The following is a 57,671-nucleotide window of genomic DNA, read 5'->3' as shown; positions in this document are numbered from 1 at the left end:
CGCCCGCAACGGCATCCTGGTGGTGTCGGTGCTGATCTTCCTGCAGTCCTTCGGGGAGTACGTCTATTCGCGGTCGCTGATCGCGGCGGAGACCCTGCAGACCGCGACGGTCGGCCTGTCCTCCTTCATGGGCCCGAACACCAATGACTGGGGCGGGATCATGACCTATGCCGCGATCTATGTGACGCCGATCCTGATCGTCTTCGCCCTGCTGCAGCGCCGGATCGTCAGCGGGCTGACGGCCGGGGCGCTGAAGTAGGGGTCAGTACCCGCCGCCCTTGGTCCCCTTCCCAGCGCCCTCGCGGTAGGCCTTGTGGGCCGCGACCGAATCCGAGGCCGCCTGGCGCAGATAGGGCACGTCGCCGCCGCCGGTGACCATGCGGTAGCCGCGGTCGAACAGCTCTGCCCAGGTCGAGGCGCTGCTGGGCACGGTGCCGAGCGGCGTGCCGGTCGGCCGCACCGCATCCTCGATCTGCCTGACCAGGTCCTGCACCCGCGGGTCGTGCAACTGTTCGAGCAGGCCGATCGAGCCGCCGAGGTCGTTGACGCCGATGAACACCATGTCGATGCCGTCGACCTGGGCGATCGCAGCGGCCTCCGGCACCGCGTCCTTGGATTCGATCTGGGCCAGCAGCAGCAGGTTGTCGTTGGCCTTGCGCATGTAGTCCGGCTCGAAGCCATAGGTCGAGGCGCGCACCGCGCCGGCGGCATAGCCGCGGCGGCCGGCCGGCGGATAGCGGCAGCCGCGGACCAGCGCCTCGGCCTCGGCCGCGCTCTCGATCATCGGCACCATCAGGCTGTCGGCGCCTGCATCCAGCACGCGCTTGAGCCAGACCGGGTCATGCGCCGGCACCCGCACCACCGCCGGGGTGTCCGACGCCTGCACCGCACGCAGCAGGCCGATGGTGTCATCGATGCCGCCGGGCCCGTGCTCGGTGTCCAGGATGACGAAGTCGAAGCCGGCATGGGCCATGATCTCCGCCACCGTGGGCGAGCCGCTGCCGACCCAGGCGCCGAACAGCTGGTCGCCGCGGCGCAGCCTTCCTTCAACCGGTTGGGGCGAAACATGTCCGGGTTTCCTCCTTGCGTTGGCCGAGTGTAGGACCGCCGCATCATGTCGGACAATAACCCCCGTGCTTTTTGCGCATTCGCGGCGGGTTTCGAAAACCGGCGGCGATCCCTATATTCTGCCCGCCATGAACTCACTCGGTTTCGACAAGCCCCCGGCCGCGACGCGCGTCGTGGTCGCCATGTCCGGCGGCGTGGACAGCTCCGTCGTCGCGGCCCAGCTTGCCGAGCAGGGTTACGACGTCGTCGGCATCACGCTGCAGCTGTACGACCACGGCATCGCCATCCAGAGGAAGGGCGCCTGCTGCGCCGGGGCCGACATTTACGACGCCCGCACCGTGGCCGACCGCATCGGCTTCCCGCATTACGTGCTGGACTATGAGAGCCGCTTCGGCCAGGCGGTGATGGATGATTTCGCCGACAGCTATCTGCGCGGCGAGACGCCGATCCCCTGCATCCGCTGCAACCAGAAGGTCAAGTTCCGCGACCTGATGGAGACCGCGCGCGATCTCGGCGCCGACTGCCTGGCCACCGGCCATTATGTCCGCCGGGTCGAGGGGCCGCAGGGGCCGGAGCTGCACCGCGCCGTCGATGCCGGCAAGGACCAGAGCTACTTCCTGTTCGCGACGACGGCGGAGCAGCTGGCCTTCCTGCGCTTCCCGCTGGGCGGCAACGCCAAGGCCGCGACCCGGGCCGAGGCGGTGCGGCTGGGTCTGGTCGTCGCCGACAAGCCGGACAGCCAGGACATCTGTTTCGTGCCCGAGGGCCGCTACGGCGAGGTGGTGGCGCGGTTGCGCCCCGGCGCGGTCGGGCCCGGCGAGATCGTGCATCTCGACGGCACGGTGCTGGGCAGCCACCAGGGCATCGTCCACTACACCATCGGCCAGCGGAAGGGCCTGGGCATCGGCGGCCGCAGGTCCAACGACGAGCCGCTCTACGTCGTCCGGCTCGACCCCGAGGCGAAGCGCGTCATCGTCGGCCCCTGGTCGGCGCTGGCCCGGCACAGCGTGGCCCTGACCGAGCTGAACTGGCTGGATGCGGCCCCCGGCCCGGAAGGCCGCACGGTCGAGGCCAAGCTGCGCTCGGCCCAGGCGCCGGTGCCGGCGACGGTGCGGCTGACCGGCCCGGATGCGGCGGTGCTGGAGCTGCACGCGCCGCAGCACGGGGTGGCGCCGGGACAGGCCGCCGTGCTTTATGACGGCGACCGGGTGCTCGGCGGCGGCTTCATCGCCCGGGCCGAGCGCGCCGCCGCCTGACCTCAGAGATAAGCGGACAGAAAGGACACTTTGCCCATGTCGCTCGACGCCCTCGCCGAAGCCGTGCGCGGCCGCGCTGCCGGCGGCCCCGCGCTCGACGCCCGCGTCAAGTTCGACCTCGGCACCGACGGCTTCATCGTGCTCGACGGCACCGGACCGGCCCCCGCCGTGTCGATCGGCGACGCCCCGGCCGACGTGACCCTGACCATGAAGTCGGAGACGCTGCGGCGGATGGTCGACGGCTCGTTGAGCCCGACCATGGCCTACATGACCGGCAAGATCAAAGCCAACGGCTCTCTCACCGTCGGCATGAAGCTGGCCGCGCTCCTCGACGACTGAGGCCCACGACACTTCGACGGAAACCGCAGCGTCGGCGCGCGACATGCGCCCGCGCGCGGGGCATGGTCGGGCCACCCACCGAGGAGGCCCCCATGTCCGCATCCGCCGCCGAGCGCCCGCCCGTCACCGACTATCTGCTGCTGGTGCTGCTCGCCACCCTCTGGGGCGCCTCCTACAGCTTCATCAAGCTCGGCGTCGCCACCATCCCGCCGGTGACGCTGATCGCGGCCCGCACCGTGATCGCCGGCGGCATCCTGCTGCTGGTGCTGCGGCTGCGCGGCATCCGCATGCCGATGGATAGCCGGACCTGGCGGCTGTTCGCCGTGCAGGCGCTGGTCAACAGCACCATCCCCTTCGTTCTGATCGCCTGGGCCGAGACCCGGGTCGATGCCGGGCTGGCGGCGATCCTGAACTCGACCTCGCCGATCTTCACCTTCCTGTTCACCTGGGCGGTGACCCGGCACGAGGCGGTGACCGGCCGCAAGATGTTCGGCATCGCCGCCGGGATCGCCGGGATCACCCTGGTGATCGGCCTCGACGCCCTGTCCGGCGCCGGGCAGGCGCTGCTGCCGCAGCTGGCGATCGTCGCCGCCACGGTGTGCTACGGCATCGCCGCCATCTTCGGCCGCAACTTCAAGGGGCTGGACCCGATGGTGCCGGCCGCCGGGTCGATGCTGTCCGGCGCCGCCATGCTGATCCCGCTCAGCCTCGTGCTGGACCGGCCCTGGACTCTGGACCCATCCGCCAGCTCGCTCGGGGCGCTGGCCGGGCTGGCCGTGGTCTCGACCGCCCTGGCCTTCGTCCTCTACTTCCGGCTGATCGCCTCGCTCGGCTCGGTCGCCACCATGGCGCAGGCCTATCTGCGGGTGCCGGTCGGGGTGGCGATCGGCGTCCTGGCGCTGGGCGAGACCCCGGCCCCGACCGCGCTGTACGGCCTGGTGCTGGTTGTGATCGGCGTCGCCGCCATGACCTTGCCGAAGCGGGTGCGGACGGCGCAGGCGGCATAAGCCGGGCTGGATGCCGAACGTCTTCGCAAATTGCCTCTCCCGCACGCGGGAGAGGTAACATCCTACCGTCCTGCGCGACCGGGTGACCCGATCCGGCCTGAGCGTTCTGGTCAGCTTGCGGGGGTGCCCGCGACCACCGCGGTCGGGTCCTTGACCTGCAGCACCCGGGCGGCGACCGCCTTGACCTGGGCCGGCGTCACCGCCCCGATCAGGCCGGGATACTGGTCGATGAAGTCGCGGCCGCGGCCGGCGAGCTGCAGCGACAGCACATAGGCGGCCAGGCTGTCATGCGAGGCGAAGCCCAGCGGGTAGCTGCCGATCAGGTAGCTTTTCGCCTCGGCCACCTCCTGATCGGTCGGGCCGTCCTTCGCCAGCCGCGCGATCTCGTCCTGGATCACCGACAGGCTCTCGCCCGCCTTGTCCACCCGGGTGCCGGCGGTGATCAGCAGCAGCCCGGCGTGCCGGAGCTGGATGGTGTCGCTGTCGACCGAATAGGCCAAGCCGCGCTGCTCGCGCACCGCACGGTAGAGGCGCGAGGTGAAGGTCGAGCCACCGAGGATGTGGTTCATCACGATCGCCGGGAAATAGTCGGGATCGTCGCGCCGCGGCGAGGGGAAGCCGAGCTGGATCGACGCCTGCGACACCGCCATCGGCACCGTCTCGGTGCCCTTGGCGGCGATTTCGATCTCCGGCACCGGCGTGCGGTCGCCCTGGGCCGGCAGGCCGCCGAAGATGCGGTCCAGCGCCGACCCCAGCGTGGCGGCGTCGATGTCGCCGACCACGGCCAGGCGCAGCCCGTCGCGCGCGAACAGGCGGCGGCGCAGATCCTGCAGGTCGGCCGTGCCGATGGCGGCGACGCTGTCCTTGGTGCCGATCGACGGCCGGCCATAGGGATGGCCGGGGAAGGCGGCGGCGGACCAGCGGTCGTCGGCGATGGTGCCGGGGTCGTTCTCCTGGAAGTTCAGATCGGCCATGCGGCCGGCCTTGATCCGGTCGAGGTCGCCCTGCGCCAGAAGCGGCTCGGCCAGGGCCAGGCGCAGCAGCTCGAAAGCGGCCTCGCGCTCGGTGGTCAGTGTCTTCAGCTTGCCGCCGCTGTAGTCCTGCGAGGTCGAGAAGCCGAGCTGGATCGAGCGGTCGGCCAGCGCGGTCTTGAAGCCGGGCGCGTCATAGGGCCCAGCCCCCTCGGTCAGCATCTCGCCCAGCAGCGAGGCCAGCCCGGCCTTGCCGTCCGGGTCCTGGGCGGCGCCGCCGTCGAAGGAGAAGGACATGGTGACCGCGGGCACGGTGTGGTCCTCGACCAGCCAGGCCTCGATGCCGCCGGGGCTGACCACGCGGTCGATCGTGGTGGCGGCGGCGGGCAGCGTGGCGGCGGCGAGCAGCAGGCCGGCCAGGGCGGCGCGCAGCGGGGAAAGCATGAGCTTCATCGGTGTCGTCCTCGCGCGGTCAGGGCTGCTTGGCCTGGGTCGCATCCGCCGGCCGGGTCAGGAGCCCGGTGACGGAGCGCGGCGGCTGCAGGTAGGTCTGCGCAGCCTGCTGCACATCCGCAGCCTTGACCGCGGCGATGCGGCCCGGCCAGCCCTGCACGTCGGCGACGCTGCGGCCCAGCGCCGCCGCCTCGCCGAAGACCCGGGCCAGCGCCCCCGGATCGTCCTGGCCGTAGATCGCGCCGGCCAGCAGGCGGCGCTTGGCCCGCGCCAGCTCCTCCTCCGGCACCGCCTCGTCGCGCACGCCGGCCAGCACCGCGTCCATCGCCGCCTCGAGATCCGGCAGCGCCACGTCGCCGCGCGGCACGGCGTAGACGGCGAAGGGGCTGTAGTCGAGCGCGTCCGGGTCATAGCCGGCGCCGGCCATGGCCGCCTTGCCCTGCTCGGTGACCAAGGCGCGGTAGAGGCGGCCGGTCTCGCCCGACAGCACCGCCGCCAAGACCTGCAGCGCCGCGGCCTCGCCCGGCGCCGCGGTGACCACCGACGGGGCCAGGTAGTTGCGGCGCAGATAGGGCTGGCCGGCGCGGGCGTCGGTCAGATCCAGCCGGCGCGGCGCCGGCGGTTGCGGCTCCTGCGGCCGCACGCGCGGCGGCGGCTCGGCCCGGCGCTTGACCGGCCCGTAGATCTCCTCGGCCTGCGCCTTCACCACGGCGGGGTCGACATCGCCGGCGATCACCACCGTGGCGTTGTTCGGCGTGTAGAAGCGGTCGTAGAAGGCGATCGCGGTCTCGCGCCGCAGAGCCTCGATCTCCGACGGCCAGCCGATCACCGGCGCGCGGTAGGGGTGGTTGAGGTAGAGCACGGCGTTCATCGCCTCGCCGAGGCGGGACGACGGCTCGTTCTCGATCCGCATCCGCCGTTCCTCCAGCACCACGTCGCGCTCGGCGTTGACCCGCTTCTCCTCGAGCACGAGGTTCTGCATCCGGTCGGCCTCGTAGCGCATCACCAGGGCCAAGTTCTCTTTGGCCACGGACTGGTAGTAGGCGGTGTAGTCGGCAGTGGTGAAGGCGTTCTCGACCCCGCCGATCGCCGCCAGCTCCTGCGAGTAGCCCTGCGGATGCGACGTGGTGCCGTGGAACATCAGGTGTTCCAGGAAATGGGCGATGCCGGACTGGCCCGGCGCCTCGTCGGCGGAGCCGACGCGGTACCACACCATCTGCGTCACCACCGGGGCGGTGCCGGCCGCGATGACGATGAACTGCAGCCCGTTCTCGAGGGTGAAGCTCTGGGCCTGCGGCGCGATCCGCAGATCGTCCGGCAGCGGCGCCGGCGCCGCCAGCGGCGGGGCGGCTGTCGGTGCAGCAGGGGGCGCGGCCTGCTGGGCGAAGGACGGCGCGGCGACGGCGGCGCTCACCACGAGGGCGGCGGCAATCCGGCGGACGGAGTGGGGCATCGCGGTCATGCCTCTAGGTAACGGAAGCACGGCCGCCGCCGCAAGCCGCGGCGGCGTTCTGCGACACTGTCCCGGGCGGCTTGACAGGGGCGGCGGCGGGCGCGTATACGCTCGGCCCCGATGGCTGGGTAGCTCAGTGGTAGAGCAGGGGAATCATAATCCCTTGGTCGGGGGTTCAAATCCCTCCCCAGCTACCATCGAATTTCCTGAACGTTCCTGCGAACTTCCGCGGCGGGACAAGGGCTTGCAAGGCGGAGAGACCGATCCCGGTTCTCCGCCTTTTTCGTTCGCTGCCTCGGCCCGGGGCAGGAGCGCGGCAAGCGCGAAGAAGGAGTAGACCCTACCCTCCGTCGGTGGGCTGGTGCGATCTCCCGGCCAGCCTGCTGCCGCCGGAAGGTGATCTATGCCGAGGACGGCCGCAGGCCTAGGCTTTCCCCAGGAGTGAGGTGAGCCGGCGTTCCCCCGCCAACAGGCCCTCAGATCCCCACACGGGACCGGACAGGGCGCCTCGCCCTCCAAGGGGGCAGCCTGTCCGGTCCTGTGACCATTCCGCCAAGGCCAGCCGGGCTCCCTCCAACGCTGTAGCCGGCATATCCGGATGGTCGCCTGGGTCGAGGCAGGCCGGTCACCTACCCTTGCCTCGGGGAATGGCGGCTGCGCCGCAACACGGCTGCCAAGCCCCCGCATGGGGCCGGGCGGATCGCCAATCGGGAGGGATGAGGCGTCCGTCCGGTCCCATGTTGCATCCCGCGCTGCCTGTTTCACGCCCATTGCCTCCGACAGAGCAGGCCGTGACGCCGGGGACTACCCCACGGCGGAAAGCCGCAGCGTCGTCTCCCCGCCCTTCATTTTCGCGGCCTGCGCCGCGGCTGAGCCCGAACCGCGATCAGGCCGGCAGCAGCGGGGCGACCCGCTCCTGGATCGCCGCCACCGCCTCCTGCGGCGATTTGCGGCCGAGCACCGCCAGCTGGACCTCCTCGAGGAAGGTGGCCTGGGCACGCACCGCCTCGGGGAAGGCCGGGAAGGCCGGCCGGGCCTTGGCCAGGGCCGCCGCCTCGATCTTCGCCAGGGGCTGCGCCGCGGCGAAGCCGGCATCGGCATAGGTCGAGACGCGGACCGGGCCGTTGCCGTTGCGCGCCGCCCCGAGCGTGACCGCCTTGCTTGAGACCGCCTTGATGAAGCTCCAGGACAGCGCCTTGTCGGTCGAGTTCGCCGGAATCGCCATGGCCCAGGATTCGACCACCGCCGCCATCTCGACATCGGCGGGGAGCGCCGAGGATCCGGGGAACGCGACCGCCTTGATCTTGCCGGGGACCGAGGACTGCTCGGGGTTGTTGAGCTGGGCGAAGCGGGCGAAGGGCAGCACGCCGAAAGCGGCGCGGCCCTGCTGCAGCCAGGTCACCATGTCGTCGTTGCGGGTGTTGGCGTAGCTGCGCGGCAGCGCGCCGGCCTGGAACAGGTCGGCCAGCACCGCCAGCCCCTTCTCCATCGCCGCCGGGTCGGGCAGGAGCTTGCGGTCGGTGCTGATGAAGTCGCCGCCGAAGGCGCGGGCGAACATCACCGGGAACACCGCGAGGTCGCTGGCCAGGATCATCCCGACCACCCGGTTTCCGGCGGCGGAGGTAAAGGTCAGCTTCTTCGCCTGCCCGACCAGTTCCTCGAGCGTCGCGGGCGGGGCGCTGAAGCCGGCCTCCTCCAGCAGCGCCTCGTTGTAGAACAGGGCCTGGGTGGCGTGCCGCACCGGAATGCCCACCAGCTTGCCGTCGACGGTCACGGCGCGGCGCAGGCCGGGGGCGATGTCGTCGATATCCTCGATCGGGTCGGACGCCTGGAAGGTGTCGAGCGGCTCGAACAGCCCGGCGATCTGCGGCGTCACCCGGTTGTCGATGACGTAGCCGACATTGAAGCCGGTCTGGCCCAGGCTGGCCTCGCGGAACAGCCGGTCCTGCAGCGGATTGCTGTCGAGGGTGGTCCAGGCGATCTCCGCCCCTGCCGCCTGGCGCCATGGGGCGATGACGTCGCCGGCCGTGCCCTTGGTCAGCACGTTCTGATGCACCAGATGCGACAGCACGTTCAGTGTCTTGGCCTGGGCCGAGGCGGTCCGGCCCAGCGCCATGGCGGCGGCGCCGGCCACGGTGCCGGCCAGCAGGTTTCGCCTCGTCAGCTGCGTCTTCATGTGTTCCTCCCTGTCTCGTTCATCCCTTGGTCGCGCCGGCGGTGAGGCCGGCGACCAGGAACCGGTTCATGGCGATCACGAACAACAGCACCGGCAGCAGCTGGATCGTGGCCGCGGCGAACAGCACGCCCCAGTCGACGCCGTCGACCGAGCTGATCATCTCCGACAGAACGAAGGGCGCGGTCTTGGCCCGGGTGGCGGTGAAGATGAAGGCGAACAGGAACTCGTTCCAGGCGAACACCACCACGAAGACGGCGACCGCCAGCATGCCCGGCGCCGCCAGCGGCAGCACGATCCGGCGCAGCACGGTGAGGCGCCCGGCTCCGTCGATCACCGCGGCCTCGTCCAGCTCGCGCGGCACCTGGTCGATGAAGGTGCGCATCAGGATCGTGCCCAGCGACACGAAGAAGCTCGTGTACAGCAGGATCAGGACCAGATGGGTGTCGTTCAGCCCGAGCAGGTTGACGATCGGGAACAGCGGCAGGGTGACCACGATCGGCGGGATCAGGCGCACGCCGATCAGGAGATAGACCGAGCCGGCGAGGACCCGGCCGCGGTGCCGCGAATAGGCATAGCCGGCGAGCGAGCTGACGGCGACGGCCAGCGCGGCGGAGCCGGCGGTGACGATCAGGCTGTTGACCAGCCCGTCGAAGAAGCTGCCCCAGCGCTGCCAGAGGTGCTGGTAATGCAGCAGCGTCGGCTCGAACAAGAGCTTGGGCGGCACCGCGAAGATGTCTCGGCCCGGCTTGAACGACGACAGGACGATGAAGGCGATCGGGACGATCGACCAGGCGACCACCGCGGCGACGGCGACGGCCTTGCCGGCCTTGACCAGGAGGCGGTCAGCGCGCATCGGCCGCCATCCCCTTGCGCAGCCGCAGGATATAGGCGGTGGCCAGCAGCAGCGAGACCACGACCATGATCCAGGCGGTGGCGGCGGCGGTGCCGAAGGAGTTGTAGCGGAACGCCTCGAGATAGAGGTAGACGGCCACGACCTCCGTGGTCCGCGCCGGCCCGCCCTGGGTCAGCAGCCAGATCTCGGAGAACAGCCGGAAGGCGAAGATGTAGCGAAACAGCATGGCGATCAGGATCGCCGGCGCCAGCAGCGGCAGGGTGACATTGCGGAACAGCTGCAGCGGCGAGGCGCCATCCGCCCGCCCGGCCTCGTACAGGTCCTTCGGGATCGCCAGCCGGGCGGCGTAGAGGATGACGAAGGTGAAGGGCAGGTGCAGCCAGATGGTCAGCAGCCCGACCAGCACCAGCCCGTGCGACGGCACAAACGTCCAGTCCAGCGTCGGCAGGCCGAGATCCAGGAGCGCGTTGGTCACCGGGCCGACATCGGGGTCGAACAGGAAGCGCCACATCGCCGCCGCCGTCACCTCGCTGATCGCATAGGGCGCCAGCACGACGACCAGCAGCAGGCGCCGGGCCGGCAGGCCGCTGGCGAACAGCAGCGCGATGCCAAGGCCGAGCAGCAGCTCGAGATGCACCGCCACCGCCACCACGGCGACGGTGTTGAGCAGCGACCGCCAGAAATAGCCGTCGGACAGCACGTGGAGATAGTTGTCGAAGCCGACGAAGCTCGCCGCCTGGCCGAAGCTGGAAGCCTGAAAGCTGAGCCAGAGCACGAAGGCCGACGGAATCACGATGACGCCCAGCACCAGGACGTGCACCGGCGCGACCAGCGGCAGCGCCCCCGCCAGCCCCTGTCTCAGACGCTTCCAGCGTGCTTGCATTCCGCCTCCCGGGCCGCTTCTTGGTCGGAAACGCCGCCTGCCCCGAGCCCTGGGCGGCGGCGATGTTCGGTGCGGGGCGTCAGGCCGCCGCGGCGAGCGGCACGCGGCCCTCGACGGTGGTGCGATACATCACCCGGCGGTAGCCGGGATAGTCGTTGATCGCCGTGTGCAGCACGAAGGGGTTGTTCCACATGCCCAGCGTGCGCGGCGCCCAGCGCAGGCGGCAGTGGAACTCCGGCCGCGTCGCCCTGGCCATCAGGAAGTCGATCAGCGGCCTGCTCTCCTCCTCGGTCATGCCCTTGAAATGGGTCAGGACGCTGCTGACGAAGACATAGCGCCGCCCTGTGACCGGATGGCCGCAGATCACCGGGTGCTCGACCGCCGCGTTCTCGATCGCCGCGACATCCGCGGTGACGCCGAGCCGCTTCTGCATCGCGTTGATCGCGAACACGCCGCGCCCGCTGTGGATGCCGGTCAGGCCTTCGAGGATCGCGACCAGCCGCGGCGACAGCGATTGGTAGGCCTTCTCCAGGCTGGTGAAGCAGGTGTCGCCGCCGACCGGCGGCACCTCCTCGCCATACAGCATGGTGACCCCGGGCGGCTTCGCCAGCCAGGCCAGGTCCATGTGCCAGTCCTCGCCGATCACCTTGCCGGTGTCGTCGGGCTCGCGCACGAAGCGGACGATGTCGTCGAACCCCTCCATCGGGGTGTGCACAGGGTTGCCGCTGAACGGCCCGAAGCGGCGGGCGACCTGCTGCAGCGTGGCCGGGTCCAGCGCCTGATCGCGCACCGCCAGCACATGGTAGTCGTGCAGGGCGCGCAGCACCTCGGCGAAGCTGTCCTCGGCCGCCGTCCTGAGGTCGACGCCGATGATCTCCGCCCCCAGCGCGCCGGTGAACGGCCGAACCTCGAATTGCGTGAAGCGCTCGTCCCGCATCCCCTGCCCGCCTCCCTCGATGGCCGCGCTCTGTCGACGGCGTGCCACTGACTTACGTGTAAGTAAGTACACGGCTATGGCGGCACCGTCAACGGGTCTGGATGATCAGTTCTGCGGTTCTCCGGCCGCGCTGATCAGGCGGCCGAGCGCCCGGAACAGCAGCTCGATCTCCTCGAACCGGCCGGAATCCTGGGTCATCGGCGGGCAGGACAGCAGGGTGACGCGCAGCACCCGGACGACATCCTCGACATCAGTCCCCGGCCGCAGCTGGCCCGCTTTCGCCGCCTCGCCGACCGCGTGGCGGAGGCAGAGATCGTAGGTCCGGTTGACGCGCTCCAACGCCGCCACCGCCTCTTCGCCGAGCGTCGGCAGGTCGTGGCGCAGCCGCGACAGCGGGCTCCAGACATGGCGGTCCCCATCGCTCTTGTTGAAACGGTCGTAGAAACGGCACAGGTCGTCCAGCTGCATCGCCAGCCGATCGGCGAAGGGGGCGCTGCCGTCCAGCCAGTAGCGCCGGATGCGGGCCTCGGCGTTCGCGGCGATGTCCTCGATCAGCTCCCGCATCAGCTGCTGCTTGCTGCCGAAGTGATGGTGGATGTTGGCGCGCGTGGTGCCGATCGCGGCGGCGATGTCGCCGAAGCTGAAGCCTTCATGTCCCCGCAGGACATAAAGCTCGGCGGCGACCGCCTTGATGCGGTCGCGCGTGCCGCCGGCGGCGTCACCGCTGTCCTGACGTGCCATGTCGTGCGCCCCCTGTTCGACTGTCTCCGGGGCGTTGTGAGGCAAACCGCACGGCTTTGTACAGCCGGCGTCGCAGACGCGCGGCGGTCAGCCCGGGCTGTGCCCGGCCAGGCGCGGCAGCAGGCGGGCCCAGCCGACCAGGCCGTCGCGGAACCGCTCCAGCCGGAAGAACTCGTTCGGCGAGTGGTAGTCCTCGTCGGCGGTCGAGAAGCTGAAGAACACCGTCTCGATCCCCAGCACGCGGCGGAACACGCCGCCGATCGGGATGGTCGCGCCCATCGCCACCCGCAGCGGCGGCTGGCCGAACAGCTCACCCAGCACCCCCTCGGTCAGCGCCAGCACCGGGTGGTCGGCCGGCAGGGCGAAGGCCGGCGAGCCCGGGCCGTGGCGGCGGATCTCCAGGCGATAGCCGGCCGGGGCATGCCGGCGCAGATGTGCCTCGATCGCGGCGAAGACCCGCTCCGGATCCTGGCCGGCGACCAGGCGGCAGGAGATCTTGGCCCCTGCCTTGGCCGGGATCACCGTCTTGGTGCCGGGGCCGCCATAGCCGCCGGTGATGCCGTTCAGCTCCAGCGTCGGCTTCAGCCATTGCCGCACCAGCAGCTCCTCGGCCGAGGGCATCGGCTGCGGCGCCGCCGCGCCGATCGCCGCGAAATAGCCCTGCGGGTCGAAGCCGGAGGCCTGGATCGCCTCGATCAGCTTCGGATCGGGCGGGGTGATGCCGTCATCGAAGCCGGCGACCGCGACCTCGCCGGCCTCGTCATGCAGAGTCGCCAGCAGCCGGGCCAGGGCCGGCAGCGGGTTGGGCGCGCTGCCGCCATGCCGGCCGGAATGCAGGTCCTTGCCGGCGCCGTGCAGCTCCAGCTCCAGCGCCAGCATGCCGCGGCTGGCGACGGTGACGGTCGGCAGATCGGGCCGCCACATCGCCCCGTCGGCCGACAGCACCACATCGGCCGCCAGCCGCTTTGCCTCCGCCTCGACCAGCGCCTCGAGATGGGCGCTGCCGCATTCCTCCTCGCCCTCGAACAGGAATTTCAGGTTGACCGGCAGGCTGCCGTCGCGCTCCAGGAAGGCCTCGGCCACCAGGATCGGGATCAGCGACGGCCCCTTGTCGTCTGAGGCGCCGCGGGCGTAGAGGCGGCCGTCGCGGATCTCGGGCGCGAAGGGCGGGGAGGTCCACAGATCCACCGGGTCAGGCGGCTGCACGTCGTAATGGCCGTAGACCAGCACGGTCGGCGCGCCCGGGGCGTGGCACCATTCCGCCACGACCGCCGGATGGCCCTCGGTCGGCAGGATCTCGACCCGCTCCAGCCCCGCCCGGGCCATTCGGTCGGCGACGAAGCGGGCCGCCCGCTCGACCTCCGGCTTGTAGGTGGGATCGGTGCTGACGCTCGGGATCGAGCAGTACTGCTTCAGCTCCTCGACGGACCGTTCGAACCGGTCCAGCAGCAGGGTTTCGACCGTGCTCATTTGCCTCCGTCCACGCTCAGCACCTGGCCGCTGATCCAGCCGGCCGAATCGGAGGCGAAGAACAGCACGGCATTGGCGATGTCGTCGACCGTTCCGAGCCGCCGCAGCGCGATCGACCCCATCAGCCGGGCCTGGCCCGCCTCGCCCATCGCCTCCCATTGCCGCTCGGTCGTCGGGTTGGAGCGGACGAAGCCGGGCGCGACATTGTTCACGGTGATGCCCCAAGCCCCCAGCTCATGCGCCAGCTGCCGGGTCAGGCCGATCTGCCCGGCCTTGGCGCTGGCATAGGCCTGGATCCCGGTCAGGCTGACGCCGAGCCCGGCGCCGCTGGAGATGTTGACGATGCGGCCGCCGCCGCGGCGCTTCATGCCCGGCGCCACCGCCTGGGCGCACCAGAACGCGCCGGACAGGTTGACGTCGAAGATCGCCTGCCAGGCCTCGGGCCCGATCTCCTCGATCGGCCGGCCGACCTGGCCGAGCACGCCGCCGGCATTGTTGACCAGCACGTCCACGGCGCCTGAAGCCGCCTCGGCCTCGGCCACCAGCGCCTGCACCGCGGCGCGGTCGGTGACGTCGACGGCGCGCACCGCCCCCTGCGCCCCGATCAGCCGCCCGGTCTCGGCCAGCTCCCCCGCCAGCAAGTCGCAGGCCCAGACCGCCGCGCCGCGTCCGGCGAAGGCGGCGGCGATGGCCCGGCCGAAGCCATGGGCGGCGCCGGTCACGATGACTGTCCGGCCGGTGAAATCCTGGGTCATGAGACGCCCCCTGTAGATTGGGTTCGCGGTAGCGAACCCAACATGGCGCGACGAGAACGGCGTTGGGTTCGCTAACGCGAACCCAACGAATCAGGCCGAGACGGCCTCCAACTCGTCCAGCAGGGCCAGCGCCATCTCGCGCCGCCCGGCCTCGATGTCGTGCACCAGCGCGATCAGCCGCGCCGTGATCGGCGTCGGCACGCCGTGCTGCGCCCCGATCTCGACGATCGGGCCGAGCTGGGCATCGACCTCGGTCGGCCGGCGGCGCACCGCCAGGTCGCGCCAGATGCCGGAATGGCTTTTCGCCGATTTGCGGTTGTGCGCCACCATGTCATCGAAGGATTTGGTGGTCGCCTCCGCGGGCGCGCCGGGACGGAACGCCGAGGGGTCGAAGCCGTCGAAGGCCTCCGGCCGGATCCCAGCCGCCGCGGCCACGGCGCCGACCTCCAGCCCCAGCCGGGTCAGCACCGGCCGGTGGCGCGGCGCCGCCAGCACGTCGGCGATCGAGTCCGGGGTCACGGCCGTGGCGAACAGCAGCGCGCCATAGATCAGCTTGCCCCAGAGATAGCCCCAGATGTTGTCGGTCAGCACCGCCTGCGGCTCGAACCGGCGCAGCAGGCTGTGCAGCTGCTCGATCCGCGGCGTACGCTCGCCGTCCAGCTCGCCGGCCACCACCGCGCCGCGACCGCCATAGAGGATCACGCCGGGCTCGAGGTAGTCGGCGCCGAAATTGACGAAGCAGCCGATCGTCCGGACCTTCTCGATCTTCGCCGCGATCACCCGTTCGTTCAGACCGTTCTGCAGCGAGGCGACATAGCCGCAGCGCGTCAGATGCGGGGCCACGGCCTCGATCGCCCCGGCGGTGTGGTGCGCCTTGACGCAGAGGAAGATGCGCTCGAACACGCCCTCGACCGCGTCCGGCGTCACCGCGCGGGCCGGCACCGTGTATTCGGTGATGGGGCCGGTGATGCGCAGGCCGCGCTGGTTGATCGCGGCGACATGGTCGGCGGCCTGGTCGACGAACAGCACGTCGACCCCGGCGCGCAGCAGGGCGGCGCCCACGGTGCCGCCGATGGCGCCGGCGCCCCAGACCAGGATCGGCGTGATCTCTCTCATGCCCAGGGTCCTTCGAGCAGCGCCCGGGTTTCGGCCACCGCCACGTCCCAGATCGCCTGCATCTCCTCGTCCGTGCGCTGGTAGTAGCCGCCGAAATTGCCGTCGCCGAGATAGCGCCGCACCGCCTCGGGGTCCATCACCCGCATCCGGGCGAAATCGATCATCGGCTTGCGCTGGGTCGGCTGGTCGACCCCGGCCAGCCGGGTCCAGGGGAAGTTCTCCATCCAGGAGGCGTGCGAGGCGACGGCGTCGATCTCCTGCACCTTGGCGAAGGTCTCCGGCGCGTTCCACCAGTTGTGGAACTTCACGGCCGTGCCCGGATGGCCGGTCATCCATTCGGTCGCCACCGACTGGGCCGGCTGGTTGCCGCCATGGCCGTTGACGATCAGGATGCGGCGGAAGCCGGCGCGGTGCAGGCTGTCCAGGATGTCCTGCACCAGCCTTGCATAGGTCTCGACCCGCAGGCTGACCGTGCCGGGATAGGCCAGGAAATACGGGGTGATGCCGTAGGCCACGACCGGGAACACCGGCACGCCCAGCGGCTCCGCCGCCTCGGCCCCGACCCGCTCGCTGAGGATACTGTCGACCGACAGGCTCAAGCCCGCATGCTGCTCGGTGCTGCCCAGCGGCAGCACGGCGCGGTCGTCGCGTTGCAGCCAGGCTTCGACCTGGCTCCAGTTCATCTCGCTGATCTTCACGGCACGGCCTCCTGCGGTTCGGCGACGCCCTCGGCCTCGGGCGAGAGCAATGGGACGATCTGCTGGTCGACATCCACCGGGTCCGGGCTGTGCCGGTACTCGATCGCCCTGACCCCGGGGCGCAGCCGGGGCAGCACGCTTTCGGCGCCGGTCGAGAGGACGACGACATCGGATTGGTCGATCACGGTCTCGAGCGCCGGCGTGCCCAGCGCGGCGCCGGCGACCTGGCGGACATGCGGGGCGAAGCGCTGCACCCCGGATTTCATGATCGGCAGGAAATCGGCGAAGCGCGAGGCGATGCCCAGCCGGGCCAGCGGGTCCAGCCCGGCCAGGGCCCGCCGCGTCTCCTCCGACGGGATGAAACGGATCGCCATCACCCGGCTGTCCGGCAGCAGCGCCGCGGCCTCGCGCTGGCGGTTCGGGAAGGTCACCACCAGCTCGGCCTCCGCCGCCCGGCGGCGCGCCGATTCGTCGCCGCGCAGCTCGTCCATGGTCAGCGGCTGCACCGCCGTGCCGTCCGGCAGCCGGGACTGGATCGCGGCGGCATAGGCGCGGGTGGCGTCGCCGAACAGGCCGAGCATGACCACGGTGCGGGCCGGCCGCCGCGGCCGGCGCTGCATCAGGCGCGCCTGGACCATGCCGGTCAGGTCGGCCGGGGTCAGCCCGATCGCCACGGCGTCGTCGATCAGGTGGTCGAGCCGGCGCTGGATCTCGGCGATCTCGGTGCGCGGCCGCCGCCGCGGCTCGCCGCTCTCGGCGACGAAGCTGCCGCGGCCGCGGCGGGTCTCGATCAGCCCGGCCTCGCGCAGGCCGCGATAGACCAGGGCCACCGTCATCGGCGCCACCGCCAGCGACTCCGCCAGCTCGCGCACCGAGGGCAGCCGCTCGCCCGGGCTCAGCTCGCCGCAGGCGATGCCGTATTCGATCAGGCCCTTGACCTGGAGCCCGAGAGGCACCGGCAGCTCGCGGTCGATCTGCAGCTTCATGGGGCGATGATCTCCTGTATCAACCCACTAGCACACTCATTCGAGCAACAGCAACGCAGTTTCCAGATTTTGGCCAAGACATTGCATTTGTTTCTTTATCGAGCCCTTCTGTCGTCGATTGACTCTCCCGCCGCCCTGGCGTTAGCGTTCTAATACGCCAGAACACATGGCGACCCGGGAGGGGCTTCAATCAACAGTGGAGGTCGCGATGAGGATGCTGCTGAAGGCAGCCGTGGCGGCGGTTTTGCTGGCAGGGACGAGCGCGGGCGCGCTGGCGGTCGAGCGCGGCGGCGAGATGCGGTACGGCCGCTATGCCGACAGCCTGTTCCTGGACCCGGTGCTGAACGACGCCAATGTCGACATCTGGATCCTGACCAATCTCTACGACACGCTGCTGCAGCCATCGGCCGACGGGATGTCGGTGGAGCCGGGCCTGGCTACGGCCTGGACGGTGTCCGATGACGGGATGTCGGTCACCCTGACCCTGCGCGAGGGCACCAAGTTCTCGGACGGCAAGCCGATCACGGCCGAGGACGTGAAATGGTCGCTGGACCGGGCGCGCAACCCGAAGAACGGCATCTGGAATAACCTGATCGCCTCGATCGGCGATATCGTGGTCCAGGACCCGAAGACGGTGGTGCTGAAGCTGCAGCACCCGGACCCGGCGCTGATCGCCGCGCTGTCGACCTTCAACACCGCGATCCTGCCGCAGGCCGCCTTCGAGGCGACGCCGGGCGCCACCGACGACGAGAAGGCGCACGCCTTCGCCGAGCACCCGGTCGGCTCCGGCCCCTTCAAGTTCGACAAGTGGGAGCGCGGGTCGTCGATGCGGATCGTGCGCAATCCCTACTACTGGAAGCAGGGCGAGGACGGAAAGCCGCTGCCCTATCTCGACGCCGTCGATTTCGAGATCATCCCGGACGACGCCACCCGCATCCTGAAGCTGCAATCGGGCGAGCTGGACGGCGCCGAGTTCATCCCCTACGCGCGGGTCGCCGAGCTGAAGGCCGATGCCGACCTGCAGATGCAGCTCTACCCGTCGACCCGGGTGCAGTATATCACTATGAATGTCCGGCCGAAGCTGGCCGACGGCAGCGACAACCCGCTGGCGAACGAGAAGGTGCGGCAGGCGCTGAACTATGCCGTCGACAAGGATGCGATCATCCAGATCGTCACCCATGGCGTCGGCAAGCCGCAGACCTCGTTCATGTCGTCGGCGACGCTGTATCACACCGGCGACACGCCGCTGTATCCGGTCGACCCCGCCAAGGCCAAGCAGTTGCTGCAGGAGGCCGGTTTCGGCGACGGTTTCAGCACCAAGATCATGGCGCTGCCGGGCAACCAGGACCAGCTCGGCATCGGCGCCGCGGTGCAGCAGATGTGGGCGGCGATCGGGGTGAAGCTGGAGATCGAGCAGGTCGACAACGCGACCCTGACCGACCGCTACCGCAAGGGCAACTTCTCGATGCGGATGGCTGCCTGGACCGACGACCTGAACGACCCGAGCGAGATCACCTCCTACTTCGCCTATTCGCCGGTGATCGAGGCGCTGCATTCGGGCTGGAAGAACGACCAGGTCGACAAGCTGTTCGAGGCCTCGCAGAAGGAGAGCGACGCCAAGAAGCGGGCCGACCAATACGCCCAGATCCAGAAGATCTACACCGAGTCCGGTCCGATCCTGTACCTGTATGAGACGCCCTATCCGGTGGCGCTGCGCAAGAACGTGCAGGGTTTCGTCCAGATCCCGCTCGGCAACAATATCTTCGCCGGGGCGTATCTGACGAAGTGATGCGGATGCGTCGATCGAGCCGCCTCATGGCTGAACCTTCCGGTTTCTTGAGTCCCCCCTCCCCTCGCGGGAGGGGGCTAGGGGGCGGGGGTTCGTGCCTCTCGCCCCGATCATCGGGCAAGGAATCGGTTCTCGACACGCTCCAGTCCTGCAACGCCACCCCTCTTCGATCGACAGCCCCCTCCCCCTACCCCCCTCCCGCAAGGGGAGGGGGGACTCGTAAGGGCGGCACTGACAGAGAGCGAGGCCCCGCCGGCTGGCCGCAAGGACAGGAGGCCCGCCGGTGAATCTGAACCACGTGGCCAAGCGGCTGATCCAGCTGGTCCCGACGCTGTTCTTCGTCCTGGTGGTGATCTTCGTGCTGGTCCGGCTGCTGCCCGGCGACCCGACCAGCGCCATGCTCGGTGACAAGGCGACCGATGCCGACGTGGCGCGGCTGAACGCCCAGCTCGGCCTCGACCGGTCGATCCCGATGCAGTTCCTGCTGTTCGTCGAGCGGATCGCCCAGGGCGATCTCGGCACCTCGATCCATCTCAAGGTGCCGGTGATGCGCCTGATCCTGGAGCGGATGCCGGTCACCCTGGCGCTGACCGGCTTTGCCGCCCTGCTGGCCCTGCTGATGGCGGTGCCGCTGGCCTTCGCCGCCGCGATGCGGCGCGGGCGGGCGGCCGACACCGCCATCCGCGGCGCCTTCCAGGTCGGGCTGTCGATGCCGATCTTCTATCTCGGCCTGGTGCTGCTGACCGTGTTCGCCGCCGGGCTGCGCTGGTTCCCGGTCGGCGGCTATGGCGACGACTGGGCCGACCGCGCCTGGCACCTGTTCCTGCCGGCCCTCACCCTGGCGCTGAGCCTGTCCGCCGTGCTGATGCGCAACCTGCGCGCCTCGATCATCGAGGTGCTGGGCGCGGAATATGTCGACTTCGCCCGGTCCAAGGGCCTGGCGCCGCGGCTGGTGCTGGGCCGGCACGTGCTGCGCAACGCCCTGATCTCGACCGTCACCCTGTTTGGCCTGTCGGTCGGCACGCTGATCGGCGGCGCCGTGATCACCGAGACGGTGTTCGCCATCCCCGGCGCCGGCCGGCTGATGATCGACAGCATCTATGGCCGCGACTACCCCGTGGTGCAGGGCCTGACCCTGGCGATGGCGGTGCTGGTGTCGTTGGTGTTCCTGGCGACCGACCTGGTGCAGGCGGCGCTCGACCCGCGGGTGAAGTCGTGACCGCGGTCGGCCTGGCCCCGGCCCGCGCCCGGCGGCGTCCCTCCGCAGCCCTGATTGCCGGCCTGCTGATCGTCGGGGCCAGCCTGATCCTGGCGATCGCGCCCCACCTCGTGGCGCCCTACGACCCCACCGCCTTCGACTATCGCGCCCTGCTGCAGCCGCCGGGCCGGGCCCACCCCTTCGGCACCGACAATTTCGGCCGCGACATCCTGAGCCGGGTGATCTGGGCCTATCGCCTGGACATGCAGATCGCGTTGTTCACCACCCTGTTCCCGGTGGTCTTCGGCACCGCGGTCGGGGCGCTGGTCGGCTATTACGGCGGGATCTGGGAGCCGATCTTCGGCCGCATCGTCGATGTGGTCATCACCTTCCCCTTCCTGGTGCTGGTGATCGCCATCGTCGCCGTGCTGGGGCCCGGGCTGTTCAACATGTACATCGCGGTCGGCGCCGTCGGCTGGGTGTTCTACGCCCGGCTGATCGCCGCCGAGATCAAGGTGCAGAACCGGCTGGACTATGCCGCCGCCGGCAAGGTGATGGGCTATGGCGATGCCCGCATCATCCTGCGCCACCTGCTGCCCAACACCCTCTCGCCGGTGCTGGTGTACTGGATGACCGACATGGCGCTCTCGATCCTGCTGGGCGCGAGCCTCGGCTATCTCGGCCTCGGCGCCCAGCCGCCCGCCGCGGAATGGGGCCTGTTGATCGCCGACGGCAAGAACTTCATGTCCCAGGCCTGGTGGATCACCATCTTCCCCGGCGTCGCCATCGTCCTCACCGGCTTCGGCTTCAGCCTGCTGGGCGACGGCGTCGCCGACCTGCTGCGGCCTGAGTCATGACTGACACGGTGCTGTCGATCCGCGGCCTGACCGCGACCTTTCCGGCCAGCGGGGGCGAGGCTGCGGCGGTCGCCGGGGTCGACCTGGATTTGCGCGCCGGCGAGGTGCTGGGGCTGGTCGGCGAATCCGGCTCGGGGAAGAGCGTCACCCTGCGCGCCGTGCTGGGGCTGGTGCGGCCGCCCGGCCGGGTCGGCGGCCAGGTGCTGTGGCAGGGCCGCGACCTGATGGCGTTGCCGGAGCAGGCGCTGCGCCGGGTGCGCGGCGGCGAGATCGCCATGATCTTCCAGGAGCCGATGACGGCACTGAACCCGGTGCTGCCGATCGGGCTGCAGATCGATGAGAGCCTGCGGACGCACACCGGTCTCGGCCGGCGGGCGCGACGCGACCGGGCGCGCGAGCTCCTGGACCTGGTCGGCATCCCGGCCGCCGCCCGGCGGCTCGACGACTATCCGCACCAGTTCTCCGGCGGCATGCGGCAGCGGGCGATGATCGCCATCGCGCTCGCCTCGGAGCCGAAGCTGCTGCTGGCGGACGAGCCGACGACGGCGCTGGACGTCACCATCCAGGACCAGATCCTGACCCTGCTGCTGCAGCTGCGCGACCGGCTGGGGATGAGCGTGATCCTGGTGACTCACGACCTCGGCGTGGTGGCGCAGAGCTGCGACCGCATGGCGGTGATGTATGCCGGCCGGGTGGTGGAGACCGGGCCGGTCGCCGCCGTGTTCGAGCGGCCGCGCCACGCCTATACGCTCGGGCTGCTCGGCTCGGTGCCGCGCGGCGGCGGGCCGCGGCTGCCGCTGCGCTCGATCGAGGGCGCGCCGCCGCCCCTGACCGAGCGGCCGCCCGGCTGCGCCTTCGCCCCGCGCTGCGCCTTCGCCACGCCGCGCTGCCGGGCCGAGCGGCCGGCGCTGGAGCCGGTGGGGCCGGACGCTGCCGTGGCCTGCTTCGAGAGCGCGCGAGTCGCCGAAGCCCGGGGTGCGGCATGAGCGCGCCGATCCTGGAGATCGCCGGGCTGACCAAGCGCTTCCGGCTGGAGCGCACGGTGGCCGACGCGCTGCGCCGGCGCCCCCACCCGGCGGTGCACGCCCTGAACGGCATAGACCTGTCGGTCAAGCGCGGCGAGACGCTGGGCATCGTCGGCGAATCCGGCAGCGGCAAGTCGACCCTGGCCCGCTGCATCGTCCGGCTGATCGAGCCGGACGAGGGCACCCTGCGCTATGACGGCGTCGACATCCGGGCCCTGGAGGGGGCGCAGCGCCGCGCCTTCAACCGCCGGGTGCAGATGGTGTTCCAGGACCCGCGCGGCTCGCTGAACCCGCGCATGACGGTGCGCCAGACCCTGGCCGAGGCGCTGTCGGTGCACCGGATGCGGCCGAAGGCGGAGATTCCCACCCGCATCGCCGAGCTCTTGGACCTGGTGCGGCTGCCGCGCGAGGCGGCGGACCGCTACCCGCATGAATTCTCCGGCGGCCAGCGCCAGCGCATCGGCATCGCCCGGGCGCTGTCGGTGGAGCCGGAATGCCTGATCGCGGACGAGCTGGTCTCCGCCCTCGACGTCTCGGTCCAGGCCCAGGTGGTGAACCTGCTGCTGGAGCTGCAGCAGCGCCTGGGCCTGACGGTGCTGTTCGTGGCGCATGATCTGCGGCTGGTGCGTCACCTGTCGCACCGGGTGGCGGTGATGTATCTCGGCGGCATCGTCGAGACCGGCGACACCGAGGCGCTGTTCGCGGCGCCGCGGCATCCCTACACCCAGGCGCTGCTGGCGGCGGCGCCGGACCTGGATCCCGCCCGGCGTCACCGCGTGCCGGCGGCGCGGGGCGAGTTGCCCAGCCCGGTCGACCTGCCCTCCGGCTGCCCGTTCCACCCGCGCTGCCCGCACGCCTTCGACCGCTGCCGGATCGAAGCGCCGCTGCCGCGCCAGACCGAGACCGGCACCGCCGCCTGCCACCTGCTGGACCGGGCGCCGCTGCCCGCCGCCGCGCCGCTGCCGCACAAGGAAGCCGCCCATGGGCTATGACCGCTTCGCTGAGGAATCCGGCCGGCTGAACGACGTGCTGAACGCCGTCAACCTGCTGGTCTGGGATTCCCGCACCCAGATGCCGGCCGGCGGTGTCGCGGCCCGCGGCCGGCAGATCGCGACGCTGACGGCGCTGGCCCGGCAGATCGCGACCGGCCCGGCGATGCGCGACGCCCTTGCGGCCGCCCGCGACGAGGTGGCCGGCGAGCCGGCGGACAGCCGGCGCCGCCGCGCCGTGGCCGCGATGCAGGACGGCGTCGCCGCGCTGGACCGCATCCCCGCGCCGCTGCTGCATGAGGCGGCGCTGCTGAAAACCGAGGCGCAAGCGGCCTGGGCCGCGGCGCGGGCGCGCTCCGACTTCCCGGCCTTCCGCCCGTATCTCGAGCGCAGCTTCACGCTGCAGCGCCGGATCGCCGATGCGCTGGGCTGGTCCGATTACCCCTATGACGCGCTGGTGGCGCAATACGAGCCGGGCATGACCCTGGCCCGGCTGCGGCCGATCTTCGCCACGCTGCGCGCCCGCCTGGTGCCGCTGATGCAGCGGGTGCTGGACCGGCCGCCGCCGCGGCGCGACTTCCTGGACCGCGACTATCCGGTGGACCGGCAAAAGGCTTTCGCGCGGGCGCTGACCGAGCGGGTCGGCTTCGACTACGCCCATGGCCGGCTGGACGAGACGGTGCACCCATTCGAGATCTCCTTCACCCGCGACGATGTCCGCATCACCGCGCGCTATCGGCCGAATTACCTGCCAGCCGGGCTGTTCGCGGCGCTGCACGAGGCCGGGCACGGGATGTACGAGCAGGGCATCGACCCGGAGATCGGCCGGTCGGCGCTCGCCACCGACATCGTCAACCTCTACGCCGTCGGCGGCGCCAGCTTCGGCATGCACGAATCCCAGTCGCGGCTGCTGGAGAACCGGGTTGGCCGGTCGCGCCGCTTCTGGGAGCTGAATTTCGGGCTGCTGCGCGATGCCTTCCCGGAGCAGCTGGCCGATGTCTCGGCCGCGGAGTTCTGGCGCGCTGTCAACCAGGTGCGGCCCGGGCTGATCAGGGTCGAGGCGGACGAGCTGACCTATGACCTGCACATCATGCTGCGGGTCGAGCTGGAGGCCGCGGTGATCGCCGGCGACCTGGCCATCGCCGACCTGCCCGCCGCCTGGGCCGATCGGATGCGCTCCGATCTCGGCCTCGAGGTGCCCGACGACGCCCGCGGCGTGCTGCAGGACGTGCACTGGTCGACCGGCTATGTCGGCTCTTTCCCGACCTACACGCTGGGCAATGTGATGGCGGCGCAGCTGTTCGCGGCGGCGGAGCGCGACCCGGCGGTGGCGGCCGGACTGGAGGCCGGCGACTACGCGCCGCTGCGGCTGTGGCTGAACCACGCGGTGCACCGACATGGCCGGTCGCGCACGCCGGAGGAGATCCTGCAGGCGGCCACCGGGCGCGGCCTCGATCCCGAGCCCTACCTCGCCACTGTGGAGGCCAAGTACCCGATCGCCGACGCGGCCTGACGACTGGCAGAAAAGAGTCCGGCCCGAAGCGTGGTGGGGGAGGCTTCGGGCCGGGCCGGGCGCCGTGATCGAGGAGTGGCACCTGGGACTCAGCTTGAACCGAAGCGAGCCGACCATCCAGGGTTGCCGGCCCCCCTATTTTCGGCCGTTGCCGGCGGAACTGCGGTCCGGCCGCTGCCGTTCCGTTCAGGAACAGCGTGGAGGCCAGCATGACGACGCCCCGCAAGCCCATCGACGAGCAGCCGAAGGACCGGAAGGCGGCCAGCCGGAAGGTCGACGAGGCCTCGGCCGAGAGCATGGATGCGAGCGATCCACCCTCCTTCAACCCCGGCACCGCCGGTGCGGGCGAGGATCGCCGCTCGGTGAAGAAGGTGAAGGAGCGGCACTGAGCCGCCTTGCCGATCGGTAAGTGGACAGACCGGGCCGACCGTGGCCGGAGCGCGGTCGCGCCGCCCGTCAGCAGCCGGCGCCGTGCCCGGCCCGGCCTCCCCCAAGGACATGACCCGGGCCGGGCGCCCCGCCTTCCCCGTCAGCGCCCTGGCAGCAGCCGCCAGCTGCGCAGCTCGAACGGCTCCAGGTCGTGCGCCTTGTCGCGCTCCGCCGGCTCCTCCAGCAGCGACACCGCCTCGCCCAGGCGCCAGCCCTCCGGCATGGTGATCGACAGCGGCCCGCGGGCGCCGGCCGGTTCGTAGAGGCGCAGCACCAGCCCGCCGCCCTCCTCCGCCGGCTTCAGCGCGGCCAGCCCGGCCTTGATGCCGGAGACCATCAGCGGCGCGTGCAGCCCGGCTGCCAGGTTGCGCGCCGGCAGCGCCAGCAGCGGCTGGTTCAGATCCTCTGCCGCCTCGCGCACCCCGCCCTCATGCCAGTCGCCCGCATGCGGCAGGATCGCGTAGGTGAACTCCTGCACGCCCTCATCGGCCAGCAGGTCGGGATAGATCGGCGCTCGCACCAGGCTGAGGCCCAGCACATTGCCGAGCGCGCTGTGGCCATATTTCCCGTCGTTCAGCAGGGCGACGCCGAAACCCGGCTCCGACAGGTCGGCGAAGCGGTGACCCGGCACCTCGAATTTGGCCTGGTCCCAGGAGGTGTTGCGGTGGGTCGGCCGCCGCACCACGCCAAAGGCGCATTCGAAACTGGCCTGTTCCGCCCGCACCGCCACCGGCACCAGAGCGCGCAGCAGCACCCGCCGCTCGTGCCAGTCGAGCCGGGTGTGGATGTCGAGCCGCGGCGAGTTCGCCCACAGCGTCAGGGTCTGGGTGACGGTCGAATCGCGGAAGCGGCGCACCAGCCGCAGCGCCGCCCGGTCCGGCCCGTCCTCGACCAGCTCCGATGACTCCAGCCCGGTCAGCTCGAAGCCCTGGCGGTCGTAATCCGCCTCGATGTCCCAGGCATCCCAGCTGCGCGGCTTGTCGGCCGGGTACAGCCACAGCTGGTTGCCGCGCCCGGCCAGCGCGTCGCGGCCGGTCGGCTTGTGCAGCAGGCGGGTGATGGTGCCGTCGGCGCCGATCTCGGCCCGCAGGAACCGGTTCTCGAGATGGCTGCCCGTGGTCGACCACCCCGCCGACAGCCCGGGCGCCGGCTGCAGCGCCGCCCGGTCGAGCACGACGATGCCGAGCGGCGGCACCGTCAGGTCCGGCACGAGGGCCTCACCCTCCAGCTCCAGCCGCAGCGGGCGCGGCGACAGGTCGGGGTTCACCACCACCAGCGCGTCGGCGGTGCCGCCCGCCGGCAGGGCCGCGGCGATCGCCGCCAGCGCCTCGGCCTGGCGGTCGAGGCCGGCGTCGCGGGCCGCCGCCAGCTCGCGCTCCGCATCCTCATAGACCTCGCGGATGCTGGAGCCGGGCAGGATGTCGTGGAACTGGTTTTTCAACAGGCCGCGCCAAGCCGGCTCCAGGCTGCCGAAGCTGGGGCCGCCAAGCAGCGTGGCCAGGCTGCCGGCGACCTCGGCCGCGATCAGCGCCCGCTCGGCCTGGCGGTTCAGCCGCTTGGTGCGGCCCTGGCTGGTCAGGGTACCGCGGTGCAGCTCGAGATAGATCTCGCCGAGCCAGACCGGCAGCTCCGCCGCCCGCTCGTGGATTCGGCCGAAGAAATCCTCGACCCGGGCCGGGCGCAGCTCCGGCAGCGCCGGGAAATCCGTCAACTGGGCCTGGCGCTCCAGCATCTCCGGCGTCACCCCGCCGCCGCCGTCGCCGAAGCCGATGGCGAGCAGGCTTTCGTCATGCGCCGTCTTGCCCCGGAAGTTGCGCCAGGTCGGCAGCACGCAATCGGCCCGGATGGTGCCGTTGTAGCCCTGGATCGGGTTGTCGAAGGTGTGGGCCAGGACCCGGCTGCCATCGAGGCCTTCCCAATGGAACAGGTCGTGCGGGAAGCGGTTGGTCTCCGACCAGTTCACCTTGATGGTGAAGAAGCTGTCCATGCCGCCCTGGCGCAGGATCTGTGGCAAAGCGGGCGAGAAGCCGAAGCAGTCGGGCAGCCAGCACACGGTGTGACGGCGGCCGAAGGTCCGCTCGAAGTAGCGTTGGCCGTACAGCGCCTGGCGCACCAGGGCCTCGCCGGTCGGCATGTTGGTGTCGGGCTCGACCCACAGCCCGCCGATCGTCTCCCAGCGGCCCTCCGCCGCCCGCTCGCGGACCTGGGCGAACAGGTCGGGGTCGTCGGCCTCGACCTGGGCGTAATAGGCGGCGGTCGACTGGTTGAAGACGAAGCCGGGGAATTGCTCCATCAGCCGCAGCGCGGTGTGGAAGGTGCGGCGGGCCTTGCGCCTTGTCTCGGCATAGGGCCACAGCCAGGCCAGGTCGATATGGGCGTGGCCGGTGATGGCCAGCCGGCCCTGCGGCGGAAAGCGCTGCTTCAGCCCGCGCAGCGCCGCCACCAGCCCGTCATGCGCGGCGACCACCGAGGCCCGCTCGGCCTCGCCCAGCGCCGGCGGCTGCCGGTCGAGCTCGGGCAGGCGCCAGATCGCCTGTTGCTGCGGCAGCGGCGCGGTGCGGGCGATATAGGCGCCGGTCGCCGACGGCCAGTCGAGCGAGCGCAGCGCCGCCTCGGCTGCGGTCAGCAGATGCGGCACCGCCTCGTGCTCCTGCAGCGCCAGCGCCGTCTCCCACACCTGGCGCAGCAGCAGCGCCAGCCGGTGCACCGCCGGGTCGACCCAGACCAGCCGGGCCTCGGCGAGCCGCGGGTGGCGCACCGGCTGGCCGAAGGGCAGGCGCGGCACGCTCTCGGTCTCGATCCGGATCCGGCGGGCGCGCAGCGGGAATTCGCGGTGATTGATATCGAGGCCGAAGCGGGTCAGCCCGGCGCCGTCCTCATGCAGGGTCAGCAGGCTTTCGCCGCCGACGTCGAGATGAAGCCTGGTCTCGTCCAGCGGCCAGGCGGACGGAACCTCGGCCTCGGCAGTGAAGGCCAGGACGCCTTCCGTGTGCGGCCAGGGGTCGCCCAGCGACAGGGGCCGGCCGTCGCAGCGCCACGGCTCGATCGGCTCGATCGCCCGCTCACGCCAGCACAGGATCTCTGCAATGCGGGCGTCCAGGCGATGCAGGCGCTGGGCGATGGACAGGCTCATTCCGATCTCTCCGATGGGCAAGGACGGGACGGCGATGCCGCCTGCGGGACCTGGGGAGACACGATTCGCCTCCTAGTTACCGCATTCCGCCGCCGCGGGCACGGGGCCGTGACAAAATCGGCCCATGGATGAAGCCTCGCCAGAGGGGTTCGGTTCGCTTGGATTTTACAGATTTTAATGCTCTCCTTAGCGATTGTTTTGCGATGCAAAAAAGGTTTCCTGTTTCGTCGGCACTGATGATAGCTTACCCGGACTTGGTTTCGGGTTCATGCACAGGCGGTCGCCGCAACACCGTCGTGCCGCCGGACAGGATCCCACGATCCGGACACCGGCGGACCAGGGGGAGCGCAACGTCCCGACAGGGTTCGGTTCGGACGGCGTTTCCCCCTGAAGACCGTGCCGCCGGGCCCCGGCGGCCGGACGACAGCTTGCAAAGGAGCAGGACGTATGGCTCAGGACCAGATCCTGTTCGACGCGACCCGATTGGTACGCCGGGCCGGCAGCGCAACGCCGACCGGCGTCGACCGGGTGGAGCTGACCTATGGCCGGCACCTGCTCGACCGCTATCCGGGCGAGGTTCAGTTCATCGCCCGCTGGCGCTCGCGCTACTGGCAGCTTTCAACCCCCGCCTTCGCCCAGTTCGTCGCCAGCCGGTGGGAGCGCTGGAGCTTCGGCGCCCACCGCATCCGCGGCAACGACGCGGAGCGGATCGCCCGCTTCATCGGCGTGCCGGCGGAGCAGTTCGGCAACGGCCACTCGGCGACCATGCCGGCCCCCGCGCCGCGGCCTTCGGCCCCCTTGCTGCAGCTCGGCATGGACGCCCTGCTCGGCGCCCGCGGGCTGCTGTCGCGCATGATCAGCATCAGCGCCCGGCGGCGGCAGGCGATCTACGTCAACGTCTCGCATGAGGGGCTGCACCAGCCGGCGACGCTGCAGCGCCTGGTGACGCGCCGCAAGCTGGCGCCGATCTACTTGGTGCACGACCTGATCCCGATCGACCATCCGGAATATGTCCGCCCCGGCTACGCCGCGCGGCACGTTGCCCGAATCGAGGCGATCTCGACCACCGCCGCCGCCACCATCGTCAATTCGCAGCAGACCAAGCGCGACCTGCTGAAGCATGTGCAGAGCCACCATGGCAGCATGGACGACGTCTTCGTCGCGCCGCTCGGGGTCGACCGCCGCTTCGCGCCGCAGAAGCTCAACGACCTGGAGAGCGAGCCCTATTTCCTGATCATCGGCACCATCGAGCCGCGCAAGAACCACCTGTTCATGCTGCAGGTCTGGCGCGCCTTGGTGCAGAAGCTGGGCGCGGCCGCGCCGAAGCTGCTGATCGTCGGCCGCCGTGGCTGGGAAAACGAGAATGTCATCGACATGATCGAGCGCTGCGACCAGATCTCGGATCATGTCATCGAATGTGGCCGCGTGCCCGACGCGGTGCTGCACCGGCTGATGATCGGCGCCCGCGCCGTGCTGTTCCCGTCCTTCGCCGAGGGCTACGGCCTGCCGCTGGTCGAGGGCCTGGCCTGCTCGGTGCCGGTGATCTGCTCCGACCTGCCGGTGTTCCACGAGTTGGGCAGCGGCATCCCGGAATATCTCGACCCGCTGGACGGCCCCGGCTGGATGGAGATGATCCTCGAATACGCCCAGCCGAACTCGCCGCGCCGCCAGGCGCAGATGGCTCGGCTGGCGCGCTTCAAGGCCCCGACCTGGGACCGGCACTTCAACATCTTCGACGACGTCGTCGAAGATGTCCGGCGCAAATACGCCATCTGCTGAGGCGCTGGACGCTCACATCCCGCGGAACAGGGCCGCGACGATCGCCTCGGGCGCGTCCTCCTGCATGAGGTGGCCGGACGCCGGGACGCGGGTCAGCGCGCCGCCGGTCAGCTTTGCTGCCAGGCGCTCGCCCTGGGCGATCGGGATCCAGGCATCCTCCTCGCCCCACAGGATCTCGACCGGCCAGGGCATCGGGCCGTAGGACGGCTCGACCTCCTCGAGATAGCGGTCGTGCATCTGCGCGATCTGGCGGTAGAAGGCCGGGCGCCCGACCTCGCCCTGCCAGGGACGCATGTGAATCGCCATCGCCTCCCCGGTCAGCGGATTGCGCGCCGCGCCCTGGAGATAGACCCGCAGCAGCGCGTCATGGGCATAGTCCGGCAGCCCGGCGAAGGCCTGCTCATGCTTGGCGACATGAAGGAAGAAGGGCGAGCCGGAGGGCGGCAGCGCCACCGGATCGACCAGGGTCAGGCGCCGGTAGCGGCAGCCTTCGAGATAATGGGCCCGCAGCGCGGTCATGCCACCGAAGTCATGGGCCAGCACCTCCGGCTGCTCCAGCCCCCATTCGCGCAGCAGGGCGGCGAACAGCACCGTCTGCACGGCCGGGGACACGTCCTGGCCGTCGCGCTGCTCCGACTGGCCATAGCCCAGCAGGTCGAAGAGGTAGACCCGCCGCCGGGTGGCCGCCAGCGGTGCGATCCGGCGCCAGACCTGGGACGAGAACGGCGTGCCGTGCACCAGGACCACCGGCGGCCCGTCGCCGATCACGCCCCAGGCCACGCTCTGGCCGCGGAAGGCGAAGCGCCGATCGAGAGTCAGCATGGGCATTCCCCTGAAGCTGCTGTCCCTATGACGGATCAGGCCCGCTCTCGGTTCCTTTGCAGATCCGCCTCGATGGCACCTTTGGCCAGCCAGGAGCGGATGTAGCGGTTGATCTGCTCCGGCCGCCATTGCACCGGGGCATGCCCGCCGCCGGCAGGCGCGGCGCGGCCGCAGTCCAGGATCATGAAATCGGTGCGGCGCTCGCGCTCCGGATCGACTTCCTTCAGCACCGGCGCGTGATCGCCGTAGAAGGCCAGCAGCACCCGCTCCGCCGCAGCGTCGAAATGGGCCGTCAGCCGGGCCAGCATCGTGTCGGCATGGCCGATATGGTGCAGGTATTGCTGCAGCGGCTCGTCCTTGCCCGGCACCCGGCCCGGGCGGAAGGGATCGTGCGCCTCCATGGTGACGCAGACCAGGAACAGCCTGAGCCCGTCCGTCCGGGCCCGCCGCAGCTCGTCCTCGATCACCCCGGCCACCGCGGCATCGGAGATGTAGATGCCGCTGCGTTCGGCCTCGGGCAGGTCGCGCCGGCAGATGAAGCGATCGAAGCCGAGGGCCGGGATCGCCTCGCGGCGCCGGAAGAAGCTTTCGTCATAGGGATGCAGGAAGACGGTGCGCCAGCCTTCGAGCTTCAGCGCCGCCGCCAGCGAGGCCGGGGCGTAGCGCTGCGGCCGCAGATAGGGGTGCAGCCCGTCGAAGGATTGCTCTTCGGCACCGAGGCCGGTGATCGCCGAAATCTCCGGCCGCAGCGTGTAGGCGCCGAAGCACGGCACCTCGAGCAGGCCATGCGCCAGCGCGCGGGGCTTGAGCCGGTCGAATTCCGGCAGCGCCGTCGCGATGCCGATGCGGCGCAGATCCATGAAGGATTCGGACTGCACCACGATCACGGCATCGACGTCCTGGCGCAGGCCTGCCGCCGGCGGCGCCGGCAGCGGCCGACGCCCCTCGCCCCGCCAGCGCAGCCAGGCGGTCGGCAGCGACAGCGCCACGCCGAAGCGCCGAACTGTGTCGCGCGGGTCGTGGGGATCGGCGAAGGTCAACGCCTTCGGCCACGGAAAGACAGCGGCCGCGAGCCCGAGCAGCGCCGCCTCGGCCGCCAGCAGCGCCAGCTGCGCCGGCACCGGAATGCTGCGCGGCTCCAGCCCCACCCAGGCCGCGATCACCGCGACCAGCAGCGCCGTGATGCCGATCAGGGCCAGGCCTTCGCGCCGCTCGATATAGAACAGGCTCGGGTGGCGCAGCATCGGCAGGATGAAGGCGAAGTCCGAGAACACCAGCGGCTCGTAGAGGCTGCGCCGCTTGGCGTTCGAGATCGCGACCAGGATGGCGAGGGTGACCAGGCTGGCGACCAGCGCGAACCAGAAGCGGCCGAACAGGCCGAGCCAGGCGCCGAGCAGCAGCAGGAACACGATCGCCCGGCCGGGGATGGCGGCGCGGCTGCCGCCGAAGATTCCCCGTCGCGGCCGGGCCAGGGCGTCCACCGCCTCCCAGGCGACGGCGCCGCCGGCCAGGCCGATCAGCTCGGGCACGACCGGCATGGCGCCGCCTCCCCCAGGTCTCAGCCGCCCGACACCACCGTGGTCGCCGGAGTGCCGACCGAGATCGCCCCGCGCACCACCGACAGGAACTTCAGGAACTCGACCGAGGACGCGGTGCCGACATAGACCAGGTCACGGGGGCGCACCGGGAACTGCTGGGCGTAGAAGAAGCCGCGCGGATCCTCGAAGCTGAGCCGGTAGACCACCGGCACCGGCTGCCGCGAGGCCAGCAGCGGCGAGGTCGGCCGCATCGACTGGAACACCGGCCGTGATTCGAAGCGGAAGATGAAGACGGCGCTGGCGTCGGCGGCGTTCGGCGCCAGCCCGCCGGACCGGCCCACCGCCTGGGCCAGGGTGAACGGATCCTGGTCGATCGGCAGCTCGCCGGAGCTGCTGACCGCGCCGAGTGCCGTGTAGGTCTGCGGCCGGCGGGTGATGTAGATGGTGTCGTCGGGCTGGATGTAGATGTTCTCGGTCGGGTTCTGCAGGATGGTCGGAAGCCCGACCGTCTCCGACGCCCCCGCCCGGGTCAGGGTGATGAAGGTCTCGGCCGGCTGCGACCGGATGCCGCCGCCCTGGGCGACGACGTCGAGCAGCCTTTCGCCCCGGATGTTGAGCGGCACCCGCGCCGCGCCGGTCTGGTCGCCCAGCACCGAGGCCGAGGCGGAGCTGGATTCCGGCACCGTGACGATCACCTGCGGCTGGCTGGCCTGGCTGGTCAGCGACTTCTCGATCGCATCGGCGACCTGGGTCGGGGTGCGGCCGATCGCGCGGATCGGCGTCGCCGCATAGGGCACGGAGATGTTGCCGCGCTGGTCGACGACCTGGGGCGGCAAGGTGACGCTGTGCGCGCCGTCGGCGCCGGTCGGGGCCACGGCGCCGCCGCCGCCGGCGGCGAACAGGCCGGTGCCCGCTTCCCAGATCGACACCGAGACGGTGTCGCCGACGCCGATCTGCTGCGAAGGCGCCGGTGCGCTGTCGCCGAAGCGCTGCATCAGGCTGGGCCGCGGGGCGCGGCTGAACGCCGCGATCGTGGTCTCGTTGAGATCGACGATGGCGTAGCGGGTGTCGACCTCTTTGGCCATCTCCGCCGCCGACGCCTTTTCGCCCGACGCCAGGATCTGGCCGGCCAGGGGACCGTTGCTCGGCAGCTCGCCACAGGCGGGGAGCGCGAGAACGGCGGGAATGAGCCAAGCCAGTCGCAAGGTCATGGATCCGTCGTCTCTCAGCTGTGCGCCGTAGCGCGAATGCTTGGGTGCATATCAGGTTTCGAACGCGATAGCCACCGTTACGTGCACTCACATTTTCACATTTGAGTCTCGAAACCAAGGCGCGGCGCGGGATCCAGGGTTGCAAACCTCAAATTTCGGTTTTCGTGGACCGTTTTAGGTTTTATATCTATAGGGGCACGCCAAATCTCTGATGGCGGTGCGGTCGTCGCTGTGTTGCGATACAGCGCGCCGCCATCGGGGTGCCCGGAGCCTTCGCTTCGAGTCGCAGGACAGCAGGACCACGCCGTGACGTCTCAAACCATCATGATCGACGGCTACAATCTCGGCCTCGAAACCGGCACCGGGGTGGCCACCTATGCCCGCAACCTGAGCTACGAGCTGCACAATCTCGGCTACCGCACCGAGGTGCTGTATGGCGGCAGGGCGGCGCCCAGCACCCAGCAGCTGCTGCGCGAGATCGCCTTCTTCGACCCAAGCAATGTCGGCGAGGCGCCGCGCTGGCTGGAGTTCCTGCGCTACGTCAACGAGCTGATCCATTCGCCGGCGGGGGTGCGGGCCAAGCCGGTGCCGATCACCGGCAAGGTGATCGCCAGGACCTACCGGTCGCGGATGCCGTATTACGACCAGATCAGCTCGGTGGCGGACCTGTGGAGCCGTGCCTACCGGCATTTCGCGATCTACCGCAACCGGATGACGGTGACGCTGCGCGACACGCCGCAGCTGATGCACTGGACCTATCCGCTGCCGCTGCGCATGGCCGGCGCCCGCAACATCTACACCATCCACGACCTGGTGCCGCTGCGGCTGCCCTACACCACGCTCGACAACAAGCGGCGCTACCACCGGCTGACCCGGATGCTGCTGCGCAAGGCCGACCACATCGTCACGGTGTCGGAGACCTCGAAGCGCGACATCGTCGACCTGTTCGGCTACCCCGAGGAGCGCATCACCAACACCTACCAGGCGGTCGACATCCCGGCGAAATACGCCGAGAAGCCTGAGGAGGCGGTCAAGCGCGAGGTCGAGGGCACCTTCAACCTGACCTACAAGGGCTACCTGCTGTATTTCGGCGCGATCGAACCGAAGAAGAACATCGGCCGGCTGATCGAGAGCTACCTCGCCAGCCAGATCAAGACCCCGCTGGTGATCATCGGCAAGCTGGCCTGGAAGACCGACCAGGAGCTGAAGCTCTTGAACGATTCGTCGATCCGCTACCTGGAGCAGGTCGACACCCTGACCTTCACCCGCAACCGGGTCCACCGCATCGACTACGCCCCCTTCCCGCTGCTGGTCAGCCTGATCCGCGGCGCCAAGGCGGTGACCTTCCCGTCGCTGTACGAAGGCTTCGGCCTGCCGGTGCTGGAGGCGATGCGTCTGGGCACGCCGGTGCTGGCCTCGACCGAAGGCGCGCTGCCGGAGGTGGCCGGCGACGCGGCGCTGCTGGTCGACCCCTACGATACCTACGCGCTGGCCGACGCGATCCGCGCCCTCGACGACAACGCCGAGCTGCGCGGCGATCTGGCGCAGCGCGGCGCCCGGCAGGCCGCCCTGTATTCGCCGGAACGCTACCGCGCCCGGCTGGGCGAGATGTACCGGCGACTGCTGCCGGCCGGAGCATCGGCCGCGGCCTCAGCTGCGGCAGAGGCCGCGGCCGGGACGCCGGTTCTGGCGGATGCCGATCAAAGGTTTCGCTGAAGAATCCGCAGCGTTGTAAAAAGGTTTGGTGGTTTCGCAGGTTTCCTCGATGCGTCCCGTCTGCTATGCTGCGGTGCAGCGAACGGAAGCGTAGCCGCCCCGACTCTGGAGAGAGGTAAGGCTTGGGCAAGACACCGGACAATCCCTCGGAAGATCTCTCCGAACAGCCGGACCAGCAGGCTTCGGTCCCCGAATCCCAGGACGCGCAGGCATCGCGGCGGACCATCGCCGAGTTGCGCGCCGCCCGGGCACGGATGACGGCCCGCCGCGGCGGGGATTCGCCCGATCCTGAGGCGGAAGCGCCGCCTGAGGCCAAGGCGGTTCCGGCCGATGCCACGGTCACCTCGCTGCCCAGCAGGCGGCGGCAGGGGGATGAGCTGGTGACCGGCTTCCGCGACGTGCCGGCGGTGCGCTCGGCGCCGCCGCCGACGGCCCGGCGCAACCCGCTCGAGCGCCGCTTCGACAGCCAGACCGAGACGCTGCGGCTGCCCAACCGCAAGGCCAGGCTGTCGGCCGGGTTCTGGCTGTCGCTGCTGCTGATGGTGGTGCTGCCGACCGCGCTGGGCGGCGCCTACTATCTCTATTTCGCCAGCGCCCAGTACGTCTCCGAGTTCCGCTTCGCGGTGAAGTCGTCGAACGCCTCAGCCTCGTCGGCGACCACCGACCTGGTCGGCGCCGCGCTGGGCCAGTCGGCCCGGCTGTCGGCCTTCAGCGACAACTTCATCGTCGCCGACTACATCACCAGCCGCGAGGCGGTGACCGACCTGCTGAAGACCGTCGATCTGCGCGCGATCTACAGCAACAAGGACGCCGACTACCTGGCCCGGCTCGACCCCACCGTGCCGGTCGAGAAGCTGGTGGAGTACTGGCAGAACCGGGTCGACGCCAGCTTCGACGTGTCGACCGGCATCTCGATCGTCCAGGTCCGGGCCTTCACGGCCGAGGAGTCGCTGCGCGTCGCCAAGGCGCTGATCGCCTCCAGCGAGGATCTGGTCAACCGCATCGCCGAGCGCTCCCGCGAGGATTCGATCCGCTTCGCCGAGCGCGACGTCAAGAATGCCGAGGACCGGCTGCGCGAGATCACCGCCAAGCTGCGCACGTTCCGCAACGTGCAGCAGACCCCGGACCTGTCGACCAGCGCCTCGTCGACCCTGAGCCTGTCGCTGCAGCTGCGCACCAACCTGGCGCAGATGGAGGCGCAGCTCACCTCGCTGTCGACCCACATGTCGCCGGACGCGCCGACCATCAAGGTGCTGAAGAACAACATCGCCGCGACCCGGGACCAGCTGGGCAAGATCGAGGGCGAGCTCGGCGCCGGCGCCACCGCCCCGGCGGGCGGTGACAAGCCGTCCCAGGAGGGCTATGCCGCGACGCTGTCCGACTACGAGGACATCCGGCTGGAGCTGCAATTCGCGCAGCAGAGCTACCAGAACATGCTGACGGCGCTGGACCAGGTGCGCAGCAGCGCCATGTCCGACCGCACCTATCTGATGCCCTATGTCGAGCCGCAGCTGGCCGAGTACGCGCTGTATCCGGAGCGATACGAGGACGTGCTGATCGTGTTCCTGATCGCCTTCGTGGCCTGGGCCATCACCATGCTCACGGTGCATTCCGTGCGCGACCACATGATCTGAGGCGGACCGCATGACGCCGATGATCGCCCGCCTGTCCGGAGCCGCGTCATGACCGCGCTGGCGCGGCCCGGCTTCGGCACGGCCCTGGCGGTCCAGATCCGGGTCGTGGTGTCGCTGATGCTGCGCGAGATGCGGATGCATGCCAAGCATTCGCGCCTCAGCTATCTGCTCGAGATGCTCGAGCCGATGCTGCAGCTGTCGATGATGATGGCGGTGTTCTCCGCCATCGGCCGGCAGGCGGATTTCGGCACCAGCATGCTGCTGTTTCTCGGCACCGGCATGATCCCCTACTTCGTCTTCATGCACATCTCCTCCAAGGCAATGACGGCGCTGCGCGGCGGCGGGCTGAGCAAGGGCGTGCCGCTGGTGAAGCCGCTGGATCTGCTGCTGGCCCGCGCCTTCCTGGAGACGCTGCAGCTCGCGGTCGTGGCGATCCTGCTGTTCAGCTTCATCCACATCGTCATGGGGGTGCCGGAGGCGTCGCCGATCCAGCCGCTGAAGGTGGTTTCCGCCTTCCTGGTGATCACGATCACGGCGATCGGCGTCGGCATCGTCAACGGCGTGATCGGCGCCTTCTTCCGGCTGTGGGCGGTGGTCTACGGCGTGTTCGGCCGGTCGCTCCTGTTCCTCAGCGCCGTGTTCTACGTGCCCGACTACATGCCGACGCAGATCCGCGACTGGCTGGTCTGGAACCCGGTGCTGCACGGCGTGGAATGGTTCCGCACCGGCTTCTACCTGACCTATCCGACGGAGTGCCTGGACAAGACCTATCTGCTGTCCTGGGCCCTGGGCTCGGTCTTCCTCGGCCTGATCCTGGAGCGGGCGACGCGGCGCCGCCGGATGGCCGCGAAATGATCGTGCTGGACCGCGTCACCAAGCGCTACAGGTCGCATGGCAGCGGCCATAGCAAGCTGGTGCTCGACGAGCTGAACGCCGTGTTCGAATCCGGCCGGACCGTCGGCATCCTGGGCCGGCGCGGCGCCGGGAAGTCGACCCTGATCCGCCTGATCGCCGGCTCCATCCCGCCGGATTCCGGCCGGGTGCTGCGCCAGGGGCGGGTGTCGTTCCTGGTCGGCACCGCCGGCCCCTTCGTCAGCACCATGACCGGGCGCGAGAATGTCTGGTTCACCGCCCGCATCTACGGCGCCGATGCCACCGAGGTGATCCGCTTCGTCGAGGCCCATAGCGGCATCGGCGCCGATCTCGACAAGCCGTTCTCGGCCTATACCGGCGACAAGCGCAGCCGCCTCCTGTTCACCACCGCCTACGCCCTGCCCTTCGACATCTATCTCGCCGACGAATCGGTGATCGGCGGGCCGCCCGGCTTCCGCGACTGGTGCGAACAGCTGGTCGATGCCCGGCGGCGCGAGGCGACGCTGGTCTTCACCACCAAGCGGCCGCGGATGCTGCGCCGCTTCGCCGACACCGGGGCGATTCTGTCCGACGCCCGGCTGACCACCTACGATTCGGTGCGCGACACCATCCTGGCCTTCAAGGCCGATGACTTCGCCGTGGATGACGAGCCGCCGATCGATGACGAGGAGGATGAGGATGACGAGCTGCCCGTGCCGCTCCCCTGATGTCCGCCCGTCTGTCCCGACATGCTCGTCCGAGCATGCGCCACGGGTATGGGGCCGTCCCCATGCCTTCCACCGGGTGCACGGCACCCATTGCCATCTAGAGGATCGTCGATGAACACCTCGGAGCTGATTGAACAGCTGGCCCAGGACCACAAGCTGTCGCGCGTGAAGGCCAAGCGCATCCTCACCAGCATCTTCCAGGCGATCACCGAATCGGCCGCGCGCGGCGACCAGGTCTCGATCTCGGGATTCGGCCGCTTCAAGGTCGCGATCCGGCCGGAGCGCGAGGGCCGCAACCCGACCACCGGTGCGCCGATCACCATCGCCGCCTCGAAGAAGGTGGTGTTCAGCCCGTCCAAGCCGGTGCGCGAAGCCCTCAACGCTTAAGGGCGTTGCCCCCGGGACCCGGCCGCGCCGCCGGGTCCCGGCAAAAATCAACAATCGATCCGATGCGAGGGCATGCCTTCGCCATTGCCGCCGATCCGGAATGCCGGGTCGGCGATCGGATTTTCCTTGCCTGCCCCTGCCCCTCCTGCCGCCCCGAGGATCTCCCGATGCTGCCCAAGCCTTCCGCGTCGCTGGTTCCGAACACCTACGCCTTCGAGACCACGCCGCTGGTCAAGCCGACCGGCTTCCGCGAATACGACGCCCGCTGGTGGTTCGGCCATCCCGGCTCGGACAAGCCGCCGGAGCTGAACCTGATGGGCGTGCAGGCGCTGGGGCTCGGCCTCGGCACCTATCTGCACGAGGCCGGGGTCAAGCCCGAGGTCGTGGTCGGCCACGACTTCCGCGGCTATTCCATGGCCATCAAGATCGCCCTGGCGCAGGGTCTGATGGCGGCGGGCTGCACCGTGCACGACATCGGGCTGGCGGTGTCGCCGATGGCCTATTTCGCCCAGTTCGCGCTCGACGTCCCGGCCGTGGCCATGGTCACCGCCTCGCACAACGACAATGGCTGGACCGGGGTGAAGATGGGCTGCAGCCGCCCGGTCACCTTCGGGCCGGAGGAGATGGGCCGGCTGCGCGACATCGTGCTGTCCGGCGCCTTCGAGCCGCGCACCGGCGGCGCCTACCGCTTCGTCGAAGGCTTCGCCGAGCAGTATGTCCAGGAGCTGACCGAAGGCCGCAGGATCGAGCGCAAGCTGCGCGTCGTCGCCGCCTGCGGCAACGGCACCGCCGGTGCCTTCGCGCCGCGGGTGCTGGAGGCGATCGGCCTCGAGGTGATCCCGCTCGACGTCGAGCTGGACCACACCTTCCCGAACTACAACCCCAACCCCGAAGACATGGAGATGCTGCACGCCATCGCCGCCAAGGTGCGCGAGACCGGCGCCGATTTCGGCCTCGGCTTCGACGGCGACGGCGACCGCTGCGGCGTGGTCGACAATGAGGGGAACGAGATCTTCGCCGACAAGATCGGCGTGATGCTGGCGCGCGACCTGTCGGCGCTCCACCCTGGCGCCCAGTTCGTGGTCGACGTCAAATCGACCGGGCTGTTCGCCGCCGACCCGGTGCTGCAGGCCCAGGGGGCCAAGACCGACTACTGGAAGACCGGCCATTCCTACATCAAGCGCCGGGTGCGCGATCTGAACGCCCTGGCCGGTTTCGAGAAATCCGGCCACTTCTTCTTCAACCCGCCAATCGGCCGCGGCTATGACGACGGCTTGGTCACCGCCATCGCCGTCTGCGAGATGATGGACCGCAACCCGGGCAAGAGCATGGCCGATCTGTACCGCGCCCTGCCCCAGACCTGGGGGTCGCCGACCATGTCGCCGCATTGCGCCGACGAGGTGAAGTACGAGGTGGTCGAGCGGGTCGAGAAGCGCTTCCGCGAGATCGCCGCCAATGGTGGGCTGAGCGGCCACCGCATCGTCGACCTGGTCACGGTCAACGGCATCCGGGTGACCACCGACGACGGCACCTGGGGGCTGGTCCGCGCCTCCTCCAACAAGCCGGAACTGGTGGTGGTGGTCGAGAGCCCGGTGTCGAAGGACCGGCTGCACGAGATGTTCAAGGCCGTCGACGGCGTGCTGCGTGAGAATCCCGAAGTCGGCGCCTACAATCAGACCATCTAATGACCAAGACCTGCCGCTGGAGCCGATGATGACCACCCCAACCGAGCAGATGGCCACCCTGCAGGGCCTGCGCGACCGGCTGATGACCTGGCTGACCACCGCGGCGCTGCCGATCTGGTGGGAGGCCGGCACCGACCGCGAGCGCGGCGGCTTCCACGAGCGGCTGGCGCTGGACGGCAGCCCTTGCATCGAGCCGCGCCGCGCCCGGGTGCAGGCGCGGCAGGTCTTCACCTTCGCCGTCGCCGGCCGGCTGGGCTGGACCGGCCCGTCGCGCCAGGCCGTCGAGCACGGCCTGGCTTTCTTCCGCCAGGCCTATGAGCGGCCGGACGGCACCTTCCGCACCCTGGTCGGGCCGGACGGGGCGACGCTGGACGACACCGTGGTGCTGTACGACCAGGCCTTCGCCCTGTTCGCGCTGGCCGTCGCCGGCACCGTGGTCGCCGACCCGGCGCCGCTGACCGCTGCGGCGACGCGCCTGCGGCAGCGGCTGGAAACGACGCTGAAGCATCCGCTGGCCGGCTTCGAGGAGGCGGCGCCGCGCAAGCTGCCGCTGCTGGCCAACCCGCATATGCATCTGTTCGAGGCGTCGCTGGCCTGGGTCGAGCTCGGCCAGGGCCCCGACCAGGCGGCCTGGAACGCGCTGGCCGACGAGATCGCCGGGCTGGCCCTGTCGCATTTCATCGACCCGAGGACCGGATATCTGCGCGAGTTCTTCGACGGCGAATGGCAGCCGGCGCCTGGCCGGGACGGCCGCATCGTCGAGCCCGGCCACCTGTTCGAATGGGCCTGGCTGCTGGTGCGCTGGGGCACGCTGCGCGGCCGGCCGGACGCGGTCGCCGCCGCGAGGCGGATGGCCGAGGCGGCCGAGGAGACCGGCGTCGACCCGGTGCGCAACGTCGCCGTCAACGCCATCCTGGACGACGGCGCGCCGGTCGATTCCGGCGCCCGGCTGTGGCCGCAGACCGAGCGTATCAAGGCCGCGGTGGCACTCGCCGGCGCCGCCGAGACCGAGGCGGAGAAGGCGCTGTGGCGCGGCCGCATCGCCGCCGGCGTGACCGCGCTGTTCACCTATTTCGACGTGCCGGTGGCCGGACTGTGGCGCGACAAGCTGCAGCCGGACGGGACCTTCGTCGAGGAGCCGGCACCGGCCAGCAGCTTCTATCACATCATCTGCGCCATCGAAGAGCTGAACACCGCCTTCGCCGCCGGCCGGCTGGGGCCGGTGCCGCTGGCCGGCGCGGCCGCTTGAGGCGGGCTTCTCCGAAGCTAAAGCCGACATTGCGAGGAGGCGAAGCCGACGAAGCAATCCAGGAGTTTGTACGAGCGGCCCTGGATTGCTTCCCCCGGCTCAAGGCCGGGGTCGCAATGACGATGTGGGAATTCCGAGAGGCTTCCGCAAACGGAAGCGGCGACACGAGAGCCTGCTACTCCCCTTCCGGGGACGAGAGCGCGGGCAGGCCGTGATACAGGGTCGTGTGCACCCATAGCGCCAGCAGGGCGCAGAACAGCAAGGTCGAGCCGAACCACGGCCAGCCCCAGGCCGAGCCGGCGGCCAAGATCGCGACAATCGTGCCGGCCCCCGGCACCAGCCCCAGCAGCGTCGCCACCGGCACCGCGGCAATGTCCGGGATCCCGGTCCAGGCGATCAGCCCGGACCAGATCACCACCGCCTGGAAGGTCGACAGCGCGGCATAGGACGCGAGGATCAGGACGGACACGGTGATTCGGAGCCCTGTGGCACTGCTTGTGATCGGACCCTTCATCGTCATCCCGTTCGCGCTGCGGCGCGAAGTGCCGCAGTGCAGACACGGGACCTCGGCACGGCTTTCGCAGAGATCCCGGGTCTGCAGCGCACCACTTCGTGCTGCGCCGCGCCCGGGATGACGGCTGATGGCATGAGCTCCAAGAGCGGTGTCAGCGCTGCCGCGCCAGCTGGTCGCGGATCCGGGTCGACAGGCCGCTGCGCCAATCGTCGAAGCTGTAATCGGCGAAGATCCGGTTCTGGCCCTTGAGCGCCCGGGCCTTGGCCGCCTCGCGGTCGGTCAGGATGGCGCGCATCGCCACCGCCGCCTGGTCCACCCGGGGGCTGGCCCAGTGGCCGACATAGGATTTGCTGCGCATCTGCTCCGGCGGGGTCGGCACCACGTCGACATCGATCAGGAAGGAATTGTCCGCCTCGCAGAAATCCTGGGTGCCGGAGTAGTCGGAGACGATCACCGGCTTGCCCAGCATCATCGCATCGGCGATGCCGTAGCCGAAGCCCTCGGCCCGGTGCAGGGCGACGAAGACATCCGAGGAATCGATCAGCGACCAGTATTCCGCATCGGTCAGGTTGCCCTCGACGATCTCGATCCGGCTGTCGCCGGCGATGCGCTCCTCGACCTCTTCCCAGTAGCCGTCGAAGTTGCTCCAGTGGCCGGGATCGATCTCGCGCATCTTGAGCAGCAGCCGGACCTCCTCGTCGCCCTCGGCGAAGGCCTGCTGGAAGGCCTTGACCACCGACAGCGGGTTCTTGCGCACGATCGAGGAGCCGAACTCCGCCAGCGACAGGAAGATCAGCTCGCTCGGGCTGCGCCGGAAGCGGTCGAGGAACGGGCTGAACACCCGGGCCGGCGGATGGGCCAGGCCCTTGCGGATGTTGCTGATCGGGGTCGAGGTGATCTTGCGGTAGCCGTCGGCGACGAAATCGGACGGGGCCCAGATCTCGTCCACCGCATTGGCGCCGAGGAGATGGGTCTCCGGCGGGGTGTCGGTCTCCCACAGGTAGAAGCCGATGATGTGCGCGTCCTCGCAGATCGAGGCGAAGCGGGCGATCATCTCCGGCGCCCGGTCGGCGTTGACGCAGAGCACCACCACCCGGGCGCGCAGGTTCATGTCCTCGCGCCAGCGCCCCTCGGGATTGACGCACTGGCCGTCATCGGCGTTGAACACCAGCGGGTCGAAGCCCGACAGCGCCTCGACGAACATGGTGAGGTTGCGGCCGAGGCCGGTGGCGTTGGCGTGGCCGATCACCACCAGGTCGATGCGCTCGATCGCCGGATCCGCCTCGGGCGCCGCCGCCAGATCCTGCGCCACCGCGGAAATCGCGGCCAGGCGCGGGGAGCGGCTGTAGACCTGGTCGATCAGCTGCCGGCGCAGCACCTCCGGCCCGCGCTCGGCGATCAGCTCCTCCGGCACCGCGCGGCCGTTCAGCAGCGAGATCAGGGCCAGGTCGAAGCGGGTGAAGTGGCCCGCCACCTCCTGCGGCGTCGAGCCCCAGTAGGACATCCAGTTGCGCGGGTTGAAGGAGCAGCGGTTCTGCTCGATCAGATCGGCCAGCACCTCCCTGAACGACAGAGTCAGCGCATAGCCGGCCTCCATCATCTTGTGGGTGGTGCCTTCGTCCTCGTGCCGGAACAGCCAGTACCAGCTCCAGGGCAGGGCCCGGCTGCGATAGGCGTCGACCACCGCGCTCAGCCGCTCCTTCAGCGCCTTGGAGATCAGCAACTGGTTGTTCTTGTCGCTGATGAAGGGCGCCGTGGCGAATTTGTACTGGACCTTGCGCAGCCCCTCGTCGCTGAAGATGTCGATGTGCTGGTAGTGCCGGCGCCAGAAGGAGAACAGCGCCAGCGAGACGTCGTTCTTTAGGGCGCGCTTGTTGAACACGCCCTCGGACAGCGCCTCGTGGATCTCGTTGGTCATGCAGAAGATGCTGCGGCGGTCGGCATACTCCATGACGTCGGAGATGATCCACTGCGCCGTGCCCTGGTAGCCGACCAGGTTCTTGGTGTCGCAATCGTACCGGTTTGCCATGTAGCGGACGAATTCCGGGATGCGGCCCTTGACCTTGTCGTCGCCGCCCGCGGCGTCGAGCCGGGCCATGGTCTTGGGCAGATGGCATTTGGCCGTGAAGCGCGCGCCGAGATAGCCAGTGTTGTTGACCAGGTCGGCCAGGTGGTCGGCGAGCTCGTTCAGCGCGTCGGGGTCCTTCCAGAAGGACAGGGCTGTAAAGGCGGGGCCGGGCACCACCGTGCCGTCGAGCTCGAAGCCAAGCGAGCGGTGGCGGCCATGCAGCCGGGTGGCGGCGAAGGCGACGCGGCCGGTCGACGGGTCGGTCTGCGCGTCGAAGATCCGGCGGCCGTCGACCACCAAAGCGAGATCGACCGGCAGGGCCGGGTCGAGCTGGTTGATGCCCCAGAGATGGAGCATGCCGTCCTCGACGAAGACGCCGCCGATCGCCTCCTGGTCGAGCGGCGACAGCACGTGGTTGTGCTGGGAGAGGCAAAGTGCCGCGGCCGCCTTGGCCGCCGCCGCCGGATCAAAATCCTCTTCCGAATCCCGGGCCACGCTGTACAGCCGGTCGAGCAGGATGGTGCGCCGGGCCAGCAGCGCCCCCGCGCCGTCGCGGGACACCGCGGCGCGCGATTCCCGCGACCGGGCGTTCACGCCATCCCAGTCCGCCGCGTCGATCAGATCCTGCAGCTCATGGGGATCGATCGCCGAACCGGAGGCATCAGGAATCACAGCCGCGACCAAAGCTTGAATCTTCATTGCCGACGATCCTTCGACGGAGGAAACCTGGGATTCGAACGGGCGACTGGACGTGCCGCTCGGAATCGAAGACTATGCTGCAGCGCACCTAAATTCAAATCATAATGACGCGAAACCTGATTTCGCATCAGCCCAGTGGCGGAAACCCTACCCAGACCGGACGCCGGAGGAATGTTCCGCGCTTCGCCGTGCTTCATAATCCCGTATGAGATCATCGGGGGAAGGCGGGAATAGCGGAAGATTTTCCCGGATTTTGATGGTCTTCAAAGTGTTGAATTCGCAAACCTGATGGCTGATACAAGTTCAGCGCCTGAAATCTGGAGCAGGTCATGAGTCGAGTCGATCAAGCTGTGGTGCCGGTGGTGTTGTCGGGCGGGTCCGGGACCCGGCTGTGGCCGTTGTCGCGGGCCGGGAATCCCAAGCAGTTCCTGCCGCTGGTGTCGGACAGCACCATGATCCAGGACACCGTGGCCCGGGTCGGCGAGGCCGACGGCTTCGCGCCGCCGGTGTTCATCTGCGCCGACGACCACCGTTTCGTCGTCGCCGAGCAGATGCGCCAGATCGGCGTCTTCCCCGACGCCATCATCCTCGAGCCCTCGGCCCGCAACACCGCCCCGGCCGTCGCCGTCGCCGCGCGCTTCCTGGCCGATCGCGACCCCGACACGCTGATGCTGGTTCTGCCGGCCGACCACCACATCGCCGACCCGAAGGGCTTCCACGCCGCCATCGCCACCGCCGCCCCTGCCGCCCGCGCCGGCCACCTGATGACCTTCGGCATGCAGCCGACCGCGCCCGAGACCGGCTACGGCTACATCCTGCCCGGCGACGCCATCCCCGAGGCCCCCGGCGCCCGCACCGTCGCCCGCTTCGTCGAGAAGCCGCCGCGCGAGACCGCCGAGCGCTTCGTCGCCGAAGGCCGCCACCTGTGGAACGCCGGCATCTTCCTGTTCACCGCCGGGCAATACCTGGCCGAATGCGGCCGCCACGCCCCGGCCGTGCTCGCCGCCGCCGACGCCGCGCTCAAGGCCGCCTCGCGCGACCTCACCTTCCTGCGCCTCGACCCCGCCGCCTTCGTCCAGGCGCCCTCGATCTCGATCGACCACGCGGTGATGGAGAAGACCGACCGCGCCGGCATCGTCCCCGCCTCGATCGGCTGGACCGATGTCGGCTCCTGGTCGTCCTTGTGGGAGATTGGCGACCGCGACGCCGACGGCAACCTGACCCAGGGCGACGCGCTGGCGCTGTCCTCGCGCAACTGCCTGGTCCGCTCCGACGGCATCCTCACCGCCGTGATCGGCCTCGACGACGCCATCGTCATCGCCACCGACGACGCCGTGCTGGTCGCCGCCAAGGACCAGGTCCAGGACGTCAAGGCCGTCACCGACCGGCTCAAGGCGGCCAAGCGCCCCGAAGCCGTGATCCATCGCGAGATCTACCGGCCCTGGGGCACGGTCAAGTCGCTGCATGCCGGCGACCGCTTCCAGGTCAAGCGCGTGCTGATCCATCCCGGCCAGGCCGTCGCCCTGCAGCGCCACTACCACCGTTCCGAGCACTGGGTCGTGCTGTCCGGCACCGCCCGGGTCACCATGGAGGGCCAGTCCCGCATCCTGCGCGAGAACGAGGCCGTCTACCTGCCGATCGGCACCGACCACAAGCTCGAGAACCCCGGCAAGATCGACCTCGAGCTGATCGAGGTCCGCACCGGCCCCTATCTCGGCGAGGACGACGTCGTCCGGCTGGAAGCGGCCGACGAGCTGCTGTTCGGGTGATCCCTCCCAAACGGGGGGTTACCCCGAATGGTTTGTAGATTTAAAGTCTATGAACTCATGGAGGTCACCATCGATTGCAGGTTTCGTTGCTCGATTCCTAGGGTACAGTAGGTTGCCGCTGCGGTCCGCTGCCCGCCCGCCCATGCCGAATCGTTGAAAGAAAGCCGACATGCCAGCAGGCTCTTCGAGACTCCACGACCAGACCATCGCGGTGATCGGCATGTCTTGCCGGCTGCCGGGCGCGGCCGGCCTCGACGAGTACTGGTCGCTGCTGCTGCAGGAGCGCTGCAGCGTCTCCGAGATCGGCAGCGACCGCTGGGCGATCGAGCGGTTCTACCACCCGCGGCGGGGCGAGCCCGGCCGCAGCTACACCCTGGCGGCCGGGCTGATCGAGGCGCCGAACGGCTTCGACGCCGGCGCCTTCCGGATCGCGCCGCGCGAGGCCGAGCAGATGGACCCGCAACAGCGGCTGCTGCTGGAGCTGGTGTGGGAGGCGCTGGAGGATGCGGGCCTGCCGCCCTCCACCCTCGCCGGCCAACCGGTCGGCGTCTTCGTCGGCGCCTCCTCGGTCGACGGCTATACCCGAGCGGTCGGCGATGCCAGCGGCATCGACACCCATTTCATGACCGGCAACACCGCGTCGATCATCGCCAACCGGATCTCCTATATCTACGACCTGCGCGGGCCGAGCCTGACCATCGACACCGCCTGCTCCTCCTCCCTGGTCGCGCTCGACGCGGCGGTGCGGGCGCTGGCGCGGGGCGAGATCGACACCGCCGTGGTGGCTGGGGTGAACATCCTGGGCGCGCCGCAGGCCTTCTATGGCTTCTCCCGCGCCGGCATGCTGTCACCGACCGGGCTGTGCCGGCCCTTCGCTGCCGCGGCCGACGGCTATGTCCGGGCCGAGGGCGGCGCCGTGCTGGTGCTGAGCCGCCTCGACGCCGCCCGGTCGAACGGCCGGCCGCCGCGGGTGGTGCTGGGCCCGACCGGGGTGAATTCCGACGGCCGCACCGTCGGCCTGTCGCTGCCCTCGACCGACGCCCAGCGCCGGCTGCTGGAGCGGCTGTACGGCGAGGCCGGGATCGATCCGAACGACCTCGCCTTCGTCGAGGCGCACGGCACCGGCACCCGGGTCGGCGACCCGGCCGAGGCCGAGGCGATCGGCCGGGCCCTGGGCCAGAAGCGGGACGCGCCGCTACCGGTCGGGTCGGTCAAGTCCAATATCGGCCATCTCGAGCCGGCCTCGGGCCTGGCCGGGATGATCAAGGCGGTCCTGGCGATCGAGCACCGGGTGCTGCCGGCGACGCTGCATCTCGACACGATCAACCCCGACATCCCGTTCGAGGCGCTGAACCTGGTGCCGGCGCGGGGGCCGGTGGCGCTGCCGCCAGGCCCGCTGACCGCCGGCGTCTCCTCCTTCGGCTTCGGTGGCACCAATGCGCATGCGGTGCTGCGGGCGCCGCGGCCGGACGAGATGCCGGAGGCCACATCCGAGGCGCCGGCCCGCGCCCTGGTGCTGTCGGCCCATGGCGAGGAGGCGTTGCGGAGCCTGGCCGGGCGCTATGCCGAGGCGCTGGAACTGGCGGATGCGGACCCGGTCCGGATCGCCCGCCATGCCGCCCATGAGCGGGAGCTGCTGCCGCACCGCCTGGCCCTGCCGCTCAGCGACGATGCAGCGGCCGAGCTGCGGCGCTTCGCCGAGGGAGACCGGGCGGCGCAGCTGGTGTCGGCCCGCGGCGAGAGCGACGCCGGCCCGATATGCTTCGCTTTTTCCGGCAACGGCTCGCAATTCGCCGGCATGGGCCTGCGCGCCTATCGCGCCAGCCGACCGTTCCGCGACGCCTTCGACGAGGTCGATGCGCGCTACCGCGCTTTGGCCGGCTGGTCGCTGGCCGAGGCGCTGCAGGACCAGGCGCTGGAGGAGCGGCTGCCTGCCACCTCGACCGCACAGCCGCTGCTGTTTGCGGTGCAGGTGGCGCTGACCGCGGCACTGGCCGCCGACGGCCTCGTGCCCGCCATGGTGATCGGCCACAGCGTCGGCGAGGTGGCGGCGGCGCTGGCTGCCGGCATGGTGTCGCTGGACCAGGCGGTCCGGATCATCCATTGGCGCAGTCGTTGCCAGGAGCAGCTGCGCGGCCTGGGCACCATGGCGGTGCTGATGCTGGGCCGCGAGGAGGCGGAGGCGGTGCTGGCCGAGGCCGGGCTGCACGACACTGTCGTCGCCGCGGTCAACAGCCCGGTCTGCGTCACCGTCTCGGGTCCGAAGGACCAGATCGAGCTGCTGCTGAAGCTGGCCAAGCAGCGCCGGGTGGCGGCGCAGCGGGTCGGGGTCGACTACCCGTTCCACTCGCCGCTGACCGCGCCGATCGAGGCACCGCTGAAGGCGGCGCTGGCCGATACGGTCGCGGCCGAGAGCCGGATTCCGTTCATCTCTTCGGTTACCGGCGGGCCTCTGACCGGGCCGGCGCTGGATGCTGAATACTGGTGGCGCAACATCCGCCAGCCGGTCGATTTCGCCGCGGCGGCGCGAACGGCGCTGGAGCTGGACGCCGGGATCTTCGTCGAGATCGGCCCGCGGCCGGTGCTGACCGGCCATCTGCGCGACATCGCCAAGGCGGCCGAGCGCGAGGCGGCGATCCTGCCGACGCTCGACAACAAGGCCGGCGAAGACGGATCTGACCCGGTCGAGCGCGCGGTGCTGCAGGTGCTGCTGCGCGGCGGCGCGGTCGACCGGCGGCCGCTGTTCGGCGACCGGCCCACGGGCCGGCGCCAAGCCCTGCCGCATTATCCGTGGCAGCGCCGCGACCTGCGCCAGGTGGCGACGCCGGAGCGCATCGACCTGTCGCTGGCCAAGCCGGCGCATCCGCTGCTGGGCGCCCGGCTGGGCGAGGGCACGCCGGAATGGCACGGCCTGCTGGACCCCGGGCTGCTGCCCTACCTGGCCGACCACAAGGTGGCGGGCGAGGTGGTGGTGCCGGGCGCGGCGCTGCTGGAGATGGCGGTCGCCGCCGGCCGGACGTGGTTCGGCGCCGACGCGGTCGAGGTCGAGGATTTCGACATCATCCAGGCCATGATGATCGCCGAGGGCACGACGCGCGAGACCTGGCTGCGGCTGGCGCCGGGCACCGGTGCGGTCGAGATCCTGGGCCGGCAGCGCATGGCCGGGGAGGAGTGGACGCTGCACGCCCGCGGCCGGGTCGGGCCGAGCCCGGTGGCCACAGCACCGGACCACGGCGCCGGAGACGACAGCACTCTCCGGCCGGTCGATCCGGCAGCGATCTATGCCGCGGCCGGGTCGGCCGGGATCGATTACGGCCCGGCCTTCCGCCGCGCCACCGCCATCGCCACCGACGACGAGCGCCGGATCACCGTCGACCTGGCGCCGGAGGCTGCCGATAACGGCCTCTACACCGCGCCGCATGCGCTGCACCCGACCGCGCTGGACGCCGCCTTCCACGGGCTGTTCGCGCTGTATGGCCGGCTCGGCGGCGGCGAGGGCGGCGCCTTCCTGCCGGTGCGCTTCGCCTCATTGCGGGTCTATCAGTCCTCGCCCGCAGCCCGGGCGCGCCTCGACCTGCGCCGCGCCACGGCGCGGTCGATCCTGGTCGACATCGCACTGGAGGACGAGGCCGGCACAGTGGTGGCCGAGCTGCGCGGCGCCCGCTTCCAGCGCAGCGCGCTGCGCCTGGCCGCCGGGGACGAGCTGCTGTACCGCTCCGTCCGGCAGCCCTGGGATGACGGCCGCGCCGGCGTCGCCGCGGCGGAGCTGGAGCAGGCCGTCGCCGGGTTGCTGGACCGGCACGAGGCTGGCGACGACTGGCTGCTGCTGACCGCCTGGGCGCGGTCGATGGCGCATCGGGCGGTGCGGGCGGTGGCCGGATCGGCCCGCTTCACCGTCGAGCGGCTGTGCCGCGGAGGCCGCCTGGCCCCGGCCGCGGTGCCGCACTTCGAGGCGCTGCTGAAGGTTCTGGCCGAGTTCGGGCTGGCGACGGAGCAGGACGGCGCCTGGCGCTTGTCCCCTGCCCGCCTGCCGTCGCCACCGGCGATCCTGCGCTCGATCCTGGCCGCGCATCCGGAGCGCGGCGCCGAGACGGTGATGGCCGCCCGGCTGTCGCGCGACCTGGTCGCGGCGCTGCGCAGCGGCGAGACGCTGCGCTTCAGCAAGGGCGTCGAGGCGCATGCCCGCGCCGCCTCGCCGCTGCTGCCGCTGGCGGCGGAGCTGGTCGGCCGCCTCGCCGCCGACCGCGCCATGCCGCTGGCGCTGCTGCTGGTCGACCCCGAGGGCGAGCTGGTGCCAGCGCTACTGCCGCTGATCCGCAGCGGCGCCCTGACCGTGGCGGTGACCGGGCCGGAGCCGAAGGCCCTGGCCGGCCTGGCCGCGCGCACCCAGCGCCTGCCCGGGCTGCGAATCCTGGACGAGCAGACCACCGTTTCGCCGGGAGGCTTCGACCTGGCGCTGTCGGTCGGCACCATGGCGGCCGGGGACCCGGCCAAGCTCGGACAACCGCTGGCCGGGCTGCTGCGCCCCGGCGCCGCGGCCGTCACCATCGACACCATCCCGGACACCGTGACCGCCCTGCTGCTCGACGGCATGGCGGACAACCTCACCTCGCAGGACGGGCTGGCGCAAGCCGGCTTCCGGCCGGCGGTCCGGCACCGCGCCGGCACCCCGGGGGCGGCGGCGCAGCTGGTGGTCTGGGACCGGCCGGCCGTCGACGTGCCGGCCGAACCGGCCGGGCCGATCCTGATCCGCCCCGCTGACACCGAGCTGCTGGCCGACCTTGCCGACCGGCTGCGCGGACGGGGCCACCCGGTGCGTATCGATCCGGCCGCGGCCGCGGCGGAGGGAGACACCGTGCTGCTGCCGTTGATGCTGGACGCGGCGCGCGACCCGGTCGCCTTCCTGACCAAGGCCATCCTGGCGGTGCGGGCGGAGGCCGAGGCCCTGCCGGCCAAGGCCACGCTGTGGCTGGTCGCCCGCTGCGGCAAGCTGAACGGCAAGGCCGATGGCGGCCGCGGCCTGGCCGAGGCGTTGGCGGCCTTCGCCCGCACCCTGGCCAATGAGCAGTCCGGCCTCGCGATCCGCTTCGCCACCCTGGCCCCCGCCCTGCCCGACGAGGCCGCGGCGGCGGCGCTGGCCGGGGTGATCGGTTCGGCCGAGACCGAGGTCGAGGTCGACCGCGACGGCATCTTCGTCAGCCGGGTCGAAGCGGTGCGGCCGGCGCCGCAGGACGCTCCGGCGGAGGACCGCGCCGCCCGCCTGGCCCTTTCGGCCCCGGGCAGCCTGGGCCGGATCGGCTGGGTCGCGGCGGAGCGCCAAGCCCCGGGGCCGGAGGAGATCGAGATCGAGGTCGCGGCCAGCGGGCTGAACTTCCGCGATGTGATGTTCTCGCTGGGCCTGCTGCCGGACGACTATCTCGAGGACGGCTTCGCCGGCCCGACCCTGGGCTTCGAATGCGCCGGCACGGTCCGCCGCGTCGGCGCGGCGGTGACCGATCTGCGCGAGGGCGACCGGGTGATGGCCTTCGCCCCGGCCGCCTTCGCCACCCATGTGACGATCCCGGCCCAGGTGGCGATGCGGGTGCCGGAGGGGGTCGATCTGGCCGCTGCGGCGACCATGCCGGTCGCCTTCGTCACCGCCTGGTACGCGCTGGTGCACCAGGCCAGGCTGGGCCGCGGCGAGACCGTGCTGATCCACGGCGCTGCCGGCGGCGTCGGCCTGGCGGCGCTGCAGATCGCCAAGCTGCGCGGCGCCACCGTGGTGGCCACCGCCGGCAACGAGGACAAGCGCGCCCTGGCCCAGCTGCTGGGCGCCGACCTGGTGCTGGATTCCCGGTCGCTGGCCTTCGCCGACGAGATCCGCTGGAAGCTGGGCGGCGTCGACGTGGTGCTGAACTCGCTGTCCGGCGACGCCATGCGCCGCAGCCTGCGGGCGCTGAAGCCCTTCGGCCGCTTCGTCGAGCTGGGCAAGCGCGACTTCGTCGCCGACACCGCGGTGGGCCTGCGCGCCTTCGCCCGCAACGTCTCCTATTTCGGGGTCGATGCCGACCAGCTGCTGAACGCCCAGCCGGGGCTGACCAAGCGCCTGCTGCGCGAGCTGGACCGGCTGTTCGCGCAGCGCCGCCTGACCCCGCTGGCGCATCGGGTGTTCCCGGCCGACCAGGCCGAGGACGCGTTCCGGCTGATGCAGGGCGCCGGCCATATCGGCAAGATCGTGATCACGCCGCCGCGCGAGATCCCGGCAGCGCCGGCGGCCGAGGCCCGGTTCGAGGCGCAGGACACCGGCTTCCACCTGGTCGCCGGCGGCACCGGCGGCTTCGGCTTCGCCACCGCGCTTTGGCTGGCGGAGCACGGGGCGAAAACCATCGTCGTCGCCTCCCGCCGCGGCACGCTCGGGCCTACGGAAAAGGCCCAGGCCGAGCGGCTGGCGAAGCAGGGCGTCACCCTGGCGGCGGAGCGGCTGGACGTCACCGACCGGGCCGCCTGCGAAAAGCTGCTGGCCGGGCTGGAGCGCCGGCACGGCCCGCTGCGCGGCATCATCCACGCCGCCATGGTGCTGGATGACGGGCTGCTGCGCGACCTGGACGCGGCGCGGATCGAGCGGGTGCTGGCGCCGAAGATCAAGGGCGCGATCCATCTCGACCTGGTCAGCCGCACCCGCGAGCCCGACTATTTCGTGCTGTTCTCCTCCGCCACCACGCTGATCGGCAATCCCGGCCAGGCCAACTATGTCGCCGCCAACGCCTATCTCGAGGCGCTGGCGCGGACCCGGCGGGCCCAGGGCCTGCCGGCGCTGGCGGTGTCCTGGGGCGCCATCGCCGATGCCGGGGTGCTGGCCCGCGACGCCGCCAAGGGCGACGCGCTGAAGCGCCGGATCGGCCGGTCGTCGCTGAAGGCGGCCGAGGCGCTGGCGCAACTGGGCCGGCTGCTGGCCCGGCCGGCGGAGACGCCGGCTGAGGCGGTGGTCGCCTGCGCGCGGATCGACTGGCAGGCGGCGACCCGCGAGCTGCCGATTCTGGCGACGCCGCGGCTGGCCTCGATGGCCGACGGCCGCCGGGCCGAAGCGGCGGAGGCCGAGGTCGACCTGGCCGCCATGATCGCCGGGCGCAGTGATGCCGAGGCCCAGGCGATCGTGACCGAGACCATGCTGGGCGAGATCGGTCGGATCCTGCGCATGCCGCCGGCCGACATCGACCCCGACCGCGCCTTCGCCGAGCTGGGCATGGATTCGCTGATGGGGCTGGAGCTGGATTCGGCGATGCAGAACCGCTACGGCATCGACCTGCCCTTCCTGTCGATCGGCGCCGGGCTGACCCTGACCGAGCTGAGCGGCCGCATCGTCGCCAAGCTGCGCGGCGGCGCGCCGGCCGCCGGCCCCGAGGCGCAGCCGCCGGGAGAGGCGGCGCAGCTGATCGCCCAGCATGTCGAGGCCGATCTGGAGGCGGATGCCGCCGTGCTGGTGCGCGAGGCCGTCCGCGATCGGGCCAAGACCACAAGGCGGGTGCTGGGATGAGCAAGGGCCGTCTGTCGGACGCCGCGCTGCGGTCGCTGATCTCCGAGGTGCGCAGTAAGGCGGCGGCGCCGGCCGCGATGCCGGCGGTGCCGGAGGCGCGATCCTACGACACCGCCTTCGAGACCCTGCCGGGCTACGAGACGCTGCGGATGCAGCGCGCGGCGGCCGACCTGCTGGGCGTCGCCAGCCCGTTCTTCCGCACCCATGAGCACCGTGCCGGGGCGGTGTCGCGGATCGCCGGGCGGGAGGTGATCAACTTCGCCTCCTACGACTATCTCGGGCTGAACGGCCACCCGGCGGTGGCCGCGGCGGCCAAGGCGGCGGTCGACGAATTCGGTACCTCGGTCTCGGCCAGCCGGCTGGTGGCCGGCGAGCGGCCGTTCCACGCGGCGCTGGAGCGGCGCCTGGCCGAGGTGCATGGCGTCGAGGACGCCGTCGCCTTCGTCAGCGGCCACGCCACCAATGTCGCCGCCATCGGCCAGATCACCGGGCCGGCCGACCTGATCCTGCATGACGGGCTGATCCACAGCAGCGTGATCACCGGCGCCCAGCTGTCCGGGGCGCAGCGGCGGTCCTTCCCGCACAACGACCTGGACACGCTGGAAGCGATCCTGACGGCGGAGCGCGACCGCTGGCAGCGCGTGCTGATCGTGGTCGAGAGCCTGTATTCGATGGATGGCGACGCCATCGACCTGCCCCGGCTGGTGGCGATCAAGCAGCGCTTCGGTGCGTGGCTGATGGTCGACGAGGCGCATGGGCTTGGCGTGCTGGGCCCGACCGGGCGCGGCATCGCCGAGGCCAGCGGCGTCGACCCGCGGCAGGTCGACATCTGGATGGGCACGATGTCGAAGACGCTCGCCTCCTGCGGCGGCTACATCGCCGGGCCGGCGGCCCTGGTCGAGTATCTCAAGGTGATGGCGTCGGGCTTCGTCTACAGCGTCGGCATGCCGGCCCCGGCGACCATGGCGGCGCTGACGGCGCTGGAGCTGCTGATCGCCGACACGGATGGCCGCGTGGCCCGGCTGCAAGCCAATTCCCGATACTTCCTGGAGCGCGCCCAGGCCGCCGGGCTGGACACCGGCCTGGCCCAGGGCCATGCGATCATCCCGATCATTCTCGGGGATTCGCTGCAGGCGGTGCTGCTGTCGAACCGGCTGCTGGAGCGCGGCGTCAACGTCTCGCCGATCGTGCATCCGGCGGTGCCGGAGAAATCGGCCCGGCTGCGCTGCTTCGTCACCGCCGAGCACAGCCGGGACCAGATCGACCGCGCCGTCGCCATCATTGCCGAGGAGCGGGAACGGCTACTGCACGAGGCGCCGGCGGCGGCGCGGCTGGGGGCGGCGGTCCGGGGCTAGAGGGTCGCCGGGGCGTCGATCTCGAAGCGCAGGAAGCGGTCGATGAAGGCGGCGCGGAGCGGGCGCGGCGCCAGGCGACCCAGGCGGATCAGCCAGACCAGCGGCCAGGGGAAGGCCACCATGGCGCGGCCGCGGGCGGTGGCGGCGGCGATGTGCTTGGCCGCGCGCTCGGCGCTCCACTGGAACGGACGAGAGCCGCGGTAGCGGTCGCTCATGCCGGTGGCGATGAAGCCGGGGCAGGCGATGGTGACGCGGATGCCGTCCGGCCGCAGCCAGGCCAGCAGCGCCTCGCCCCAAGCCATCAGCCCGGCCTTGGAGGCGGAATAGGCCGGCTGGTCGGCCAGCGGCATCAGCGCCGCCAAGGACGAGATCAGGACGATGCGGCCGAAGCGGCGGGCGCGCATCGGCTCGATCAGCGGCGACACCGTGGCGATCGCGCCTTCAAGGTTGATGCGCAGCTGCGCCGTGACCGAAGCCTCCGGCTCGCTGCCGCGGCCCGGGGCCAGCCCGGCCTCGACCCCGGCATTGGCGATCACCGCCGCCACTGGATGGCGGGCGTCGAAGCCGCGCAGGAATTCGCCCAGCCCGGCGCCGTCGCGCACGTCGATCGCCGCGGTCTCCACCACCGCGCCGCGCTGCCGGCAGGAGGCGGCGACCTCGGCCAGACGGGCGGGGTTGCGGCCGATCAGGGCCAACGCCACGTCCGGCGCCGCATAGTGCCGGGCCAGCGCCGCGCCGAGCCCATGCGAGGCTCCGGTCACCACGACCGCCGTGGGCACGGCCGTCACGCTCATTCTCCCGCCTGCGCCGCCCAGGCGGCCTCGCGCAGCGGCTGGACCTCGCCGTCGAGGATGCGGCGGCGGGCGCCGTCGACCGCGAGGTCGATGCCGCGGAGCGAGAAGAAGCTGCCGCGGATCTGGGTCCGCGCCACCACGACGCGGCGGAACGCCTCCAGCAACTCGGCGCGCGGCGGCGGCGCTTCGGCCCAGAAGCGGTCGAGCCCACCCTGGAAGCTGAGGCCCGGCAGGTCGAACACGGCGGTGCCGAGCGTCTGCAGCGGCTTGCCGCGCTCCAGCGCGAACAGGCCGACGGTGGAGTTGACCACGACCACGCCGATGGCGCCGTCAACCAGCTGCTGCAGGTCGCCGCCGTCGATGAAATCGACCCGGTCGGCGACGCCGTGCCGCGCCGCCAGTGCCCTGATCCGCCGGCGCTTGGCGACCGGGCGGAAATCCAGCGGGTGCAGCTTCACCACCAGCCGGGTGCCGGGGTCGGCGCTGCGGGCGAAGGAGGCGATCACCTCATCCGCCGCCGCCACGGTGTCGCGGTAGGGCGAATGGGTGCGGATCTGGAAATCGGTGTCGAGCTGCAACGGATGGAGGTAATAGCGCCCCGCCTGCACGGCCAAGGCCTGCATCACCCGCTGTGCCTCCCGCCGGACCCAGGGCGCCCGGACGAAGCGGCCGAGCCAGCCGGCATATTCCGCCAGCGGATGGTCGAGGGCGTGGTGGCGGTAATGCGGGAAGGCCGGCATCATCGCCACCAGCCCGACCGTCCACAGCACGTCCCACACCGCCCGGTGCAGGAAATAGGATGGCACCGGCACCGGCGGCGGCTCCGCCTCGGCCGCCCGCGCCAGGGCCTGGAAGGTGATTGCGCTGCGCGGCAGGTCGGAATGACCGTTCACGCCCCAGGCCTCGCAGGTGACCCAGCCGGGGCGCAGATAACCCTCCTCGAACAGATGCAGCTTGAGGCCGCAGCGCCGGGCGAGATCGATCGCCACCGCGTGGTGCGGCCGGCAGTCGCCGAACAGCACCAGGTCGGTGACGCCCTCGCGGTCGAGGATCCCGGCGACGAAGCCGCGCCAGTCCTCGAACCGGCCGCGGAAGGCGATGGCCGGGCGGCGCCAGAACATCACGTCACCGCCGCAGATGTTGATCTTGACGATGCGAGCGCCCTCGGCCTCCAGCGCCGCCGCCAGGCGCCGCTGGAACGGCGTGGCGGCGCCCTGCAGGATCAGCACGACGCGCTGGCGCGCGGCGCCGATCGCCCGCGCC

At 70.7% G+C, this 57,671-nt stretch carries 43 protein-coding genes and 1 tRNA gene (1 of these 44 running past the window's edge); 23 read left to right on the top strand and 21 right to left on the bottom strand.

Going from position 1 to position 57,671, the window contains the following annotated elements; translation table 11 throughout:
- Positions 1-259: the 3' portion of a carbohydrate ABC transporter permease gene (locus FFK22_RS05500; RefSeq protein WP_138887532.1), read on the top strand. It extends 563 nt beyond the left edge of the window; 259 of the gene's 822 nt are visible here — the last part of the coding sequence; the start codon falls outside the window, past its left edge; its stop codon occupies positions 257-259.
- A 3-nt stretch (positions 260-262) separates the two neighbouring features.
- On the opposite strand, the gene FFK22_RS05495 is transcribed toward FFK22_RS05500, so the two are convergent.
- On the bottom strand, positions 263-1,021 hold the full coding sequence (locus FFK22_RS05495) for an HpcH/HpaI aldolase/citrate lyase family protein (protein WP_306770076.1): 759 nt from the start codon (positions 1,019-1,021) through the stop codon (positions 263-265).
- A gap of 175 nt (positions 1,022-1,196) precedes the next feature.
- On the opposite strand from FFK22_RS05495, the gene mnmA reads away from it, so the two are divergent.
- The 3 genes from mnmA to FFK22_RS05480 all read left to right on the top strand — a co-directional run bounded on the left by mnmA (position 1,197) and on the right by FFK22_RS05480 (position 3,670).
- On the top strand, positions 1,197-2,324 hold the full coding sequence (gene mnmA / locus FFK22_RS05490) for a tRNA 2-thiouridine(34) synthase MnmA (RefSeq protein WP_138887530.1): 1,128 nt from the start codon (positions 1,197-1,199) through the stop codon (positions 2,322-2,324).
- Positions 2,325-2,360: 36 nt separating this feature from the next.
- Positions 2,361-2,663 (top strand): SCP2 sterol-binding domain-containing protein, encoded by a 303-nt coding sequence (locus tag FFK22_RS05485; RefSeq protein ID WP_138887529.1) that lies wholly within the window; start codon positions 2,361-2,363, stop codon positions 2,661-2,663.
- A 92-nt stretch (positions 2,664-2,755) separates the two neighbouring features.
- Entirely contained in the window at positions 2,756-3,670 is a 915-nt protein-coding gene (locus FFK22_RS05480; RefSeq protein ID WP_138887528.1) for a DMT family transporter, read from the top strand.
- A gap of 110 nt (positions 3,671-3,780) precedes the next feature.
- On the opposite strand, the gene FFK22_RS05475 is transcribed toward FFK22_RS05480, so the two are convergent.
- Positions 3,781-5,094 (bottom strand): pitrilysin family protein, encoded by a 1,314-nt coding sequence (locus tag FFK22_RS05475; RefSeq protein WP_186002320.1) that lies wholly within the window; start codon positions 5,092-5,094, stop codon positions 3,781-3,783.
- 19 nt (positions 5,095-5,113) lie between these two features.
- Positions 5,114-6,547, bottom strand: a complete 1,434-nt coding sequence (locus FFK22_RS05470; RefSeq protein WP_221938406.1) for a pitrilysin family protein — start codon at positions 6,545-6,547, stop codon at positions 5,114-5,116.
- 122 nt (positions 6,548-6,669) lie between these two features.
- On the opposite strand from FFK22_RS05470, the gene FFK22_RS05465 reads away from it, so the two are divergent.
- Positions 6,670-6,744 (top strand) — tRNA-Met (locus FFK22_RS05465).
- Between the two features lie 689 nt (positions 6,745-7,433).
- Here FFK22_RS05465 and FFK22_RS05460 read toward each other — a convergent pair.
- From FFK22_RS05460 to FFK22_RS05415, 10 genes are all read right to left on the bottom strand, one after another.
- Positions 7,434-8,723 carry an ABC transporter substrate-binding protein gene (locus FFK22_RS05460; RefSeq protein WP_138887525.1) on the bottom strand — a complete coding sequence of 430 codons (1,290 nt, stop codon included), beginning with the start codon at positions 8,721-8,723 and terminating at the stop codon, positions 7,434-7,436.
- A gap of 19 nt (positions 8,724-8,742) precedes the next feature.
- Complete coding sequence (locus FFK22_RS05455) at positions 8,743-9,576, bottom strand: carbohydrate ABC transporter permease (RefSeq protein WP_138887524.1); 834 nt, start codon at positions 9,574-9,576, stop codon at positions 8,743-8,745.
- Positions 9,566-10,459: a carbohydrate ABC transporter permease gene (locus FFK22_RS05450; protein ID WP_138887523.1), complete on the bottom strand. Its 894-nt coding sequence runs from the start codon at positions 10,457-10,459 to the stop codon at positions 9,566-9,568. The genes FFK22_RS05455 and FFK22_RS05450 overlap by 11 nt, the downstream gene beginning before the upstream one ends.
- A gap of 79 nt (positions 10,460-10,538) precedes the next feature.
- Positions 10,539-11,396, bottom strand: coding sequence for a TauD/TfdA family dioxygenase (locus tag FFK22_RS05445; protein WP_138887522.1), 858 nt, complete (start codon positions 11,394-11,396; stop codon positions 10,539-10,541).
- A gap of 105 nt (positions 11,397-11,501) precedes the next feature.
- Positions 11,502-12,137, bottom strand: a complete 636-nt coding sequence (locus FFK22_RS05440) for a TetR/AcrR family transcriptional regulator (RefSeq protein WP_138887521.1) — start codon at positions 12,135-12,137, stop codon at positions 11,502-11,504.
- 87 nt (positions 12,138-12,224) lie between these two features.
- Positions 12,225-13,607 carry a dipeptidase gene (locus FFK22_RS05435; protein WP_138887520.1) on the bottom strand — a complete coding sequence of 461 codons (1,383 nt, stop codon included), beginning with the start codon at positions 13,605-13,607 and terminating at the stop codon, positions 12,225-12,227.
- Positions 13,604-14,362, bottom strand: coding sequence for an SDR family NAD(P)-dependent oxidoreductase (locus tag FFK22_RS05430; RefSeq protein WP_138887519.1), 759 nt, complete (start codon positions 14,360-14,362; stop codon positions 13,604-13,606). The genes FFK22_RS05435 and FFK22_RS05430 overlap by 4 nt, the downstream gene beginning before the upstream one ends.
- 90 nt (positions 14,363-14,452) lie before the next feature.
- Entirely contained in the window at positions 14,453-15,478 is a 1,026-nt protein-coding gene (locus tag FFK22_RS05425) for a ketopantoate reductase family protein (RefSeq protein WP_138887518.1), read from the bottom strand.
- Positions 15,475-16,176, bottom strand: a complete 702-nt coding sequence (locus tag FFK22_RS05420; RefSeq protein ID WP_138887517.1) for a creatininase family protein — start codon at positions 16,174-16,176, stop codon at positions 15,475-15,477. The genes FFK22_RS05425 and FFK22_RS05420 overlap by 4 nt, the downstream gene beginning before the upstream one ends.
- Positions 16,173-17,162, bottom strand: coding sequence for a GntR family transcriptional regulator (locus FFK22_RS05415; protein WP_138887516.1), 990 nt, complete (start codon positions 17,160-17,162; stop codon positions 16,173-16,175). The genes FFK22_RS05420 and FFK22_RS05415 overlap by 4 nt, the downstream gene beginning before the upstream one ends.
- 208 nt (positions 17,163-17,370) lie before the next feature.
- Between FFK22_RS05415 and FFK22_RS05410 the strand changes: the two genes are divergently transcribed.
- From FFK22_RS05410 to FFK22_RS05380, 7 genes are all read left to right on the top strand, one after another.
- On the top strand, positions 17,371-18,951 hold the full coding sequence (locus FFK22_RS05410; RefSeq protein WP_138887515.1) for an ABC transporter substrate-binding protein: 1,581 nt from the start codon (positions 17,371-17,373) through the stop codon (positions 18,949-18,951).
- Positions 18,952-19,234: 283 nt separating this feature from the next.
- Positions 19,235-20,170 (top strand): ABC transporter permease, encoded by a 936-nt coding sequence (locus tag FFK22_RS05405; RefSeq protein WP_138887514.1) that lies wholly within the window; start codon positions 19,235-19,237, stop codon positions 20,168-20,170.
- Complete coding sequence (locus FFK22_RS05400) at positions 20,167-21,006, top strand: ABC transporter permease (RefSeq protein ID WP_138887513.1); 840 nt, start codon at positions 20,167-20,169, stop codon at positions 21,004-21,006. The genes FFK22_RS05405 and FFK22_RS05400 overlap by 4 nt, the downstream gene beginning before the upstream one ends.
- Entirely contained in the window at positions 21,003-21,992 is a 990-nt protein-coding gene (locus tag FFK22_RS44335; protein ID WP_138887512.1) for an ABC transporter ATP-binding protein, read from the top strand. Before FFK22_RS05400 ends, FFK22_RS44335 begins: the two co-directional genes overlap by 4 nt.
- Positions 21,989-23,023, top strand: coding sequence for an ABC transporter ATP-binding protein (locus FFK22_RS44330; RefSeq protein ID WP_138887511.1), 1,035 nt, complete (start codon positions 21,989-21,991; stop codon positions 23,021-23,023). Before FFK22_RS44335 ends, FFK22_RS44330 begins: the two co-directional genes overlap by 4 nt.
- Positions 23,013-24,533, top strand: a complete 1,521-nt coding sequence (locus FFK22_RS05385) for a carboxypeptidase M32 (RefSeq protein ID WP_138887510.1) — start codon at positions 23,013-23,015, stop codon at positions 24,531-24,533. The genes FFK22_RS44330 and FFK22_RS05385 overlap by 11 nt, the downstream gene beginning before the upstream one ends.
- 209 nt (positions 24,534-24,742) lie before the next feature.
- Positions 24,743-24,922: a hypothetical protein gene (locus FFK22_RS05380; RefSeq protein WP_138887509.1), complete on the top strand. Its 180-nt coding sequence runs from the start codon at positions 24,743-24,745 to the stop codon at positions 24,920-24,922.
- A gap of 140 nt (positions 24,923-25,062) precedes the next feature.
- Here FFK22_RS05380 and FFK22_RS05375 read toward each other — a convergent pair whose 3' ends face one another.
- Positions 25,063-28,095 (bottom strand): glycoside hydrolase family 38 C-terminal domain-containing protein, encoded by a 3,033-nt coding sequence (locus FFK22_RS05375; protein ID WP_138887508.1) that lies wholly within the window; start codon positions 28,093-28,095, stop codon positions 25,063-25,065.
- A gap of 447 nt (positions 28,096-28,542) precedes the next feature.
- Here FFK22_RS05375 and FFK22_RS05370 point away from each other — a divergent pair, with 447 nt between their 5' ends.
- Positions 28,543-29,874 carry a glycosyltransferase family 1 protein gene (locus FFK22_RS05370; protein WP_138887507.1) on the top strand — a complete coding sequence of 444 codons (1,332 nt, stop codon included), beginning with the start codon at positions 28,543-28,545 and terminating at the stop codon, positions 29,872-29,874.
- Between the two features lie 12 nt (positions 29,875-29,886).
- Here FFK22_RS05370 and FFK22_RS05365 read toward each other — a convergent pair whose 3' ends face one another.
- From FFK22_RS05365 to FFK22_RS05355, 3 genes are read right to left on the bottom strand one after another with little or no spacing between them, the layout of a single operon-like run.
- Positions 29,887-30,696, bottom strand: coding sequence for an alpha/beta fold hydrolase (locus tag FFK22_RS05365; RefSeq protein WP_138887506.1), 810 nt, complete (start codon positions 30,694-30,696; stop codon positions 29,887-29,889).
- Between the two features lie 35 nt (positions 30,697-30,731).
- Positions 30,732-32,234 carry an LTA synthase family protein gene (locus FFK22_RS05360; protein WP_138887505.1) on the bottom strand — a complete coding sequence of 501 codons (1,503 nt, stop codon included), beginning with the start codon at positions 32,232-32,234 and terminating at the stop codon, positions 30,732-30,734.
- A gap of 20 nt (positions 32,235-32,254) precedes the next feature.
- The gene (locus FFK22_RS05355) at positions 32,255-33,445 is read right to left on the bottom strand and encodes a polysaccharide biosynthesis/export family protein (protein ID WP_138887504.1); all 1,191 of its coding nucleotides are present in this window, start codon (positions 33,443-33,445) and stop codon (positions 32,255-32,257) included.
- Positions 33,446-33,751: 306 nt separating this feature from the next.
- On the opposite strand from FFK22_RS05355, the gene FFK22_RS05350 reads away from it, so the two are divergent.
- The 7 genes from FFK22_RS05350 (at position 33,752) to FFK22_RS05320 (ending at position 41,696) form a co-directional block, all read left to right on the top strand.
- Positions 33,752-35,161, top strand: coding sequence for a glycosyltransferase family 1 protein (locus tag FFK22_RS05350; protein ID WP_221938405.1), 1,410 nt, complete (start codon positions 33,752-33,754; stop codon positions 35,159-35,161).
- 122 nt (positions 35,162-35,283) lie between these two features.
- Positions 35,284-36,795 (top strand): hypothetical protein, encoded by a 1,512-nt coding sequence (locus FFK22_RS05345; RefSeq protein WP_138887503.1) that lies wholly within the window; start codon positions 35,284-35,286, stop codon positions 36,793-36,795.
- Between the two features lie 48 nt (positions 36,796-36,843).
- Entirely contained in the window at positions 36,844-37,650 is an 807-nt protein-coding gene (locus FFK22_RS05340) for an ABC transporter permease (RefSeq protein WP_138887502.1), read from the top strand.
- Complete coding sequence (locus tag FFK22_RS05335; RefSeq protein WP_186002319.1) at positions 37,647-38,375, top strand: ABC transporter ATP-binding protein; 729 nt, start codon at positions 37,647-37,649, stop codon at positions 38,373-38,375. Before FFK22_RS05340 ends, FFK22_RS05335 begins: the two co-directional genes overlap by 4 nt.
- 111 nt (positions 38,376-38,486) lie before the next feature.
- A complete protein-coding gene (locus FFK22_RS05330; RefSeq protein WP_138887500.1) occupies positions 38,487-38,762 on the top strand; it encodes an HU family DNA-binding protein in 276 nt (91 codons plus the stop codon).
- Positions 38,763-38,929: 167 nt separating this feature from the next.
- The gene (locus FFK22_RS05325) at positions 38,930-40,447 is read left to right on the top strand and encodes a phosphomannomutase/phosphoglucomutase (RefSeq protein WP_138887499.1); all 1,518 of its coding nucleotides are present in this window, start codon (positions 38,930-38,932) and stop codon (positions 40,445-40,447) included.
- Positions 40,448-40,475: 28 nt separating this feature from the next.
- Entirely contained in the window at positions 40,476-41,696 is a 1,221-nt protein-coding gene (locus tag FFK22_RS05320) for an AGE family epimerase/isomerase (protein WP_306770073.1), read from the top strand.
- 175 nt (positions 41,697-41,871) lie between these two features.
- On the opposite strand, the gene FFK22_RS05315 is transcribed toward FFK22_RS05320, so the two are convergent.
- The gene (locus tag FFK22_RS05315) at positions 41,872-42,165 is read right to left on the bottom strand and encodes a hypothetical protein (RefSeq protein ID WP_138887498.1); all 294 of its coding nucleotides are present in this window, start codon (positions 42,163-42,165) and stop codon (positions 41,872-41,874) included.
- A 196-nt stretch (positions 42,166-42,361) separates the two neighbouring features.
- The gene (locus tag FFK22_RS05310) at positions 42,362-44,977 is read right to left on the bottom strand and encodes a glycosyltransferase (RefSeq protein ID WP_138887497.1); all 2,616 of its coding nucleotides are present in this window, start codon (positions 44,975-44,977) and stop codon (positions 42,362-42,364) included.
- 329 nt (positions 44,978-45,306) lie between these two features.
- Between FFK22_RS05310 and FFK22_RS05305 the strand changes: the two genes are divergently transcribed.
- The 3 genes from FFK22_RS05305 to FFK22_RS05295 all read left to right on the top strand — a co-directional run bounded on the left by FFK22_RS05305 (position 45,307) and on the right by FFK22_RS05295 (position 55,614).
- Positions 45,307-46,746 carry a mannose-1-phosphate guanylyltransferase/mannose-6-phosphate isomerase gene (locus FFK22_RS05305; protein WP_138887496.1) on the top strand — a complete coding sequence of 480 codons (1,440 nt, stop codon included), beginning with the start codon at positions 45,307-45,309 and terminating at the stop codon, positions 46,744-46,746.
- 169 nt (positions 46,747-46,915) lie between these two features.
- Entirely contained in the window at positions 46,916-54,259 is a 7,344-nt protein-coding gene (locus tag FFK22_RS05300; protein ID WP_138887495.1) for a type I polyketide synthase, read from the top strand.
- Entirely contained in the window at positions 54,256-55,614 is a 1,359-nt protein-coding gene (locus tag FFK22_RS05295) for an aminotransferase class I/II-fold pyridoxal phosphate-dependent enzyme (protein WP_138887494.1), read from the top strand. The genes FFK22_RS05300 and FFK22_RS05295 overlap by 4 nt, the downstream gene beginning before the upstream one ends.
- Here FFK22_RS05295 and FFK22_RS05290 read toward each other — a convergent pair.
- Both FFK22_RS05290 and FFK22_RS05285 read right to left on the bottom strand, forming a co-directional pair.
- Positions 55,611-56,402 (bottom strand): SDR family oxidoreductase, encoded by a 792-nt coding sequence (locus FFK22_RS05290; RefSeq protein ID WP_221938404.1) that lies wholly within the window; start codon positions 56,400-56,402, stop codon positions 55,611-55,613. The two genes, FFK22_RS05295 and FFK22_RS05290, sit on opposite strands and share 4 nt — an antisense overlap.
- Before the next feature lie 2 nt (positions 56,403-56,404).
- The coding region (locus tag FFK22_RS05285; protein WP_143956800.1) for a capsule biosynthesis protein at positions 56,405-57,671 on the bottom strand (1,267 nt) is incomplete at its 5' end.

The sequence above is a fragment of the Mycobacterium sp. KBS0706 genome, from assembly GCF_005938675.2.
Classification (GTDB): Bacteria; Pseudomonadota; Alphaproteobacteria; order DSM-16000; family Inquilinaceae; genus Inquilinus.
The sequence above is the reverse complement of the archived record's forward strand: the minus strand, read 5'-3'. Positions and strand labels throughout refer to the sequence as shown.

Bases quoted from the DNA above. Each gene is read 5' to 3' on its own strand.
- FFK22_RS05355 (WP_138887504.1), bottom strand. From the start codon at position 33,445: ATGACCTTGCGACTGGCTTGGCTCATTCCCGCCGTTCTCGCGCTCCCC.
- FFK22_RS05300 (WP_138887495.1), top strand. From the start codon at position 46,916: ATGCCAGCAGGCTCTTCGAGACTCCACGACCAGACCATCGCGGTGATC.
- FFK22_RS05445 (WP_138887522.1), bottom strand. From the start codon at position 11,396: ATGCGGGACGAGCGCTTCACGCAATTCGAGGTTCGGCCGTTCACCGGC.
- FFK22_RS44330 (WP_138887511.1), top strand. From the start codon at position 21,989: ATGAGCGCGCCGATCCTGGAGATCGCCGGGCTGACCAAGCGCTTCCGG.
- FFK22_RS05475 (WP_186002320.1), bottom strand. From the start codon at position 5,094: ATGAAGCTCATGCTTTCCCCGCTGCGCGCCGCCCTGGCCGGCCTGCTG.
- FFK22_RS05410 (WP_138887515.1), top strand. From the start codon at position 17,371: ATGAGGATGCTGCTGAAGGCAGCCGTGGCGGCGGTTTTGCTGGCAGGG.
- FFK22_RS05320 (WP_306770073.1), top strand. From the start codon at position 40,476: ATGACCACCCCAACCGAGCAGATGGCCACCCTGCAGGGCCTGCGCGAC.
- FFK22_RS05385 (WP_138887510.1), top strand. From the start codon at position 23,013: ATGGGCTATGACCGCTTCGCTGAGGAATCCGGCCGGCTGAACGACGTG.
- FFK22_RS05295 (WP_138887494.1), top strand. From the start codon at position 54,256: ATGAGCAAGGGCCGTCTGTCGGACGCCGCGCTGCGGTCGCTGATCTCC.
- FFK22_RS05470 (WP_221938406.1), bottom strand. From the start codon at position 6,547: ATGCCCCACTCCGTCCGCCGGATTGCCGCCGCCCTCGTGGTGAGCGCC.
- FFK22_RS05460 (WP_138887525.1), bottom strand. From the start codon at position 8,723: ATGAAGACGCAGCTGACGAGGCGAAACCTGCTGGCCGGCACCGTGGCC.
- FFK22_RS05455 (WP_138887524.1), bottom strand. From the start codon at position 9,576: ATGCGCGCTGACCGCCTCCTGGTCAAGGCCGGCAAGGCCGTCGCCGTC.
- FFK22_RS44335 (WP_138887512.1), top strand. From the start codon at position 21,003: ATGACTGACACGGTGCTGTCGATCCGCGGCCTGACCGCGACCTTTCCG.
- mnmA (WP_138887530.1), top strand. From the start codon at position 1,197: ATGAACTCACTCGGTTTCGACAAGCCCCCGGCCGCGACGCGCGTCGTG.
- FFK22_RS05375 (WP_138887508.1), bottom strand. From the start codon at position 28,095: ATGAGCCTGTCCATCGCCCAGCGCCTGCATCGCCTGGACGCCCGCATT.
- FFK22_RS05430 (WP_138887519.1), bottom strand. From the start codon at position 14,362: ATGACCCAGGATTTCACCGGCCGGACAGTCATCGTGACCGGCGCCGCC.
- FFK22_RS05415 (WP_138887516.1), bottom strand. From the start codon at position 17,162: ATGAAGCTGCAGATCGACCGCGAGCTGCCGGTGCCTCTCGGGCTCCAG.
- FFK22_RS05325 (WP_138887499.1), top strand. From the start codon at position 38,930: ATGCTGCCCAAGCCTTCCGCGTCGCTGGTTCCGAACACCTACGCCTTC.
- FFK22_RS05480 (WP_138887528.1), top strand. From the start codon at position 2,756: ATGTCCGCATCCGCCGCCGAGCGCCCGCCCGTCACCGACTATCTGCTG.
- FFK22_RS05380 (WP_138887509.1), top strand. From the start codon at position 24,743: ATGACGACGCCCCGCAAGCCCATCGACGAGCAGCCGAAGGACCGGAAG.
- FFK22_RS05485 (WP_138887529.1), top strand. From the start codon at position 2,361: ATGTCGCTCGACGCCCTCGCCGAAGCCGTGCGCGGCCGCGCTGCCGGC.
- FFK22_RS05335 (WP_186002319.1), top strand. From the start codon at position 37,647: ATGATCGTGCTGGACCGCGTCACCAAGCGCTACAGGTCGCATGGCAGC.
- FFK22_RS05365 (WP_138887506.1), bottom strand. From the start codon at position 30,696: ATGCTGACTCTCGATCGGCGCTTCGCCTTCCGCGGCCAGAGCGTGGCC.
- FFK22_RS05305 (WP_138887496.1), top strand. From the start codon at position 45,307: ATGAGTCGAGTCGATCAAGCTGTGGTGCCGGTGGTGTTGTCGGGCGGG.
- FFK22_RS05440 (WP_138887521.1), bottom strand. From the start codon at position 12,137: ATGGCACGTCAGGACAGCGGTGACGCCGCCGGCGGCACGCGCGACCGC.
- FFK22_RS05310 (WP_138887497.1), bottom strand. From the start codon at position 44,977: ATGAAGATTCAAGCTTTGGTCGCGGCTGTGATTCCTGATGCCTCCGGT.
- FFK22_RS05330 (WP_138887500.1), top strand. From the start codon at position 38,487: ATGAACACCTCGGAGCTGATTGAACAGCTGGCCCAGGACCACAAGCTG.
- FFK22_RS05435 (WP_138887520.1), bottom strand. From the start codon at position 13,607: ATGAGCACGGTCGAAACCCTGCTGCTGGACCGGTTCGAACGGTCCGTC.
- FFK22_RS05450 (WP_138887523.1), bottom strand. From the start codon at position 10,459: ATGCAAGCACGCTGGAAGCGTCTGAGACAGGGGCTGGCGGGGGCGCTG.
- FFK22_RS05340 (WP_138887502.1), top strand. From the start codon at position 36,844: ATGACCGCGCTGGCGCGGCCCGGCTTCGGCACGGCCCTGGCGGTCCAG.
- FFK22_RS05425 (WP_138887518.1), bottom strand. From the start codon at position 15,478: ATGAGAGAGATCACGCCGATCCTGGTCTGGGGCGCCGGCGCCATCGGC.
- FFK22_RS05360 (WP_138887505.1), bottom strand. From the start codon at position 32,234: ATGCCGGTCGTGCCCGAGCTGATCGGCCTGGCCGGCGGCGCCGTCGCC.
- FFK22_RS05370 (WP_138887507.1), top strand. From the start codon at position 28,543: ATGGCTCAGGACCAGATCCTGTTCGACGCGACCCGATTGGTACGCCGG.